General features: G+C 58.2%; 36 protein-coding genes. 21 read left to right on the top strand and 15 right to left on the bottom strand.

Features of this window, described 5'->3' with window-relative positions; translation table 11 throughout:
- The first annotated feature begins 117 nt into the window (after positions 1 to 117).
- Positions 118 to 873, top strand: coding sequence for an SDR family NAD(P)-dependent oxidoreductase (locus RALTA_RS26865; protein WP_012354440.1), 756 nt, complete (start codon positions 118 to 120; stop codon positions 871 to 873).
- Between the two features lie 619 nt (positions 874 to 1492).
- Here the strand turns inward: RALTA_RS26865 and RALTA_RS26860 are convergent.
- From RALTA_RS26860 to RALTA_RS26840, 5 genes are all read right to left on the bottom strand, one after another.
- A complete protein-coding gene (locus RALTA_RS26860) occupies positions 1493 to 2656 on the bottom strand; it encodes a Wadjet anti-phage system protein JetD domain-containing protein (RefSeq protein WP_012354438.1) in 1164 nt (387 codons plus the stop codon).
- Entirely contained in the window at positions 2653 to 6324 is a 3672-nt protein-coding gene (locus tag RALTA_RS26855; RefSeq protein ID WP_012354437.1) for an SbcC/MukB-like Walker B domain-containing protein, read from the bottom strand. Before RALTA_RS26855 ends, RALTA_RS26860 begins: the two co-directional genes overlap by 4 nt.
- Positions 6314 to 7000 (bottom strand): DUF4194 domain-containing protein, encoded by a 687-nt coding sequence (locus tag RALTA_RS26850; RefSeq protein ID WP_012354436.1) that lies wholly within the window; start codon positions 6998 to 7000, stop codon positions 6314 to 6316. The genes RALTA_RS26855 and RALTA_RS26850 overlap by 11 nt, the downstream gene beginning before the upstream one ends.
- On the bottom strand, positions 6993 to 8423 hold the full coding sequence (locus RALTA_RS26845; protein ID WP_012354435.1) for a Wadjet anti-phage system protein JetA family protein: 1431 nt from the start codon (positions 8421 to 8423) through the stop codon (positions 6993 to 6995). Before RALTA_RS26845 ends, RALTA_RS26850 begins: the two co-directional genes overlap by 8 nt.
- Before the next feature lie 374 nt (positions 8424 to 8797).
- Positions 8798 to 10825 (bottom strand): hypothetical protein, encoded by a 2028-nt coding sequence (locus tag RALTA_RS26840; RefSeq protein WP_240987623.1) that lies wholly within the window; start codon positions 10823 to 10825, stop codon positions 8798 to 8800.
- 328 nt (positions 10826 to 11153) lie between these two features.
- Between RALTA_RS26840 and RALTA_RS26835 the strand changes: the two genes are divergently transcribed.
- The 5 genes from RALTA_RS26835 (at position 11154) to RALTA_RS26815 (ending at position 14962) form a co-directional block, all read left to right on the top strand.
- Positions 11154 to 11417: a type II toxin-antitoxin system Phd/YefM family antitoxin gene (locus RALTA_RS26835; RefSeq protein ID WP_012354432.1), complete on the top strand. Its 264-nt coding sequence runs from the start codon at positions 11154 to 11156 to the stop codon at positions 11415 to 11417.
- Complete coding sequence (locus RALTA_RS26830; RefSeq protein ID WP_012354431.1) at positions 11414 to 11683, top strand: Txe/YoeB family addiction module toxin; 270 nt, start codon at positions 11414 to 11416, stop codon at positions 11681 to 11683. The genes RALTA_RS26835 and RALTA_RS26830 overlap by 4 nt, the downstream gene beginning before the upstream one ends.
- 375 nt (positions 11684 to 12058) lie before the next feature.
- Positions 12059 to 12628: a TetR/AcrR family transcriptional regulator gene (locus tag RALTA_RS26825; protein WP_012354430.1), complete on the top strand. Its 570-nt coding sequence runs from the start codon at positions 12059 to 12061 to the stop codon at positions 12626 to 12628.
- A 51-nt stretch (positions 12629 to 12679) separates the two neighbouring features.
- Complete coding sequence (locus RALTA_RS26820) at positions 12680 to 13687, top strand: alpha/beta fold hydrolase (RefSeq protein ID WP_115671161.1); 1008 nt, start codon at positions 12680 to 12682, stop codon at positions 13685 to 13687.
- 474 nt (positions 13688 to 14161) lie between these two features.
- The gene (locus tag RALTA_RS26815; RefSeq protein ID WP_012354428.1) at positions 14162 to 14962 is read left to right on the top strand and encodes a YecA/YgfB family protein; all 801 of its coding nucleotides are present in this window, start codon (positions 14162 to 14164) and stop codon (positions 14960 to 14962) included.
- Positions 14963 to 15832: 870 nt separating this feature from the next.
- On the opposite strand, the gene RALTA_RS26810 is transcribed toward RALTA_RS26815, so the two are convergent.
- Positions 15833 to 16078: a hypothetical protein gene (locus RALTA_RS26810; protein ID WP_018003930.1), complete on the bottom strand. Its 246-nt coding sequence runs from the start codon at positions 16076 to 16078 to the stop codon at positions 15833 to 15835.
- Between the two features lie 1368 nt (positions 16079 to 17446).
- Here RALTA_RS26810 and RALTA_RS26805 point away from each other — a divergent pair.
- The 5 genes from RALTA_RS26805 (at position 17447) to RALTA_RS26790 (ending at position 23006) form a co-directional block, all read left to right on the top strand.
- Entirely contained in the window at positions 17447 to 18073 is a 627-nt protein-coding gene (locus RALTA_RS26805; RefSeq protein ID WP_240619778.1) for a hypothetical protein, read from the top strand.
- 627 nt (positions 18074 to 18700) lie between these two features.
- A complete protein-coding gene (locus RALTA_RS26800; protein ID WP_012354424.1) occupies positions 18701 to 19666 on the top strand; it encodes an ABC-three component system protein in 966 nt (321 codons plus the stop codon).
- Positions 19653 to 19913: an ABC-three component system middle component 6 gene (locus RALTA_RS26795; protein ID WP_018003931.1), complete on the top strand. Its 261-nt coding sequence runs from the start codon at positions 19653 to 19655 to the stop codon at positions 19911 to 19913. The genes RALTA_RS26800 and RALTA_RS26795 overlap by 14 nt, the downstream gene beginning before the upstream one ends.
- A gap of 56 nt (positions 19914 to 19969) precedes the next feature.
- A complete protein-coding gene (locus RALTA_RS29310) occupies positions 19970 to 21898 on the top strand; it encodes a hypothetical protein (protein WP_145987453.1) in 1929 nt (642 codons plus the stop codon).
- Between the two features lie 535 nt (positions 21899 to 22433).
- The gene (locus RALTA_RS26790) at positions 22434 to 23006 is read left to right on the top strand and encodes a DUF2272 domain-containing protein (RefSeq protein WP_012354420.1); all 573 of its coding nucleotides are present in this window, start codon (positions 22434 to 22436) and stop codon (positions 23004 to 23006) included.
- Positions 23007 to 23726: 720 nt separating this feature from the next.
- Here RALTA_RS26790 and RALTA_RS26785 read toward each other — a convergent pair.
- The 3 genes from RALTA_RS26785 to RALTA_RS29285 form a co-directional block, all read right to left on the bottom strand.
- Complete coding sequence (locus tag RALTA_RS26785) at positions 23727 to 24797, bottom strand: hypothetical protein (protein ID WP_145987452.1); 1071 nt, start codon at positions 24795 to 24797, stop codon at positions 23727 to 23729.
- A gap of 984 nt (positions 24798 to 25781) precedes the next feature.
- Positions 25782 to 26468 (bottom strand): hypothetical protein, encoded by a 687-nt coding sequence (locus tag RALTA_RS29290; protein ID WP_145987451.1) that lies wholly within the window; start codon positions 26466 to 26468, stop codon positions 25782 to 25784.
- Between the two features lie 249 nt (positions 26469 to 26717).
- Positions 26718 to 28475, bottom strand: a complete 1758-nt coding sequence (locus tag RALTA_RS29285; RefSeq protein WP_012354415.1) for a patatin-like phospholipase family protein — start codon at positions 28473 to 28475, stop codon at positions 26718 to 26720.
- 552 nt (positions 28476 to 29027) lie between these two features.
- Here RALTA_RS29285 and RALTA_RS26780 point away from each other — a divergent pair.
- A complete protein-coding gene (locus tag RALTA_RS26780) occupies positions 29028 to 29429 on the top strand; it encodes a cold-shock protein (protein WP_181924291.1) in 402 nt (133 codons plus the stop codon).
- A 216-nt stretch (positions 29430 to 29645) separates the two neighbouring features.
- Here the strand turns inward: RALTA_RS26780 and RALTA_RS26775 are convergent, their stop codons facing one another.
- Complete coding sequence (locus tag RALTA_RS26775) at positions 29646 to 30086, bottom strand: hypothetical protein (protein ID WP_012354412.1); 441 nt, start codon at positions 30084 to 30086, stop codon at positions 29646 to 29648.
- A gap of 869 nt (positions 30087 to 30955) precedes the next feature.
- Between RALTA_RS26775 and RALTA_RS26770 the strand changes: the two genes are divergently transcribed.
- From RALTA_RS26770 to RALTA_RS26745, 7 genes are all read left to right on the top strand, one after another.
- Complete coding sequence (locus RALTA_RS26770; protein ID WP_020384426.1) at positions 30956 to 32635, top strand: TIGR02677 family protein; 1680 nt, start codon at positions 30956 to 30958, stop codon at positions 32633 to 32635.
- Positions 32632 to 33897 carry a TIGR02678 family protein gene (locus RALTA_RS26765; RefSeq protein WP_012354409.1) on the top strand — a complete coding sequence of 422 codons (1266 nt, stop codon included), beginning with the start codon at positions 32632 to 32634 and terminating at the stop codon, positions 33895 to 33897. The genes RALTA_RS26770 and RALTA_RS26765 overlap by 4 nt, the downstream gene beginning before the upstream one ends.
- Entirely contained in the window at positions 33894 to 38039 is a 4146-nt protein-coding gene (locus RALTA_RS26760; RefSeq protein ID WP_012354408.1) for a TIGR02680 family protein, read from the top strand. Before RALTA_RS26765 ends, RALTA_RS26760 begins: the two co-directional genes overlap by 4 nt.
- A complete protein-coding gene (locus tag RALTA_RS26755; RefSeq protein ID WP_012354407.1) occupies positions 38036 to 39346 on the top strand; it encodes a TIGR02679 family protein in 1311 nt (436 codons plus the stop codon). Before RALTA_RS26760 ends, RALTA_RS26755 begins: the two co-directional genes overlap by 4 nt.
- 405 nt (positions 39347 to 39751) lie before the next feature.
- Positions 39752 to 40972 carry an ISL3-like element ISRta1 family transposase gene (locus tag RALTA_RS26750; RefSeq protein ID WP_012353615.1) on the top strand — a complete coding sequence of 407 codons (1221 nt, stop codon included), beginning with the start codon at positions 39752 to 39754 and terminating at the stop codon, positions 40970 to 40972.
- Positions 40973 to 41108: 136 nt separating this feature from the next.
- Positions 41109 to 41627 carry an SWIM zinc finger family protein gene (locus RALTA_RS31110; protein ID WP_081712770.1) on the top strand — a complete coding sequence of 173 codons (519 nt, stop codon included), beginning with the start codon at positions 41109 to 41111 and terminating at the stop codon, positions 41625 to 41627.
- On the top strand, positions 41624 to 43012 hold the full coding sequence (locus RALTA_RS26745) for an SNF2 helicase-associated domain-containing protein (RefSeq protein ID WP_018003936.1): 1389 nt from the start codon (positions 41624 to 41626) through the stop codon (positions 43010 to 43012). The genes RALTA_RS31110 and RALTA_RS26745 overlap by 4 nt, the downstream gene beginning before the upstream one ends.
- Positions 43013 to 43081: 69 nt before the next feature.
- On the opposite strand, the gene istB is transcribed toward RALTA_RS26745, so the two are convergent.
- Positions 43082 to 43918, bottom strand: coding sequence for an IS21-like element helper ATPase IstB (gene istB / locus RALTA_RS26740; protein WP_012354406.1), 837 nt, complete (start codon positions 43916 to 43918; stop codon positions 43082 to 43084).
- On the bottom strand, positions 43915 to 45414 hold the full coding sequence (gene istA, locus RALTA_RS26735) for an IS21 family transposase (protein WP_012354405.1): 1500 nt from the start codon (positions 45412 to 45414) through the stop codon (positions 43915 to 43917). The genes istB and istA overlap by 4 nt, the downstream gene beginning before the upstream one ends.
- 139 nt (positions 45415 to 45553) lie before the next feature.
- Between istA and RALTA_RS26730 the strand changes: the two genes are divergently transcribed.
- Together RALTA_RS26730 and RALTA_RS26725 are read left to right on the top strand one after the other, a co-directional pair.
- Complete coding sequence (locus RALTA_RS26730) at positions 45554 to 46813, top strand: DEAD/DEAH box helicase (protein ID WP_196813391.1); 1260 nt, start codon at positions 45554 to 45556, stop codon at positions 46811 to 46813.
- A gap of 359 nt (positions 46814 to 47172) precedes the next feature.
- Positions 47173 to 48072 carry an 8-oxoguanine DNA glycosylase OGG fold protein gene (locus RALTA_RS26725; RefSeq protein ID WP_018003842.1) on the top strand — a complete coding sequence of 300 codons (900 nt, stop codon included), beginning with the start codon at positions 47173 to 47175 and terminating at the stop codon, positions 48070 to 48072.
- A gap of 540 nt (positions 48073 to 48612) precedes the next feature.
- Here RALTA_RS26725 and RALTA_RS29265 read toward each other — a convergent pair.
- The 3 genes from RALTA_RS29265 to RALTA_RS26715 form a co-directional block, all read right to left on the bottom strand.
- A complete protein-coding gene (locus RALTA_RS29265) occupies positions 48613 to 51777 on the bottom strand; it encodes an N-6 DNA methylase (RefSeq protein ID WP_115671136.1) in 3165 nt (1054 codons plus the stop codon).
- An 813-nt stretch (positions 51778 to 52590) separates the two neighbouring features.
- Positions 52591 to 55581 (bottom strand): restriction endonuclease, encoded by a 2991-nt coding sequence (locus RALTA_RS26720; RefSeq protein WP_012354402.1) that lies wholly within the window; start codon positions 55579 to 55581, stop codon positions 52591 to 52593.
- 14 nt (positions 55582 to 55595) lie between these two features.
- On the bottom strand, positions 55596 to 57653 hold the full coding sequence (locus tag RALTA_RS26715) for a site-specific DNA-methyltransferase (protein ID WP_012354401.1): 2058 nt from the start codon (positions 57651 to 57653) through the stop codon (positions 55596 to 55598).
- Between the last annotated feature and the right edge of the window lie 18 nt (positions 57654 to 57671).

Genomic DNA, 57671 nt, shown 5'->3' with positions numbered 1-57671 from the left:
CCGAATTGACGTTGGCTAGCGGCTCGCGCCCCCGTATCCTCGTCTGCGCGCCACTGGCCAGCTATCACAGCCTTCTGGTGCGCCATGCAAATTGAAACCATGCGAGGATGCCACCAGATGCAGTCATTCGAAGGTAAGGTTGCGTTTGTCACCGGCGCGGCTACTGGCATCGGTCGCCAGACTGCGCTGAGCTTCGCCAGGTCCGGCGCTGACGTCGCACTGCTAGATACCGCCACGGTTGCCGCTGAGGAAACCGCGCATGACATCGAAAAAGCCGGGGCCAAGGCCATCTTTGTCCGCGCAGACGTTGCGCAAGGTGCGGACGTCGCCGGGGCGATAGATCAGACCATCCGATCCCTGGGCCGTCTTGACTTTGCTTTCAACAACGCCGGCATCGCTCCGCGCGGCGCGCCGATCTGCGATTTCTCCGAGGACGAGTGGGACAAGACCATTGCCGTCAACCTGAAGGGCGTCTGGCTGTGCATGAAATACCAGTGTGCACAGATGCTGGAGTACGGCGCAGGGGTCATCGTCAATACGTCCTCCATCATGGGGCTCGTCAGCGGACCCGGACTGTCGGCTTACTCCGCCTCAAAGGCCGGGGTGCTCGGACTGACCCGGTCAGTTGCGGTGGACTACGCCAGCCGCGGCATCCGCGTCAACGCCATTTGCCCCGGCGGCATTGCGCACACGGCTATCACCGACCGCCCAGAGAACCAGCAAGACATGGCCCAACTGACGCTCGCAACGCCCATGCAAAGGCTGGGCGAGCCGGCCGACATTGCCAGCGCCGTGATGTGGCTCTGCTCGCCCGGCGCAAGCTTTGTCACTGGCCAGGCCATCGCTGTCGATGGTGGCTTCACGGTCTGGTAAGGCGAAGCGGTCGTCAAGTACTCCCCAAGGAGGCCTAAGATGTTCTGCTACGGAATCTGTTCCGTCTGGATCGCGTCCGCCACGGCAACGATACCATCCCGCTTTAGGGGCCCACGATAAAGCCCCCGGCTCGGCTTGCCGAGCGGGCACCGACGGTCGAGCGGCGGTTGCACTCGGAATCGGTCGATACCGTCTCTCGGATCTGAAAGCCTGTTGAGGGTCTCGAAGAGATGATGAACAGTATGCGGAGATCCGTGACGTGCCGCACCGCCCTGCCCCGCCGATGACGAAGACTTCTCGCCGGCGAGCAGATCGGCGATACCACCGCCAGTGCCGCGAGACATACCCGGCATAATGTCTAAACTCTGGCGCTGCGCGCGTACGTTATCAGGTAACGCAAAAGAGAGAGTCGAGAACTAAATGCGAAAAAAGCATACGGCAGGCAACCTGCCTGCTCGGCCACGGGATTGCAACGTGTCACCACGCGAACCGGCACAAATTCATTGTGCTTCTACTAGCGTGCCGGAGCATGGAAAATGCGGCGGTCAATACCAAGCTTTGTCCCAAAGGCATGCATTCATCGGCAGGTTTTCGCGTAGTTGTCTGGCGCGTCGAGACGCTACAGACTTTCCTGGTCGACAAATCGGCCGTGCCTGCGTAGTGCTGGCAGCAGCACTTCATCCGCATAAGGGCAGCCGGTAAAGCCCGGATCGGTCTGGCCCGACTTCCTTGCTTCATCCGCCGCGTGGGACTCCTCCGCGAGCAGGCGTGCAAGCAGCGCCTCGTAGCCAGCTTTCCACGCTTGCGCGTCTGGAAATACCACGCGCAACTCCTTAAGAATATCCATCCCGGCAAAATCCAGGTCGCCCCAGAAATGAACTGGGCGCGTGTCGTCGGTGCCATGCAGCCATGCAAGAAAGCTACGCCCCAATGCCGCATTCCGCTCAAACACGCTCGGGGCAAAGTAGACTGAGCTGCCACCCGGCTGGCGCAGCCTCCTCGCGCTCGCCTTGTATCCGGATGCGAATATCAGGACAAAACCCTCGGCGGCGCTCAGCCTCCCCGCCGCCATCGACTCGAACGTTGCGGCATTCTCCACAAACAGGACCGGGGCGGCAGGATCGGCTGTACGCGCAGCTACCAGCAGTTGCACCGGCTTGTCTGGAAAGGGGCAAACTTCCGTGTCAAGCAACAGGGCAATGGCCTCCTGCTGGCCGTTGAGAACTTTAGACAGGCCCCAGAACTGCCGGCTTGCTACCTCATGGAGCATGAGGCTCTCGCTCGCAAGCGCCGGGATGCCCGCGAAACGCTCTAGCACCTGCTCCGGTGAACGCGGAAGGATGAGGATCGGGCGGGACAGCAGCCGCTCGCACAGCGCCGCGTTGTTGACGCGCGCTGGCACAGCCTTCCGCCACTGAGCCATCCAGGCGACCACGGCATTGGGCTGGCGCCCCGTCTCGTCGCGAAGAAACGCTTCCGCTTGAGCTGCGATGACGAGCTTCGGTGAGCGCTCCCAGATATCAAGATCCCGCTGGCCACGACGCTGGTCTAGCATCAGTGCAAATCCGGGTTGCGCCTGCAGCGCTTCCAGGGCGCGCCATACGAACATGCGTTCGCCGTGAAGGTCGATCGAGAAAAACTCCGGCCACGTCCCGGCACTCAACGGGAAGCCGATATCGCGGCGTCTCTCGGCAAACGGCTTTGCCTCGATACGGTCCACCAGTGCATTCAGCAACGCGGTGAGCGCGTCCGGCCGGCGCCCCGGAATGTCGTCGGCGCTCATGCCCCCATGTCCGAGATCAACTGCTTGCGCGCCTCTTGCAAGTCGAACTGCCATGCCGCTTCACGGCGCACCGCCTCCCGACGTTCAGTCCATAGGGCATGTAGTCGGTCGGCCTTCAAGAGGGAGCTGTCCACCTCGGTAATCTTATCGAGTTCGCCTGCCAGGCCCTCAACCTTCATCAGAGAAAAACGATGCTCGAAGCTGAACAACTCGAGCAGGGGACCGGACGCGCGGGACGGCATGGCAACCACCAGTTGCAAGCCAAGGTTCTCATTGAGATAGCGCATCACAGCAGCGGTGCGGCCTTCGTCCATCTTGTCGAAGGCCTCGTCGATCATCATGAGCTTCAGGCTCGGCGTCTTCTCGAACTGCCGAAATGCCTGGGCCAGCACCGCGGCCCGCACCAGATAGGCTGGCGTCATCAGCTCGCCTCCCGAGAACGTCGCCATTCTTGCCAAGGACGCCTCGCGCCCGTCCTCCGAATATTTGCGGATGTCATATTGGCGATAGTTGCGGTAGTCCGCTATGTCCTTCAGTCGCCGCAATGCGTGGTCGCGGTTGGTGTCGAGCAATAGCAGCTTGATGTCGTCCAGCGCCACGACGCTTTCGGCAGAAAGGACGCCTTCGGCGGCCGAGAACAAATCCACCGGCGTTTGTGTCTCGGCCAGCCGGTTCAGTTCTTGGAACAGGTCGAAGTACTTTTTGTACTCCTTGACCATCTGCCCGTATTCGATCTCAAAACGGTCTTCGCCGAATGCCAGTCGCTTGAGCTTCTCATTGAGCCGCTTGAGCGGATCGATGCCCTGCTCCACCGCGGTGCGTACGGCCAGCGCGAAATGCGTGCTGAAGGTGTTGTTGAAGCTCTTCTCGGCGTCCCGCAGCTCGCTGGTGTTGTTGAGAATGCGCACTTGGTCGAGCCGTTCTAACATGGCCGAGATCTGTCGCCGGGCGGCAGGTACGCCGCCATAGGCTTGCCACTCGTACTCCCCCTGGGTTGACTGGCAAGGCTGAAAGTCGACCCGCTCATCGAACGAGGATGACAAGAGATTATGGGCCTCCAGTTTCCGCTCGAATGCCTCGCGCTCCTGGCGGTAGATCCCGGCTTGCTGGCGCCGCCGCCCATCAAAGGACGCGGCGGTCTGCTCCTTGGCCGCTTCCCGAGCGCGCTGCTCCAGCCGGACTGGATCGAAATGCGGATTGAGCCGGATCAGTTCAGCCACGCGGGCGTTTATCTGGCGCACGGCATCTTTGCACTCAACAAGCTTAGCTTCAGCGTCACCGATGTTCGCTTCGAAGCCACGCGCCCTCCCCTCCGCTTCGCCTGCTAAGCGTGATGCGGTATTGGATAGGCGGTGGTGGCCCTCCAATAGCTGCTCCGCACGCGCCACGCGCCGCTCCAGCACGATGAGATCGGCGTCATCTAGGCTGGCGAGCTGCGCCGCGAGACTATTCAGTTCGCGCTGCGTCTCACCCAGCTTGTCCAGCATTGGCGCGACAGGCACAAGCTGCAGGGCGAGCAGACGCGCACCCCACGCGGCCAACTCCGCAGCGCCTGCGCGATGTGCGTCCCTTTCCTGCGACTTTTCGTCGATCTGCCGGACGAGCCTCACCACGCGCTTGCGCCGGGCCTCGGCACCGAAGGCCAGTTCGCCGTCGTCCACCCATGACGAAAACATCTTGAACCCCCCACTGGCCATGCCGTCCACGGTCAGTGCCTGTGGCGCGCCGCGCAGCGCCTGCGCATCCGCTACCTTGACATAACGGCCGTAACTTGCAACCAGATAGGCGCGCGCGGTCTCATCGGCGATCACCAATTCCTGCAGCACGGCGTCGGGCGACAGCGCCTGGTTTTCCGCCCGCCGCTTGGCCAGTTCGCCCTGCACCACGGAAGCCTCTCGTCCTTGTCTAGTCGCCACCAGCTCGTGTCGCAGCGCCCGGATGGCGCTCGCCTCGTATTGCGCGTCCACCAGGATCACGAAGCGGTTGCCGCCCAAAAGCCCTTCGATAGCGTTCTGCCAGCGTGAGCCCTCCCGCGGCTGGACAAGGTTGCAAAGTACCCTGGGACGGGCGCCCGGCATCTGGGCCTCGAGATATCGGACTGCGACCTCCACATGCGCCGGCAAGTCAAAGTGGCCATCTTCCAGCCCTTGCCGGCGCCGCTTCAGGTCGTCGATTTCTCCTTGCAGGGCGGCAGCGCGATCCGACTCCCGCGCCTGCTCCTGTACCACTGCCCCATACAGGCCGTCGGCGCCGTGCAGTCGCTGCGCAATGGGAGCCAGGGCGGCATCCAGCTTGGCGAACCGGTCGCGCCGCAGGCTCGCGGGTTCGATCTGCGCGCCTGTCAGCATCGCCGCCAACTCACGCGCGGCGGCTTGGCCGTCCGCGCCATCGATCGCCGTGGCATCGACAACCAGCCGCTCCACATGGGATGCGTAGGCGGAGGCCGGTCCTGCAGGCAGTTTGGCCAGGGCAGCCAGTTCGTCGAGCACGCCGCGCAAGCCCGCTAGGGCGGCCAGAACGTCCAGCGCGATACGGGATCGCCCATCGGTGGCCACGGCTATCTCGCGGCTGAGCCGCTCACGATCCTGCGCCACCGGATTGCCGTTGAGCCGACCCTTGGCAGTGCCATGCAATTCCGTGGCGCGCTTCAGCGCCTGTGCATGCCGGTCGGCAAGCGCCTGCTGCTTCTCGACATCGGCTAAGGCAAGACGCCGGCAGGCCTCCAGCCTTTGGATCTCCTCCTCGACATCCCGCTGTCGGCGCAGTACTTCGCCCAGTTCGGCCTCCATGGCCTCTTCGAACGCGGCAAGGAACGCATCCGCGTGTGCCTTCAGCACGCCCAGCCGCTCCCGGCACGCCAGTAATTCGGTGGCGATCTTGCGCAGACGTTGCACGTTTTGCATGAGCGAAGCGATATGCCCGATCTGATCGGAAAAATCAGGCTCGGCCAGCACCTGCTCCCGGATCAACTCGTCCACCGAGCCGACGGTCTTGCGAGCAATGGACTGGACGAAAGCCCGCGCCGCCGCTTCGGCCTCGCGCGGCCCGACCAGCGTCTTGCCACCACCGCGAAACTCAGCATAGAGCTTGCACAGATAATCTTCGATGCTGTTCTCGAACGGCAGGACGCGCGGATAGCGCTGGCGCAGCCGATGGTAGATATCCTCGACCTTCACCGCGGTAATGGAATTGCCCTTGCGCGACTCGATGAAATCCGCCTCCATTACGCGGCTGCCTGGTAGCACAAAGTAGAGCTTGCGCGCCACGTCGACGCTGCGACCTTGCTCGCGCGTACCAGACACGGCAGCTTCGACGGCCACCACGGCGGTGAATGGTTCGGCGGACTCCCACTCATCGGGCGCGAAGACGGCGACGACATAGGTGTGCGATCCATACGGCCGGACGCAGAGGTTGTCGCGCATGCCTACCGCGTAAGACGCCAGCGTCCGCCTCACCTTGCCGCCCGCGCGCGAGGCGCCGCTCTCGTCCTGCGCCGAGTTGAACACGTTGATGTGCTGCTTGCCGCCGGTCATGACCAGCTGGATCGCGTCCTGGAAAGAGGACTTCCCAACGCCGGTCGAACCCGACAGCAAGGTGGTGTGGCCAAAGGGGTATTCCCGGGACACCACGAAGCCCCAGTTGACCAGGATGAGCTTCTCAAGCCTCATCGTCGGGCTCCGGCGACGTGACGGCCGACACGGGCGTCCGTGTTTCGGTCAGCAGGGCATCAATGGCGGAATCCGCCACGAACTGCAGGATCGTCCCACGAATGGCGACCAGAGCGTCAGCATCTTCCACCTCGGAATCCGCCCGGTAATCGATCAGACGGGCACGCTTCAGGTCGGCGAAGAGCTTCTCCCGCGCAGTCTTGGCCGGCAGTGAGCGGCGCGCCTGCGCAGTCAGCGTGGCATTCAGGTATTCCACGGTGACAAGCGCTTCGTTGCGCTCGTTGATCGAGCCTTGGCGCAGGCTTTCGTTGTACAGCAAGCGCAGCACCAGGCAGCATGCCACGAAATCGGCGGAGAGCTTCGCCCGCACGGCGTCCACCGCGATAGCATCGTCCTCGGCGGGCAGTCCCGGCACGCGCGCCCCCGGCGGGTAAAGCCGAAAATAACTCTGATGTCGCTCGTGCAGCAGCCGGAACCCGCCCACATCGAAGTACGCATTGAGCAGGCCTTCGATACGCACGGCGTCGTCGTAGAGCTGACGCTCGATGGCGCTGTCCTCCCGGTGCAAGATGGACAGCCCGAACAGGCGGCCAAGGATCTGCCCGAACGCCTCCGGCCGGACGCCCCCCGCCTTCAGTTCCGCTTCCACCAGTTGCCCAATCGTAATTTCATCCATGGCCGATGTGGCGCCTCCTGATTGCATAGTCAGTGCCCGACATGATGGCATTGTCCAGCGGCTCGGCATCTAGCCGCTCCACGTCCAGTCCCTCATGGTCCCGTGCTGCCTCGACTGCCCGCAACAACGATAACGCCTGGATAGCATCGTCGACCGGCAACTCGGATAGGCGCAGCGCGCCCGTACCACGCATGGAACCGAGCAAGTAATCCACGACATCGTGATGCGACAAGGAGAAGGCCCGCTCCTGCGCTTGCCGCACGAACTGACGCAAACGCTCTTCTCGTGTGATTTCCGGAACGATGCTCACGGCCTGTGCCCGGTTACGCTCGGCGGTCTTTCTCGGCTGCACCGCGGCCGGATCATACAGCGCCACGCTTACCGGTGCGAGCGCCGCTCCCTGCCGCTCCAGCCACGCGCCCTGATCCCGCTCCGGCATCTCCCCCAGGCGGCGGATCAGGGTGGACAATGCCGCCCCGCTGCCTGATGCCCCCATGAACAGACTCTGCGACAACAAGACCACATGGCGGCGGACATAGCTTTCCATGGCCCGGAACAATTCCGGCTGTTTCGTCCGGCAGGCCGCGGTCACCATCTCGTCGATCCGATCAAGCATCCATCTCAAGATCGCCCCGTCCGGCGCGGCCTGCGCGGCCCATGCCGCGTGGTTGGCCAAGTCATCGTCAATGGCCTGCATCTCGGCCGCGCTCAAATCGTTAAGACGTTCGATTAGCGCCCCGATGTCCAGCCGGTGGCGCTCGGCATTGTCATAGACTAGGCGGGGCGAGAACTCATCACGAAAACGTCGCTCTACGAACTCGATAAACCCATCCCAATTGCCCTGCACATGCGCATCGAGCAATATCTTGCGAGCCAGGTCGTAAAAGAGCTCGATATCTTCGGAGAGGTCGGCAATGACCCGATCGGCATACTCGTAGGCGTCGAGCAGGTCCTCCACATCGCGGCGCTCGATGAAGGCACTCAGTGCATTCTTGCAGGAGCGCATGTTGCGCTGACGGGTCCGTTCGCGTGGGCGGTCGGCCAGCGTCAGCGCCTGAGCGAAGATCTTGCCGGCGCGGGTGAAGCGATAGGCGGTAACCAGTCGGACGCGATCCTCGGCGGTTTCCAGCCAGCCGTCCGCAACAAGGAGGCGCACGATGGCGCTTGCCAGCTTCTGGTCGTCGGCCAGGTCACCGGCGGCGAATCCGTCGTCGCCATCTTCACCGGCAGGATCGGCCGGCAGCGTGGCGGACTGCATCGTCTGGACAAAGAGGTCACGCAAGTCCTCGCGCCCAAGGATGGAGCGGTAGTCGGCATGGGAGCCATAAAGCCGCGCATAGAATGCGCGGATGCAGGCAGCGATCAGCTTTCGCCTCTTCAGCGTCAACGGACGAAAGAACTGCGGATACCCCGAATCCACCATCGCGGCTGATGTCCCCCTTAACACTCTCGCATTGCACCTGCGTACCATCGACACAGCGAACAAAATCGTACGATACCACCCCGCCCTGCACTGCGCCGCCGCGCGACCTGTTTCAGGGATTCCATTACGCCTGGCGCCGGCGCACCCAGTGCTGGGCTGCGCCCTGGCGACCCGGTAGGTGCCTTACGAGCCGGAATGGGTACCGCAGTTGGACTTGGCCCAAATACGATGGGGGACGGAACCTCACCGGGACCCGCTCGGCATCGAGCCACCCGCCAGCACCACGGCCTGCGTCTGCGGCCGGGCCGTCACCCATCTATCTTCGCGTCGCATAGCGCTCGCCCCTGGCATGGCACCACCGACCGGCGCAAACCTCAGGCCGTCATCCCATAGCCCAACGCGCGAATATGTGTCCGGAACTTATCTTCGTCCTCGAGCCGCACTACCACATGCTTATCACCGGCGCGCAGACACAGATGGGCGGTCTCCTTGCGAGTGGCCAGCATGGCTGCCATTTGCGCGTCATTGCAATCAATCAGCAGCGTGGTCCCCGCAACTTTCAGCGCCTTGCCCTGCTTGCCAGCCCGCTTGATGAAGGATTCCACCGTGTCTGGTACCGGCTGGTCGTCCCGGGCCTGCAGGAATTCGCGAAGTTCGGCGATGTCATGCCCCCTCTCGACCGCTACGATGGCCTTCTGAAGGTCGAGCCGCCAGAGTCTGTCCGCCTCTTCGGTTGCCCACATGTCCAGAACCAGAGACTCTTCTGCCGACAGACGGCCCGCGATGACCTTGACCTGCATGCCGGGCATGACGGATAGCCTTACGCTAGACTGGACCGGCGCCGGCGTGTAGTGGCCGCTGGCGCCAAGGCAATAGGCGCCCAACGAGGTCACGCGAAAATAGGCCAGGCCATCGTAGCGACTGAGGAATTGGAGTTCGTCCGTTCCCCACATATCGTGAAAATTAGGCCGAGCCCCCGCCGGTTCGGTGTATGCGATATCAATGATGCCAAGTGGCGCCACATACTCGAACAGGAAGCAGAGCATATACCGCAACTGAAGAATGTCCCAGTCATGGTAGCCGCTGTGCCCCAGGCTGCCGTAATCCGGCTCACAAATGTAAAGACTCCAAGGGTCGCGGGCCACGTCGAAAGTATGCCCAGTTGCCACCATGAAACGGGAAAACGCGTCGATGCTGATCCACTTCCCGGCCGGACAACGCTGCAGCATCTCTGCGATCGCCGCGCGGCGCGGCGCCACTGCAGCCATCGCACCGCCCTTGGCTTTTTGCCCCTTGATGACATCTATTCGGCTAAATTCATCCAGCGACGTCGCTTTCAGCCATTTCCGCCAGATTTTGACAAGCACGTCAGCCGTTGGCGTCGTCAGGGCTGTCAGTCCAGCCTTGCTTAGCACCAGCTTGCTCCCGTTACGCTGCACAAGCCCCGCTGCCTGAAGCAGCATCGGCCAAGAAAATGCCTTGATCGGCCCTATCTCCTGATCGGTGGGTCCCGGCACGGGCTCGGCGTAGTAGTCGCTACCGGACAGTTGCCCGCACAACAATTGCAACGTCGCCGTGCCCGGCAGCGCTGTCTTCTCGCTGACCTTAAGCTTTCCCTGATCCACCAGACGCAGTAGCAGCGGTAGATCCGCCAGGGCATCGCGCTCACACAGCCGCACCGACAATGGGCTTTCACCGTATATGCCGGGAAGCGAATCGACCGTGTCCAGCCGGACAGGCTCTGGCGCCGGCACGAATGCCATGAGCCGCTCGTTCAGATCGGCTGGCACGTAGCGCCATCCATTCTGATAGTACAAAAACAGGCACAACGCCGTGGGCGGCCCATGGTGCTCGTGTCGGCGCCGCTCGTCCCGGACCGAAAAATTCGGCAAACGCCCATACTTGGCTCGAAACCGCGTGGCATTAAAGCAGCCATCCTCCGCATAGGTGGCCTCTGCTACCGCCAGACGTTGAGTCTTGTCCAGCCCCTCCCACAGCGCTTGCAGCCTGTCGCCGGCAAGGTTGCGCAGGATCTCTTCAACCAGCCCACTCTTCTTTCCGATGCGTGAGGCTTCCGGAAGCCAGCGCATCAGCGATTTCAGATTGTCTACCGTGAGATTGTTCAGCGCTTCAGTGAGAGAAATTATGGGCATAGGCAACCTGGGCAATTCTTCAGAACACTTCCGGCCTAGTAGCAGGGGCCAGAAATCAGCAAACGTGATGATAGTCCGTACATTGACATCCTCCCAATCAGCGACGGCAAGTGGGTCACTTTCTACAAGAACGGCGAGGAAGTCTGGGCGTGCAATGCCCTGTATGCCGCTGCGCATTTCGATTTTTCTGCCGTATCCAACGCCTGCACGCCGACCACCGGCTGAGATGCGGGTGCCGCCGGCAGACACCCTGCTCTTCACCTCCAAACATAACGCCCCGGTAATCAGCAAAATTTCGCTCTTCGTGCCTTATGTTTAAAGATTGCACGCAGCAAGCGGTGAAGGCCTGCGCAGACCGTTCCATTCGCAGGACGCGCTTTTGGCGAAATGTGCACCATAATTATCAAAGCTCACCTACCATATTGCACCTTATGTGGCGAGTTCGATGCATTGCGCTCCTTCCGACGCTATGACGTTTCTGGCCAAGTGCCTCTTGCACGCCAGGCGTCAGCCCCTTCAGCACGTAGATTTGCTATACTTGTACAAGTTATAGTACTAGTAATCTAAGGAGGTCGGTATGCGTACCATCCATTTCTCCGACGCCCGCAGCAACCTAAAGGCAGTCATGGACCAGGCCATCGACGACCACGACGCTGTGCTCATCACACGCCGCGACGCGCCGAACGTGGTCATCATGTCGCAAGACCAGTACGACAGTTGGATGGAAACGATGCATTTGCTTAGCTCGCCGGCTAACGCCGCGCGCCTGCTGCGTTCTATTCAGCAGCATCGCGCTGGCATGGCCGAGAAGCACGACCTGATCGACCCGGACGCTGAATGACGCGCCGGTTGACCTTTATGCCAGATGCCTGGGAAGACTATGTCTATTGGCAGGGCCAAGACAGGAAAACGCTCAAGCGCATCAACGCCCTAATCCAGGACGCCCAACGCGAACCGTTCGACGGGCTCGGCAAGCCCGAGCCGCTGAAAGGCAACCTGTCGGGCTACTGGTCGCGGCGAATCGACGACAGCAACCGCTTGGTGTATTTCGCCAACGACGATGAACTGACCATTATCGCTTGTCGGCTTCATTATGGCGACAAGTAAGCCCTAAAATCCGGCTCCTAACACAGCTGTTCGATCACGCTCGGGTACCGTCAGCAAGGACCCGAGCGACAAAGGTGCCCGCGGGCCCCAAACAGTAAGTCCAGCAGTTTTCGGGATATTCGCCTGTATCACCCTTCGGCCCGATAAGCAGTTCGTTATCGGACCTTATTGCCCTGCCGCCGCAACGCCGGCCGAGCCTCCCTCCGCCCGCATCAAGCATGTGACGACGTCAAGTGCAATGGCAGTAGCCGGCCATTAGCTGCCCTTGGCGACTGTCGACTCCCCGGCACTGACCTACAACCCTGTCGGTCGGTCCGTCGGTTGACGAATGTCCTCCGTTCGATAGAATGAGCGTTCACTCACTCATTGCTCTTTATGGCCCGCCCTCTCAGTGCAGACAAGCGCCAAACGATCCTCGAGGCGGCCACTCGGCTGATCGCAGAGGAAGGACTATCCGCCTCCACAGCTCGCATCGCGAGGGCAGCCGGCGTGGCCGAGGGGACCATCTTCATCTACTTTGGGAGCAAGGACGAGCTGGCCAATCAGCTGTATCTGGACCTCAAAAGCCAGCTGCGACTGGCTTATTCGGAACCGCCGGGCTCTAAGGATTTGCGCGAAAGTCTTGGGCAGTTTTGGTCCGCCTACGTGAGCTGGGGGCTGGCGCATCCAGCGCAGCGCCAAGCGATGGCGAAGCTCAAAGTCTCCGACCGAATCACCCCCACAACGCGGGCGTCGGCCGCGGAAAGCTTCCAAGTCGTCAGCGGCCTATTGATAAAGGCCAGGTCGCTGGGGGCGCTGCGCAAGCAGCCCCCGGCATTCGTCGGCGCGCTGATGGTTGCGATGGCCGAGGCCACTATCGATTCGATCGCCGCGGAGCCCAAGCTCGCCAAAACCGCTTGCGCCGACGGCTTCTCAGCATTCTGGCGCGCCATCGCGACGGGCTGATTTCTAACGAGCGCCCCGCCGTTTTTCGACCCAATTGAAGAAGGAACGAAGATGAATGTACCAACCCGACGCGATTTTCTCGCGGTCGCGGCCCTAGGCGTCGCCGGACTCGTCGCGGGCTGCACGTCGCCGGCCCGACGGAATCCACACAACTTGGAAGGAAGCATGATGATGCGTAAAGTGAGTTTCAAGCGAGATGGCTTGACGCTGGCGGGAAACCTGTTCGAGCCCGAGAACTTGAACGAGAGCGGCCGCTACCCGGCGGTCGTCGTGGCGGGCTCTCTAAGTTCGGTTAAAGAGCAGATGGCGGGCGCTTACGGGCGCACGCTCGCGGAGAACGGGTTCGTGGCGCTTGTGATCGACTACAGTCACTATGGCGAAAGCGAAGGGCAGCCTCGGCAATTGGAGTCTCCCGCCGCAAAATTGAGCGATCTGAAAGCCGCCGTCTCGTATCTAACTGCCTTGCCTTATACGAAGGCTATCGGGATGGTCGGAGTGTGCACATCAGGCGGAAACGGCGCTTACCTCGTCGCTGCCGATGAGCGCGTCAAGGCGTTTGCGACGGTCGCTGCATTCCTTCCAGACCCCGAGTTAAACGAACGTCTTGTCGGCGCGGCGGAAATTGCGCGGCGTCGCGCGGCGGGAGCGGAGGCGAAGCTGAGATTCGAGCGGAGCGGCGAGCAGGTGACGGTGCCGACCTACAGCGTGGATGATCCGAGCGCCCTGAATTACAACCCGAAGGGAAATTACGACTACTACTTCAACAAGGCGCGCGGCGGCGTTCCAGAGTGGAAGAACGAGTTCGCCGTGATGTCGCACGGGCCGTGGTTGGATTTCGATCCGGTGAGCAAGGCGTCGGCCATCAAAGTTCCGACGATTATGGTTCACTCCGACGGATGCGCCTTCCCTGAGCAGGCCAAGAAGTTCTACTCGCTCCTGGGGGCAGTGAAGGAATTGGCGTGGGGGGACGGCACCCATTTCGACTATTACGATCAACCGGCGCAGATCGACTATGCGGTAAAGAATGTCGCCGCCTTCCTCCACAAACATCTGTCTTAGGGAATGTTCTATGACACGTGTGAGGCTACCGACGAGATCAAGCCTCCGAGCGACTGATCGCCAGCGTCAAAGTGCGACGGCTGGATGCTAACGCTCAATCAACCAAACGGTCGTCTGCCTATGTGTTCCTCCTGCGGAGCCCCCTTCGGGCGGGTCTGCACGGGTCCGACTGACTGCTTTGAGGCGACGAGTTCAGGATCGCGGATGTCGCTGAAGGGTCGTCCTCTGCCCTACGCGGGCCGGCCCAGGAAGCCGCTCAGTTTTGCTCGGCGTCGGACCGTACCCGGCCAAAAGGAGCCACTCGGGAGCGGCCGCCGCTCCGGCGAACGGTCGCGGGGGTGCACCCGGCTTGGCGCGCGGTACCGAACGTCACGGTCTTGCAAGTTGTACGCCGCACTTCTGCAATGGGGCGGCGCTATACTTCGCAGCGATGCGTCCAGCGCATCCCCGCCCCGCACCGCGAGAACCCACCCTATGACCGAAGCCACCGCCCTGACGCCCGACGAACTCCAGGAGCTTGACGATCTGCTGGACGACCTGCGCCAGCGCGCTGAGGAAATCCCGCAATGGGAGTTCTGCGACGGCTTTCTCACGGCCCTGGTCTGCACGCGCCGCTGCATCCCCGCTTCCGACTACCTGCCCATGCTGCTGGGCGACGGCGCGGCGCTCGACGTGGCCGAGGGCAGCCCGTTGCCGTTGCTACCCGCGTTCCATGATGCGGCCCAGCAGGCCCGCTTCATGGAGCTGTGGCAGCGCCGATGGAACGAGGTGGAGCACCAGCTCGACCAGCCCGTGGAGACGCTGGAGGACGAACGCACCTTCCAGCCCGAGGCCATGGACATGCGCGGCGCCATCTTGAGCCTGCCCCAGGAAGAGCGTGCCGAGATGGACGGGCGGGAAATCCCGTCGTTTGGCCAGGTGTGGGCGCTGGGGTTCATGTTCGTGGTGGAGAACTGGCCCGAGGAATGGGCCACCCCGCGCGACAAGGAGGCTGCTCAGTGGCTGGACGACGCGCTCGACGGCATCGTCGCTCTGACCGAGGACGACACCGGCCAACCCGAGGTCTGCATGTACAGTGAGGATGGCCCGCCCAGCACCAGCCTGGCGCGCGTGGAAACCTTCGGCGAGGCGATCTGGGCTGTCTACGACCTGCGCCAGATCTGGAAGAGCCTGGGCCCGCGCGTGGAGGCCGTGGTGAAGGGCGACCAGCCCGGTCGCAACGACCCGTGCCCTTGCGGCAGCGGCAAGAAGTTCAAGAAGTGCCACGGGAGATAAGGGCAAAGCGCTTTCTCGCAGTTTATAGCTGCATGTACCTTGTCTTTCGAGTGGCGGGCCGCCCGAATTGCTCGGGCGAGTCGGGTGAGGCTGGCTGGTCGTCGCCGCCCAAAGTCGAGCGACCGGTGGCCAGCCGGCGATTTGCTCGCGGGGGCCGTGTCCGTTTAGGCTTGTTCGACGCCTGCCAGCAACGCGCGGTGGCACACTCACATTCCTGCGGATGACGGCAGGCATCGAACAACCCTAAACGGCAAGAGACGATTGATCTGGCGGCCGAGGCGCTGCCCTGCGCTCAGCCCAGAAAACCGAAGCGGCAGAACTACAGAGTCATGGCCTGGCGACGAGCCGTTGGCGAATCTGCCAGGCCAGCACGTCTACCGACCGAGTCGCTGGGGCAAAACGAAAGCGACCTGGTGCGACCCACTCCCCAAGACGCATCCATCCGTCAGGGAATATGCAGACGTGCAGGTCTTGATTATTGACGACCACACCAGCGAGCTCTGGATGGGTAGTGACCCCGCGGCAAGCGATGCCGAGGCGCTCCAGATGACGTCGCACGGCACTTGCTCGCATGGCGGCCTACCCCGGTTATCTGGCCATTTTGGGGTCGACTCTAGGAGCTCGTCAGTTCGCGTGCGCACCGAATGGACGATGTGCCGGGCGCGAGGCGTCATTAGTCCCTATTGGCTCATTATTCTGCAGATGGCCGGTAGCATCAAAAGTCCCCATGGCTTGCGTTTCAAAATACGCCAATCTCTTCGCATCCAATTCAATTGCACCACTCGGTACCCCTTCCCCTCTTTCATAGTTTCACGATCACGAAACTATCCGAGCCCACCAGCGTCCCAGTATTGGAGAGCGTTCGCCAGCTCAGGACTCTCGACAACGAGCACGCGGCCGCGAGTCAGCCTCTACAGCCAAACTGTGCTCATTCTGCAGACGATCGTGCATCGTCTCGCAGCGAATCAACATCATTGTTGCGGGTTCCTCATCCGCATCGGCTACGTCAGCCTCTGCGGCGCTGCGCAGATAGACTTGCCGGGAGACAATGGCGACGATCACAATGATGACACCGACGCAGAAGGCCCGGGCCAAGAATTGAAGATGTCGCGTCATGGAAATTGCCGGATAGCAGGAGTAGTTGGGTGGCGAGACTACACCAGGATGTCGCGGCGTGATGCTACGCCCGTTGCAGGATTGACAAGCGGCCCCATTTCGCCATACGAAGGCGGGACCGCGCCGCCCGTGACACCACATCGGGCCTGCATGCCAAAGACGATCGCGCCCCTACCGCGTGGCAATTACTGGGCCACGCCGCACGCGCCCTTTCCGCTGGACAGTCCGAACGGCCATGCCGAAGTCTTCCCCGGCGCGCATTGCGTCAGCGACGGCAAATGGGTCGTCTTCTATAAGCACGGGGAAGAGGTTTGGGCGTGCAATGCCATGTATGCCGCGGCCATTTCGACTTGGCGCCTGCCTCCAGGGACAGAGCGCCGACGGCGGACTGAGCGACTGGCTGCGACCGCAGCCGGCTGGCCTCTCAACCAAACATAACACTCCAGCCCACAGCAAAAAAACGCCGATCTGGCGTTATGTCAAATTGGCTCTGCTTGTGAAGCAAGCGGAACCGCCAGCGTCGGTTTGCAGAATATTGTTCCCGGATTTTGCAGAATTTTGTGCCTGGCCCCATGGGCCCGGCTAATGGGCGCGACTGCGAGGCGGCCAGAGCATGGCGGTAGCCCCCTCCCACCCCGTCCGCGTGGCCCCGACTTGGCACCGTGATCGCGCGGCACCCCCTGACGGCAACCGTTCCCGGCTCCGCAAGCCGTAGTGCGCCGCCAGCAACGGATCGAGCCGTTGGCAAAGGAACAAAATTACTCAAAACGTCGGCCGGAGGAACAATCTTCAGCAAAATTCCTTGGCATAAAATTGTTCCCGGCGCCTCGGAAACGGCCACCTGGCGGGCGACCAGCAGGAACAATATTGTGCAAACCGACGCCGGTCGGATCCAGGCCATCCCGAGCCCTGCGCCCCAACTGGGATCACCCGATGTCGCTGTATAGGGGATAAGCCAAAACGACTTGGCGACATGAGGAAGCGTCTTGTTCAGCATGACACGTGACATAGGTTTCGCGAGACGCCGGACATCCAAGGTTTTTCCGCCATTCCATCTGGCAGCCGCGTTTTTATGATGGCGCTACACCGGTTTATTCAGTTTCCCTGCAGTCTGCCGTTAGTTTGTCTGTGAATAACTTCCCAATGCATTACCGTGAAACACAATCCTGCTAATAGGAAGCCCCAAGTACTTCGTGGGCGAAGCAACCGAGGCCGACCGGTGCGTCCCCGACGACCGCGTCGAAAACCGCTATTTGGCGTACCCCCGCTGGGCTGTCCATCCTTATCTTGATTCTGTCTACCGTGACGTATTACATCGGGGTCGTGTATCACGATACTCGGTTGGGCGTATACGGAATCGACTGGAAGATGTTTCGCGTTGATAGACTCGACTACATCTATTTCGGCATTGCCGCTACGCTTAGTGTGCTAACCAACGGTCTGGTAGCCTTCGGCAAGGAATGGACGTACATGGTTATCCTAATGTCATTTGGGACTGGCATAGCGCTGCTTGTTCTCGCACTTGACTATTTGAGCAGCAAGAGCAAAGCGCTTCGGAATGGCGCAACCCGGGTATTTGGGAGCAACGCCAAGATTATTGCTTTCATCGTGGTCTGTGCCACGATGTTCCCAATGCTGATGTTTGGCCCCATCTTTCTGTTGGCATTAGGACTGGTTGTTCCAGCCGCCCTTGGAGATTTCGCTGCCATGCGTCAAGTCGCCGAAGAGCGGGCCGCGATGGCTGAAGGATGTCCCGTACAGAGTGGCCGTGTGCGATGCATTGAACTGGTAGCAGATGGAAAAACGCTAACAACGGGATTTGCTCTAGAGGTTAGCAAGGAGAGGGTCGCTATACATGACGGGTTGGCGACGTCTATATGGAGCATGAATGGACGGGAATTAATTGGAGCGAGTCCTCGGGCAATCGAGGCAATGAAGGTGAAAATTGCTGGGCAGAGGGAAGAGTCGTGCCTCTCAAAGCCGGAACGAGACTGAAAGATACATACCCGCTCATTTAGCGAGCGGAGCGCAGCGCCTCGCGTGATGCCGTGATTTAATTCGCGATAGTTGGAGAGATCCAATTTCAAGCAAAAAATGACGGCAATCACCCGGAGAGACAAAGGGCGAACTCATTCCAATGGCCGGCAGAGCCCCCGATTTTCAGCTCCGCGCGACCCTTGGCCAGGACTTGAACGACCTGCCCCTCCATGTGCACTAGGCGCTGCTAGCGGACTTGGCGGCGGGCTTGCCTCGCGCGTTATACGAGCGCGCCGGCGTGACGGTCGGGCCGCCTGGCCGGTACAGGCGCTATAGCTGGATAGGATAGTGGCCAGTGTGCGGGTAGCCTCGAGCCCTCGATAGCGAAAGCTCCATCAAGCTCCGCTGCTGTATATTTATACAGGTATCATATCCGCAGCCCGCGGCGACGAAGAAAGGCAAAGCAAGTGGCGGAAACCGGCTTAAGTGACTCGTGTACCACGTTTAGCTCACGACTTTGAGCGCTCTCGGGCTTGACTGCTTAGCGTCGCCTCGGCCGCCAGGTTGGCGGCCGAGGCGACTGAAGATGTTCGAGCCTGCGATGTTAGAATTCTCCAAACAACAAGGAATTCAAGACGGACGTTGATGATGACAAACGAGCGTAAGCATCTCGCCCGCACGCTTTTCCAGCTCCAAGTGCACCGATCTGATGGCTTCGCATTCGAACATTTGTTCGGACGGGTCATGGAGTATTCGCGACCTGGATTTTTGAAAATCAAGCCGTACGGCAACCAGCGAGACCGCGGAAACGACGGCTACGAAAAGGCTGTTGGCAGGTACTTTCAAGTCTTCGCGCCCGAAAACCCTACCGCCAGCAAGAGCGCTGCGATCGCGAAGGCAGCGGAAGACTTCAAAGACAAGCTGCTGCCGTACTGGGGCACATTCTGCGTCCCACGCGAGTACGTATTTGTGTTCAACGATAAATATCGCGGCACCGTCTTCGACATCGAGAAAACTCTGGCCACGATCAAAACGGACCATAGCCTTAACGCCTGCGAAGCCTTTCTCAGCAAGCATTTGGAGCAAGAGTTTATTTGCTTGCCTGAAGATCAAATCTGCATGATTGTAGGCGGTTTACCGACGTGGGATTCGTTGGAGGGCCTTGACTACACCGTCCTGGGAGAAGTCATCCAGCATATTCAAAACTCTCCGCCCCAGAGCGCTCCGACAGGCAAAAAAATTGCACCGGATTTCGAAGAAAAAATCGAATTCAACGGACTCGCCGAGAACGGCGATTGGCTGCGAGCAAAGCAACGCGAGACATGGCAGATCGATGACTATTTGAGTCGAAACAGCGATTTCACCAAGCAAGCACTGCGTGACTTTCTGGCTGGGTTCTATGCGGAGAGCATTGTTGCAGTCAAGGATGACCAAGGTGAATCAGGCGTTACGCTCGGTGACCTGCGATTCGCGTTTATCTTGAATCGAGTTGCGCCTCAAACCAACAATCCCGCTGCAGATCGACTGCGGCGCGACGCTGCTTTGGTTCTCATGGCGAAGTACTTTGAAGCCTGTGACATTTTCGAGGAACCGAACAATGTTGCTTCCTGACAAGCACATTTCTTTTGCGGAGTCCCTGCTCGGTCTCGGGGCTTTCGTCATGGAAAACGTCTCTCAACCGATCACAGTCGACAATCTGTGGCGCGCTTTTCAGCGACAAGCCTCATGCTATCCAGCCTTCCAGACGTTCGACAACATGGTGCTGGCTCTCGATGCTTTGTTTGCGCTCGGACTTATTCAGATGAATGACGCTGGTGAACTGCATCGCCACCGCCCGGAAGCGGCCTTATGCGCCTAATCGAGCTTACATCGAATAGAACCACCTTTAAGACCGTCAAGTTCAATCGGACGGGCGTGTCGCTCGTCATTGGCTCGCGGAAAGATCAATTGCATGGCGAGGACGACAGTCGATCCTATAACGGCGTTGGAAAGTCCCTACTGATCGAAATCATTCATTTTTGTTTGGGCTCCAGTACAAATACGAGCTTTCGCCAACATCTTCCCAGTTGGGAATTTACGCTGCGCTTTGAGATTGGACAAACCGCTTATTCTTCATCGCGTAGCACCGACAAGCAAGGCACCATTTCCCTGAACGGGCAAATATTGAAAGTCAAGGCCTTCAACGAACTACTAGGGAAGCTTTGCTTTCATTTTCCTGATTGGGGTGGGTCGCAACTTAGTTTCCGTTCACTACTGCCGCGCTTCATTCGGCGATCCAAAGCTGACTATAACGATCCAAAAATTACCTCATCAGATCGAGAGCCATATACGGTCTTGCTACGGAATTTGTTCCTGCTTGGGATAGATATCTCTTTGGTTGAAAACAAGTACTCACTTCGCACTCGACAGTCTGAGCTGGAACTTTTTGAGAGAAACTTCAAGAACGATCCTTTCATTCGAGAATACTACACCGGTAGCAAGGATGCGTCGCTGCAAGCAAAACATCTTGAAGAGCAAATTGCAAGGTTTGAGAGCGATCTAGCGCAGTTCGCCGTCGCGGAGGATTACTATCAAATCGAGAAAGAAGCAAACGATTTGACGGGCCGTCTCCGTGCGCTAAAAAACAAGAGAGCTGTCGTGGAAAACGCTCTTTCTAACGTTCAGAAGAGCCTCGAAGCACGCGCAGATATTCCGCGCGAGAAGGTGCTCGCTATGTATGGCGAACTCCAAAGAGCATTTCGCGACGAAACTTTGAAGCATCTGCAGGAAGTGGAAGCGTTTCACTCGCAATTGCTGACAAATCGCATAGCCCGACTCGGCCAGGAACGAATGAGGTTGGAGACGGAGAAAAGGAATCTTGAGTTGGAGATTCACCAACTTAACCAGTCGGTGGACGCCAAACTTAGGTATCTATCGGATAAAAGGGCGTTGGATCAATACGCTGCAGTAAGCGCGCAGCTGTCTGACTTGCGAGCTAAGTTTCATAAGCTACAAGATTACCAGCACTTACTACATAAGAGTCGGGAAGACGCCGCGTCCATTCGAATAAAATTGGCCGAAGAAAATATCAAGACCAATGCGTATCTGGATGAGACATTTTATGAAACGGAGTCACGGCTCAATGTTTTCTCGTCTCTTGCGAAGCGCTTCTATCCTGACGCGCCGGCGGGTATAACACTTCAAAACAATATAGGCGACAATAAAACTCGCTATGATTTTGATGTCCGGATAGGAGGTCTGCTAGACAAGCCCCTATCCCGGTCTAACGCAAACGGCCGACCTTCTGCACGATATTTCGTTCTTCACGACACAAGCGACAACGTCTGTGCAAACATCAAACGTCTAGCGAGCGCTGATTTGCCGACGGCGCCATGGAATCGTGTAGAACGCTGGAAAGATTACAAACAAGCGCACATGTTCATCACGCGGGACGGAAAGACGGTGCGCCCCCAAGAACGAGATTTCTCGGTTCCTTGGCGTGCGACGAGACTTGAGAACAAGGTTGTGGGCGAAAGATCTAAGGGGATTTTTCTGCACGTTGAGAGTGTTCAGGTCCGTTCGGTAGAGTTAAAGCCAGGTCAATCACCTCTAAATGACAAAGGGAAATGTATAAACGACAGAATTTCCCAATCTCCCGGGTTTACCGACGCACAGTATGACCGATTGGCACTTGCTTATATCAATGCCAGCGTCCGCGCAGGGGAGTGGTTAGTGCCCGCGTTTCACGTCGCAATAGATCGTAACATTGGCGGCGGACACGACGACCCTCGCAATTTCGATCTTTCCCGTTGGGGAACCTTCATCTGCCACCGATTAGTGGCAATAGGCGACAGTTGCTCGTAAGCGCTCATGACGTCAACCCAAAATATGTCTCCGTTTAATCTTCGAAGCTGATCGGAGCTACGTGCAAGCGCATTCATCGACGCTGTTTGGATTGCACGTCCGCCGCCGACGTATCGATTTTCCGCCGATCGCGCGTTGCGTTCGTGCCCGGCATGCGCATAAAACTTGGCTATACCGACGATAAAAAGAGCTTCCTTAGCTTTAAACCGAGCAAGTCAGTGTGTCAGGTTGGTTGGAGGTTGCTGTATGCGGTTCATCGAACCACCCCCATCGGCCGCGCTGGGAACCCGGCAATCCGGGGTTGCCTCCAAGGCGACTGGGCTCGCGAGCCGGCGTCGCAAATAGCACCAACGCATCCTGACTGGCGATGACGAGGTCATTTGTTGAGGCGCGGAACGGTCATGAAGCGGTTTGCCGGCTTTTAGCGCGCGTCTCTGGTTCACGCCCTGTTTTCCCCGTTTTTTTCACCAATGAGGTTGCCCTCCGCGATTAAAATCGTCTATACCAAATACTACCTTTCCGTGCAGGAGCCTTCATGCCGACCCTCTTTCAAGAATGCCTCATTGCGATAGCGAAGGGACAACACCAGAAGTATCACGAGATGAACGAGGATAATCCAATCCTTGCCGAGCAAATCCGTCAGTACTGGGAGGATCTCGGCAAAACGTTTCTAGGAACGGATGTGTATTGGTCGGCGGTATTCGTGAGTTGGTGCGTAAAGCGAGCCTCGGAGGACGCGGCGGTGGCACCCGTGGGGTTTGTGTTCGCGCGTCGACATTCTCAGTTTTGTTTCCGGGCAATCAAGAATGCCCAGGATGGGACGGGATTTTTTTGGGGGCGAAGAATTGAACAGTACGCTCCGAAAGTTGGCGACATTATCCAAAATAATCAACCTGGCGAGCACTTCGACTTCGATTACGCCGCCGCACACGAAAAGTATGCTTCGCACTCGGCCATCGTCGTAGAAGCTTCGGATAGCGAAATAGCAACGATTGGGGGTAATGAACACAACTCAATTGGAAAGGTCACAATTCAATTGGATTCGCATGGACGCATCAAACAAAGGAATAGCCAGTCCTTCATCTCCATTGTGGAATGTGCCTTATGATGTGGCCGCCCATTCTTCCTCGGGCCAACCCCTCCGATACAAGCATCAATGCCCAATCGGAGCGAAGAAAGAAAGCGCTGCGCCCAGAAACTAGCTGCGCACTGCGTGCCGCCAGGCAGAGAGGTAGTTGACGGCAAGCGAGATAAGAAGGGCCCAACAAAAATGTGCTAATGAAAGCCATTCGATGTTTAATAGGACTGGTTTCAGACTGCGTCCGATATGTTTATCCGACTAGTAATGCTCACTGCTGGTCGGAGACTGCGGTACAGAGCCAGAAGCCGGCAACCCAGAGCACGAGCACAAGCACCAAAGTGTCCACGGGCGAGGCGGTTGTAGGCAGCGCCAGTTGCATCCAAGCTCAGCGGGGAATGGCGCAGGGCTGCCAGGCGAATCACGAGCCAGTGGCGACTTGAGTTTAGGCTGCACAACAACGGCGAACGTGGTCAAACCGTTGGGAGCCAGACAGTGTGATCACCACTGGAGATTGCAACAGCGGTGTCTTGTCCGTTGAAGGCGGACGGCTTGGCATAATAGTGGCAGGGGTTGGAAAAATCCTCCCGCGGATGTCAATTACGTACGACTGAACGCAGATATAAGTGTCTGGGTGTCAGCCCCCATCGCTGGAACAACGGGGGTTCGCTCTGGTATTCGACAGCTCATTGACGCCCAATATCTCAGACGTTATGGTCGAAATCAAATGCGCCACGCGAAACATGGTGGTTATTTTTGCCGTGTCTGCTCAGCTAACTGATGATTAGCATAAAATCTGTAGACTACGACCGCGCGCATCATATACGGCCAACGTCGCTTGTGATCCGGCTTCCCATGACAGTCCTTCGATGCATACGCATTTAGTTGGGCTGAGATGGCATCGCCGCTACTCCTTGCCTTTCCCAGCGTGCAGTTTGCCGTGACAGGAGATGAGTTGCGAATCCGTGAATTGATAATAACGTCCTCGATTTTTCCATTAGGTTGCCCGGCGACCTTCCGGTAAGAGGGCCACCAATATTCCTTCAACCATGCATTGATGAGATAAGCCTGCCCCTCCCTGGTTCTAAGGACGAGGCGCATATTGTGCCGAAAAATTCTCCAGTCTTCTTCGTTGGTTTTGTACTTTCTGTATATTCCACAATAGCGATCCCCAGCATATCCATGCTCGACGTATCCAAATGGCTTTCCGTTCAGATCAATAACAATTACGGTCGAAGGCCTGTTGCAATGGCCGCCGTCCGCGTAAAGCCGGTCGAAATTGATGCCTTGAAGCTGATAGAACCGCGTCGCCTGTGGCAGGGAATCTCCTCTATCTTTCTTGATGAAGGAGAAGAAATCAGCGAGAGAATCGCTGTCAGCATGGGAAACACCAATCGCGCCCTTCGAATAGCTCATTAAACGTTTTCCGTCTGCGCCAATGACGCCCCCCCAGTTCTTTCCGGCAGGGTCGTCCGGTAGTCCATCAGCAGGCTCTACTCCCCATTCCGCCACCGCCAGCGCCAGACCGACTAACCCCAAGTCATTGATCGCTTTAGGATCGGATGGCTTCGCCACGTATGCGTCAACAATGCCCTTAATGTAACTTGCCTCAAGTTGCCTGGCACTAGGATCATCATCCGCAGTTTGGCTCCACCCACCTTGACGCAAAAACCCATCCAAGAGGTCGTCATTGATGGGCTGACCGGGCGGCTCGACCATCGGCATTCGAGCATAAGCGACATTGGCAGATGAGAGGATTGCGATGCAAACAATTAAGCGGAGCGGCCGTGCGAAGCCCCAGCTGCCTGAACCTTCATGCATAGGTTCCTCCTCCGTCGCTGTCCTTTGGTTCATGGCCACTGGCGTAGCGCCCTACGTAAGCGTGGGTGTGGGTGTCGATAGTAGTAGTCCATCGCTGGCGCATTTTCAACCTCGCGGTCTTTCGCCACCCTGGCAATCCAAGCCTGAAACGGCGGATTCTGAGTTGGCGATGTTCGTTCGTGTCGATTTGCCGGTGGCGCACGTGCGTAACGGCATCAACGATGGAATATCTCTTGGAAAGAGCTTGCTCGGCCTGTTCTCTACGCTTAACCAAAGTCGTAAGCGTTGCACCAGCACCGTATGTTCATGAGAGTCCGAAGACGCGGTCTAATTCCCATCAGAATCTGGTAGGACAAGATGAAATAGAAATCAAGGCGCGGGGTCGCCGGTATGGCTCCACGAACTGCACAAAAGAGTTCCACACGCAGGTCGTGGCAGAAGCACGAGACCCGACACGCTCGCTGTCAGAAGTTGCCCGCGCGCATGGCCTGAACGCAAATCTCGTGTCGAAGTTGTGGCGGGATCAGGAGCCAGCCGCGACATCCGCGTTGGCTCCGGCCGATTTAATCCTGCCCGTGCACATGACGTCGCCGCCGGCGGCGGAGCCGATCGACCGGGCTTGTCATCGCATGTCGTGGCGCGCGCGTGTGTTTCGATGGCAAGCCTGAGTGTGTTGTTCTACGGCTTCTGCTAGCGAGCTTGGTGGGAGGGGATCTGTGATGCTGGGCCTTCCCGCCGGGACGCGGGTGTGGGTGGCTGCTGGCGTGATGTCAGCGCCAAGGGAGGCTTGAGAAGCGATCCTCGTTGCCCTGCTTGCGCAAAACAGATGGCGCAAGCAGGGCAACGGCCATTCACACCTCGTCACCTGCCAAGCGTTTTTGGCGCAAATTGCAATCGTTCTTGGCCCATCTTGAGTGGGTTGGGCCGAAGGACCGGCGCAGGCATTCACCTGATGCAGGAACAGAATTCACGCCACTCACACAATCAAAGCATGGTATTTTGACATTTAGCGAGATTCGCATTCAACTGTAGTACCCGTGTAATGGATACCGAATATCTATCGAAAATCAGTTGCTGGGCTTCACTAGCGCTCCTACCTTTAGCTTGTTCATCTTGGATCAAACTTTGAACGGCGGCTCCATTCATGTTCGGCTGCGGCTTTCCTTCACTAGCCTTTAATTTGTTCATATATGCAACCAGATCATTCTCTGATGGATTTGATCTAGGCGCTGCCTTGAGTGCAGTCCGAAGGCGGGCCGTTACCGCATTGGCCTGTATGAGTATGGAATTTTTGGCATTTACACCGGCAAGCCTATCGTCATCCTTTCCAGCATAGGCAATTGTGTTTTGTATATCATTATCCGAGACGCCGTTTGCAGCATTTATCACGCACATGAGATTGGTCACGGCATGATCATATGCGACAGACTGGGCCGTAAGATTGTACTGTTTGTCGACAGCGTAACCCGCGCCGCTGACCCCCACACCTGTGAGTATTAACGCCGTCTTTTCGTATATCGCTCCAAATGTTGCGGCCAAAGCGCCTAAAAACGTTGCTGTAGACACATAACTCTGCTGCTGGTCAACCAGGTTTCCTGCAGTCAGAATGTCACCGAGGTAATCGTTCAGCGCTGGAATAATTTCTGTCTCAAGGCTCTTGTTGGAGTTCATGTGGTACGCTACCGAAAATGGTTGCCGGGCTTTCACGTCGCGAGATGGATTTGGGTTAAAGACCGCCAACCCGCTCTCACCCGTGTTATGCGTCGCACAGCCTGGCAGAATAGCAATGCAAAGGCCCAGAAAAGCTGCATACGTGCCACGAAAGTTCATATTATTGTGTCGTTTCTTTTTGTTTAAAAAATACAAGTATATGTAAAATGCTTCAGTAACCCTACTCACTTGCGGAAATAATGATGCCATCTATGATTCGCTGAACATTTCCGGGCAAAGCATTCGTGTTCGTTCATACAAATTATCAAGAGCATATTCTGAAGCTTTTCCGTCGGCGAGTTGGTAAAAGCGCTGGATATTCGGGGCGTGCTTTAATACCGATGAGCAAGCAGAGATTCGGAGCCAAGATACATCACACTCATCGGAAAGATGATATCTTGTAGAAACTTCCGAGAGCCGCCTTTGCGCATCCTCGCGACTTAATGGAACGCGACACCCTTTCGGTTGAATTCGATCTTTAATCCGCCTCGGAGCTCCTTCTAGCGCTAGCGCGCCTACTTGGTCGGCATCGCTAAGGTCCGTGTGCCGGAACTCGATGATTTTCATTCTGCTGATGGGATTGTCAGGTGTTCCAGCTACCATGTTTGTATTACCCCCCGCAAAATGCCAAAGACTTTTTCGATAAAAGTTCGTTCTTTCCTCTTGAATATCACTGGGTTGACCGGGATCAGCTAGGATGGTCCAAAGCGGCGTTGTCCTGTTCTTGAAGGCAGGACTACTTTCCCTGAATGGGAGCGACGCATCGACTTTGATGATTAGCGCGTAGTCCATGTTTTCCGTGATCGGAGATTTTTCCGTGCCACTTACCTTGTTCGTATACGGGCTTATAAGATCACGAAGAAATATTTGCGCCAGAGATTCTACGCCGCTATTATCGGTCACTCCTCCGTCAATCAGGTGGACGTATGTGTAATCGAGAACGTTTCCATTCGGCGCTTTTACTGTTAATGGTAAAGGACCTAGCCCTGGGAAGGCACCGGATGACGCTACTGCCAATGACAGCGGCATATCCTCGTAATCTAGGGAAGCGGACCCCGGCCCCTGAATAGCGTCAAAGCCCTCGGGTACCAACGTATTGAGGAGTTCAGGAGTGGCCTCATGGAAGCTCTCTGCATAGGTCGAGCGCTCGATATTCGAAAACATACGGGCGGATAGCGAAGACTGGTCGAGAAGCGATAACTTTGCTTTTCTCTCTTTCAACTCAAGAATGTCTATTATAAGTTTATCAGTGCGTAGCTTGAAAGTCGCGGTCGGCAAGGTACTCATCACGAATTTTCGACCTGTATCGTAATGAGTAGCATTGAAAATCATTACGGGCGACCTTCCGGAGGCCTCCTTCTGCGCCAATGAGCCAAATGTTTCCCCCTTCAAGAAATCACTCTCGAGGCTCCGCTCGAGCAGTTCGATCGGTGTTCTTGTAAAGATGGTGGCGAATAATCTCCACCCGATGGCAGCCTCCCAATTCTCATTCATTTTCGAGTGAAATTGGCTATAGAACGATTGCTTAGTTGCGTTCCAATCAGGCCCGTTGAGTGAGGCATCCCTCTTTGTCGAATAGTAGGAAGCAGCAAAGCCGCCTCCAGATACGCTGGATATATACTGCACGGTATCCATGAAGCTGTACTGGCGGGTGGGAGCCATGGCTCGGACCGGCAGCGCCGAAAGGAGGTCTATAACATATGAGGAATACAGTGCAGATCTATTGCCACCACCTGACAAGGCCAGACCAATATAGGGGGGCGGGGTCTTTTCTCGAAGCAATGGCGGAGGTGTGTTTGTGTCGACTGGCACCTCTTTCGTAGTGACCTCCACGGAGGCGCAACTTGACAGCATGAAAATTACCCAGATTGCTGCAGTATGCATTTGGATAGGCGACATTAGATGCCCTTTATTTTTATTGAGAAGCATAGATAACAACCGCGATGCGCACAAGCGAGGATAGGGCATTTCTTGCCTCCATAGAGATGGTGCGATCCGAATTGCAGGGGGGATGTTGGGTGTGACTGGTCAGAGAGCCTTGTCGCTGAAGGCTTTCGGGGAGGCGCCAGATTACCGAGATGGACCCGGGGGCCTCCATTCCCGGAAGCGCACTCGGCCTAATCTGACACGGGGGATGCTCATGGCTGTCGTTAAAGCTGCAACACCTTCCATCATTGGACAGTGACCTTTCTCGTGAAAAAGCTTTGATTCCCTGCTCACCATGGCCACCATGGCGCATCCATCAACACCTCGCTATGCGACGGCTCCCTTCTCCTACGACCCATGTCTCTACCTGTTGCTGTTCTTAACGTCATTACCGCGGCATTCCGCTCACGGGCAAATCTACCCGATTTGACATACAAGGTGGGTTGCATCAGACCAACACCCCACCGACTACGGGTGGCAGAGCAGTCGGCGTTCGGCTGCTGCTGAGTCCACGTAACCCGCTCCTCTCATCCCTTAAACTTGGACCTCAACAATACAGACGAGAATCATGAAAAAAGCGGGTCGGGTCAAGACATGGCATACAGACAAGGGTTTCGGGTTTATCGACGTCCGCGCGGACACGAAGACGTCTTCTTCCACGTCACGGCGCTACAGACACGCACCGTGACGCCTAAGCTTGGCGACCGCGGGAGCCTCGAGTTCGGCAAAGGGAAGGACGGCCGGGTTCAGGCGTTGAACATCGCCATAGTTGGCGCACCGAAGCCGCAGTCGGACGCAAACCTCTTGCCGATTTTTGCCCGTCTGGTGGCCCTGGAGTTTATAGCCGGCGGCGCCTTTGCTGGTTACTTCCCTCGACAGGCGGGCATGGTCAGCCTCCTGGCCAGCATGGCCCCTGACCAAGAAACGCCCTTATGCGCTGCAGCGCATAAGGGCGTTTCTTGGTCGCAGGCCCTCTTCACGCCGACGAAGCAGTGAGTGGCTCAAGAAATCGGCGAGGCGGGCCATCAATACGCGTGCCCCCCAGTTGCTACATGATGAGGAGGCAGCATCCATACCTCCGAATTTCTTTATGTAGGTCCAAAGGCGCACGCCATTACGGCATCCGGATGCTTTCGGCCCACGCGGTCACGTTTGGAGCAGGCCGCTTACGCAGCAAGACGCCAGATTCCCTTCAACCACACTAAAGAACGCTTAGCCAATTGCACGGTCTTGGACCCACAAGACCTCGTTACAGAGTACGGCGCGAATTTTTCCTCGACCAATGGCTTCGGCGAGTTTGTCCTTGGTGATGCGGAATTTTTCAACGTGGCGGACTGCCTTTATTGGCTTCCCGAGATATTCAACTTCCTCTTCAGTGAGGCCAAACTCTCTTGCTTCTCTCACCGGATCGCTTAAGGCGGCCATTCGCTGCCGGGATTCGGCTAGGATTTCGCCCCTTAGCTGAGCGACGCGCATCTTTACATATAGCGCCTTTGCCGAGGGCTGGTTCCAATTGCTGTCAGACAGCGCCTTGGCCCACAAGCCTTGCTTGATCATTGAGTTTGCCAGTTCAGCAGCGACAAATTCATACAGCAACTCATCCCTCGGGCGGGGCGCGGGGTCGTGGCCATGCAAGAAGTTGAAGTTGTTCATGGGCTTCTGAATCAATGTGAATGCCTACTGACACCGCTCCGGCATGTAGGAGCCGCTTCACCGCATCGCACTTAATTTCATTCGGGTAGCAACGGACCGCGACGGTGTCACCTTTATGTCATCAAAAACGTGACAGCGATGCTCGCGCATGCCGCCGCTGTATTGATCGTAAAAAGGCTGGCGTCGCCTTGACATCCTCCATATGGATGGCGGGGGTCAGGAAGTTGGCAGGCAACTATGTCGGAGACTACTGTCGCTGCCGTCATCCGGTTTGGAGGCGGCCGTAGGCGTGCCTGCTCTTCGTCCAGTTTTTCGCCTGCCTGGCGCCTCCTGCTCAGTCGACGCCGGGCCTGGGGGCGCCACCCGCGATTCTGCCAGCAGCTGGCGCGCCAGGGCGCTTCGGCCTCGGCCCGTTCGGCCGGCGCTGCGCCGCGCCCAACTCTGCCTGCACCCGCGTCCAGGTCGTGCGCCGCTGCGCGCTGAGTCTGCTCGGCGCTTGCAAGCCCATCGGCGGGCACCACATGCAACGAAAACAAAGGCATACCTACGTAAGCGCTTTTTTTTTCGCTTGCCGGCGACCTTCCAACTCAAGGCGCCCACTTTTTGCCATTTACGCCGCTGCCTCGGCACCTCGCTTGGCGCCCCGATCCAGCGAGATTGAATGCCGCCCCGTGCTGCGCTGTCAAACCTAACGAACCATCATTTCACGCACCGCTCCCCCCGAAACGTCACCCATCGGTGCGGACACGAACATTTCCAGCCTGCACAAAGGTTGAGCCAGCCGCGGCGGGCGACTAAGCTCGAAAGGCGCGTCGACAGCAAACGTGCCGCGCTCTTCTCTGTTACTCCAATGCGGCGCACGTAACCCCATGGCTGATATGGCAAGCGTGGCCGGCGCGTCTGGGGCGCAATCGGACGTCGAGCCTCCGGCCACCGCGGGCCCATCTGAAAACGGTGCATCTCCATTTCGCTTCGATGCGCACGGGACCAGGTCCGCGTTCGCGGATGCCAGAAGAGGCCAACTCTTTAGCCATGTCAGCGCGGACCATGCGACGATCTACCGCGCGATTATGGATGTGTTCGCGAAGGCGAAGGCACAGTATCGCCTCCAACTTCGTCCCGACGAGGTTCTCACCGAGATCGCCCTGCCGGCCGGTATTGCCCGTCCGGACATCGATCAGCTCACCCAGCACCTAGACGCGCTGGTGCGCTGGGGAAACCTCGAGGCCCAGCAGGACATGGCGCGCTGGTCCTCCATCGCAGATTTCAAGCGCAACTACAAGATCTACCGCCTCTCAAAGCCCGGCGAGGCCGTCGAGGCGGCCTTGCAGCGCTACGACGAAGTCCTTCGACAACGCGCGGAGCTTCAGACGGTGGCTCTCGCGGATATCGAACAACTTTTGCGCGCCCTTGTCGCCCTCACTAGTAGCAAGGAGCTGGATGCAGACAAAGTACGATCGACATTGCGAGAGTTGACGGGTGTGTTTGCCACGATGACGGAGAACGCCGCCGCCTTCATGGCTGGCGTGGATCGGCACCTTAACCCGAGCGACGTCGAGGTCAACAACGTCGAGCGTTACAAGAAGCAACTGATCGACTACCTCGAGCGGTTCGTGAGCGACCTCGCGCGCCGCGGTGACACCATTTCCGATCTCATCCAGGCACTTGATAGCCATATAGAGAGCATGCTCTTCGCGGTTGCAGAGCGCCTGGCGCCAGACGCCGCACCCGACGCCGAGCAAGACGCTGAGCAAGACGCCGCCCGTCGCACGTGGGAATCTACTGACGCAGTCCTCGCCATCCGGCGGCAATGGAAGGACCGATGGACTGGCCTGCGTGGATGGTTTGTCAATTCCAACAATGACCCATCGACTGCCGACCTGCTCCGCCAGAAGGCTCGGTCAGCGATCCGTCAGCTTGCCATCGCGATCAAGGAGATTAATGATCGCCGCACCGGGCGCAGCGACCGCTCCACCGACCTGCGCACACTAGCAGCATGGTTTCTCTCATGCGATAGCGAGACAGACGCACATCGACTTGCGCGGGTGGCTTTCGGTTTGAACCCGGCCCGACACCTACCGCTGGACACGGCACAAGAGGAATATGTCCCGCCCAGCACCCCGTGGGCTGAGGGACCGGCGCTCCGGATCTGCCCCCGTCTGTATCAGTTGGGCGACGGCCCACAGCGCGGTCAGTTGCCAGGTGTCAAGGATCGTTCCGCCGATCGGCGGCGCATCCAGCAGTTGATGGAAGACGAGTCGAATCAGGTTGCGGAAGCGAGGCGCCGTTTTGCCACGGCGCTACCAATGCGGCTGTCTGAGCTTGGCGCCCTGAATACCAACGAATTCGCCCTCTTCCTCGCACTGCTAGGCGAGGCGCTCGACCACCAAATCGGCCCCGACGCTCCCACCGACATCCTGACCGGCGATGGATCACTGCTCGTGCGGCTTGAACCGCTAGGTGCGGACACTCACGCTGAGATTTCAACACCAAGCGGTACGCTCGCCGGCCGAGACCACCTAATCACCATAACACCTGCCTGGTCATGACCGAGGAAGACAACGTGTCTGGCGCCGACGCGCCCGCCCCCTCTGAAATCGCCGCGAAGCCACATGCCTATGAGCGCGAGGAAATGCGACTCGCCATGCGCGCTATCCTGATGACGCCGTTGATGTCCCCGGATCATGACGAATTCGGGCTGGTGCGACGGCACGCCAAGAGTTTGCAGGAGTTCTTGCGCCGCGAAACAGGCTGGGATCTGAGGGTGTCACCGAATGGCGCGAGACTGCGCAAGATACCCGCAGATTTCCAAGACGGGACTCGAGGGATTCCCGACTTTGACCGCCGGCGCTATGCGATTTTTTGCTTGGTCTGCGCGATTTTGAATGGGTCGCAAGCGCAGATCATGCTTCAACATCTAGGCGAGAAGCTGACCCTGGCAGCATCCGACGAAGCGCTTACCGCCCGCGGATTCGTCCTGAAACTAACCTCCCGTTCCGAGCGGCAGGACCTGGTCACGGTTCTCAGGACCCTGCTGACCCTAGGCGTACTCCAGCGTGTAGACGGCGACGAAGACAAATACGTCGCCGAGCAGTCCACCGAGGTGCTGTACGACATTAACCGTTGGCTGCTGAACGAAGTCATTACCGCGGTGCGCGGTCCGTCGACGGGCATTCGGGACGCCATTTCGACCGATGAGCGTGTGGAGTGGCTCGCGAAGGAAACAGTCTTCGACAACGAGGACGCGCGTCGCACGGCGATGCGCCATCACCTTTCACGGCGGTTGCTCGACGACCCGGTGATCTACTTTGCTGACCTTGACAAGGAAACCCACAGTTACCTCGCCACCCAACGCGGCCTGATGGCGGCCCGATTGTGCGATGCCATCGAGATGTCCGCCGAGCAACGCATGGAGGGCGTCGCACTCGTCGATGAACGCTGTCAGATGACAGATCTGAAAATGGGCGGTGACGGCACGATTGGCCATATCACCCTGCTTGTTGCCGAGTACCTTTCCCAGAAACACATTCGGGCAAGGCGCGACACGTACGAACTGGCTGCTTATTCGGCAATAACGGACATCGAAGACTTCGTACGGAGTTGCATCCCCACACACGGCTCACATTGGCGCAAGGAGGCGCGTGAGCCCGGCGCTGAACGATGGCTCGCCGAGGAAGCCCTCGAACGGCTTGAGAAACTGAAGTTGGTGGGGAAAGACGGGGAGCGAGTCTTCCCGCTTCCGGCCATTGCCAGATTCGCCCTTGGGACACCTAAAGTCAGCAAACCCGCCAGAACGCGAGCCTATCGATGAAAGATACCGACCACACTGATCCCCGGCACGACGATGAGATCCCTACGCCGACGATGTCCCGCTGGCAACCGATGCGAATCGGTCTCATTGACATTTACCTATACGACAATGAAGAGTTCGCTTTCTATGATGGCAAGCTGAACCTTCGCGGACGCAATGGTGCCGGCAAGTCGAAGGTCTTATCGCTGACCATGCCGTTCCTGTTCGATGGCTTTCTGATGCCCAGCCGGATGGAGCCTGACGCGGACCCCGGGAAAAAGATGCTGTGGAACCTGCTCCAAGGGAGCATCGACCGCCGCATTGGGTATGTCTGGATGGAATTCGGGAGGTTACGTGACGGCGATGAACCCGAGTACGTCACGTTGGGAGCCGGATTGTCTGCGGACAGTCGCCGGCCCAATGTGGACCATTGGTTCTTCATGATCGATGCCGGCGTCGCTGGGAGGGTCAACGATGACCTCTCCCTCATTGGCAACGGCAATCGTGCACTCACCAAAGACGGGCTGCGAGAGGTGCTGGCTTACCGGGGGCGCGTATTTGATACGACGCAAAGCTACCGCGACGCGGTCGATGAGCGTCTGTTCGGGGTGGGCACGACGCGGTACGACGCCTTGATGAATACGCTGATTCAGTTGCGCCAACCGCAACTGAGCAAACGCCCCGATGAGCAGTTGCTCTCCAATGCCCTCACCCAATCCCTTACGCCTCTACCAGCCAACCTCGTCAACGACGTATCTGAGGCACTGGTATTGCTTGATGAGCACCACGACGAACTTGAGAAATTCAATGAGCTGCGGAGGTCCGTGGCAAAGTTCGAGCGCCATTATCGTACCTACGCCGGCATGCAGACCCGGCGCAAAGGAAGACTCCTTCGTCAGGCCCATGTGGACTTCCAGACGGCAAGTTCTACCCGCCACGCCGCCACTGACCGGGTGAGCGCCGCGATCGCAGCCCAGGCCCGCGTGGAGATTGAACTCACCACCACCAATTCAGAGAAGGAACGACAGCAAACTCGCGTGAACGTCCTACGAGATGATCCAGCCAACAAGGATTCCTATCGGATGGCGATGGCTGCGGAGGATGCGGCAGAGCGCCGGAAGGCAAAGGACGAAGCCGCAACCGAACTCGACGAACGACGCCGCAAGCTAGACGCCTCCCACACGGTTGCAGGCGAGCGAAAAGACCATTTTGACAAGATGGGGCACCAGATTGCCGACATCCGGCACGACGTCACACGCATTGCGGGTCTTGCCGGCGTGAGCCGAGCGATTGCGAACAACCGACTCATCAGCAGTGAAGCGACGGATCTGGTGGGGGCCGATGACGCCGCGATCCTTGCTGCGAAGACCGCGCTCTTTGCCGAAACCGGCGTGCGGCGCAGCCAGATTTCGGAGATGCGCCGAATGCATGGCGTCGTGAACACCGCGCAGAACAAATTCGAGATGTTTCGAGATCTCCGCCACGACAAGGAGAGCGCGAAGAAAGCCGCGGAAGAGCGCCTCTCACAGGCCGACAATGAACTGGACGCTGCCTCGGACGACCTCCTCGATGCGTGGCAACGCCATTTTGTAGGGCTGCGTCGGATTAAGGTGGACGTTGATGGCAACATGGAAAGACTGGCGGAGTGGATTCAGCGGCTAGAGGAAAAGAATCCCTGCCTGACTGCGCTCTTGTCGGGACAGCAAGAAGCTGTCGAACAGATTGCCAAGGAAGAGGCGGAAATCAAGCTCAAGTGGCTGGCGAACGAACGCTTGGCTGCCGACTTGCAGGGCGAGCGAGAAAAGTTGGTCGCCGGCGTTGATATCCCTCCTCCCCCACAATACACCCGTGACTATGAGGCTCGCTCAGGCCGACCTGGCGCACCTTTCTGGAAGCTTGTTGATTTCAAGCCGAAGGTACGGCCGGAACAACGCGCCGGAATCGAGGCAGCGCTGGAGGGCTCAGGACTACTTGACGCGTGGGTCAGCCCTAACGGCGCGATCACGGACGCCGAAGGCAAGGTTTTGCCTCTGGACGCCAACTGGAGTCAACGGTCGTCGGTCGCACAATCGCCATTGAAGACCCTTCTCGCACCGAGCATCCCGCCGGAATGCGACGTGCCGACGGCCGTCGTCGAGCGGTTACTCGCCGGAATCGCCTGTTCAGACAACGATCCCGGTGGTGAGGCGTGGCTCTCGCCCAGCGGGCGGTACCGCCTTGCGTCGCTGGCGGGCGCATGGACGAAACCCGCGCCTGCCTATATCGGCACGGCGGCAAGAGCCCAGGCACGGGCAGCGCGTCTTTCCCTCATCGATGAGGCTGAAAAGGAGCTTGGTGCCGAACGAACTTCGCTGCGCGAACAGATCAATACGGCTGTCCAGGAACAGGAGCAAGTCAGGAAAGAGCTCGAGGACATCCCCAGCGATGTCGGGCTACGCCGCGCACATCTGGCGGTGAAGAGCGCCACGGAGAGCCTGAACAGCGCAAAGGCGGAGTTTTCACGTGCAGATACCGACTGCCAAGAAGCCGAACGTAGGTTGCAGCAAGCCGTTAATAGGCGGCTGGAAGCCGCGACGGACATGGGCCTCCCCGTCGAGCCGTCGGGTCTCACGGCCGTCGAGGATTCCTTGACCGAGTTGGATCCGAAATTCCATGGGCTTGACCACCTAGTGTACGGGATCCGACAGGCGTGGCGGGATTATGAAACTGCCTCACGCCATGAAGACGATTGTCGCCAGGAATTCGCCAAACAGGAGGCGATCCTCGCGCAATGCCAGATTGACGACACACGCGCGGAAGCCCAACTTGCGGTTCTGCGGGAAACGATAGGCATGCGTGTTGATCAATACGAAGAGTTGATTACCGCGGCGAGGCATGCTCTCAGCATTGCTACTGACGCCTATAACGCGGCAAATGCCAAACAAGTTGCGGCGGCAAAAGAGGAAGGTGCTGCGAACGAGGCGCTCACATCCGCTGAGACCCAGGTGAAGGAGGCGGCAGACAATCGGTTTCGGGCCATCGATGCATTCAAGCAAGTTGCGGAGGCCGGTCTGATTCCTGCAGCGCTCCCTGCCATCGACATTCCCGATCTCACGCGGCCATGGGCGGTCGATGCAGCCTTGGGCCTCGCGCGCAAGGCCGAGCAGGAATTGAGCAACCTCGAAGACACCGACGAGGCGTGGAGGCGTTCACAAAGCGTCATCAATACCGAGTTTCGCGAATTGGATCATGCGCTCAATGCACTCGGTCATGAGGCCCACGGCACCCAGTCTGATTCAGGCATTTCGGTAAGGATTGTCTTCCAAGGGAAGGAGGAACAGCCGCACGCTCTGCTTATCCTTCTGGATGAGGAGATTGTGAGGCGCGAAAACCTGCTGAGTGTGCGCGAGCAAGAGATCCTTGAGCAGCATCTCAAGCAGGACATCGCCATCGAGATTCATCGGCTGCTTAGGACCGCCGAAAAGCAGGTGCATGAGATCAACAGGGAACTGGACAAGTATCCGACCGCGACGGGAGTCAAGTTCAAGCTTCAGTGGGAGCCGACCAAGGACAACGCCGGCTCAACGGCGAACTTCGAGCGCCTGCGTACAATCCTCCTCCAAAAAAGCGCAGAACTCCTAACAGAAGACGAGCGCAAGGAGATCGGGGATTGGTTCCTCCAGCGCATCAAAGCGGAGAACGAGAACCCGGACTCCTATGGCCAAAAATCGGCAGACCGGCTCGCAAGAGCACTGGACTATCGTCTCTGGCACCGCTTCCGCGTTCAGCGCTCTCAAAACGGCGGATGGAAGTCGATTTCCGACCCGGCATCCAGTGGAGAACGGGCACTGGGCCTGACTGTGCCGATGATTGCGGCCGTGGCCAATTTCTACAACCAGAGCGCGGGCCAACTCGCCCCGCGATTGATCTTGCTGGATGAGGCGTTCGCCGGCATTGACGACCACGCGCGTGGGGACTGCGCCAAGCTGATCCAGATGTTCGATCTGGATTTCATGATCACCAGCGAACGTGAATGGGCATGCTATCCAGCGTTCCCAGGCGTATCGATCTGCGAACTGCAACGGGCGCCCGGCGTGGATGCGGTCTTTGTCTCGCGTTGGAAGTGGGATGGAAAACAACGGCGACAGGTTACCGGGCGTAGCAATCCCACGACGTTGCAATGACTGATGCGCCCTCTCCTCGCCTTCACAACCTTCTCGGTGGCGATGACCGGGCGTCGCTACGGGCGCGCCTGCGCAGGGTCTTCGAGCGCGAGCGCCCCGAAGCACCCATTGCAGGCGTAGTCAATCTGAGGGGACTCCCCCCTGCCCATATGGAGACGCTCCGCCTGATTCTCGGGCGCCCGTACCGGCATGCCGACTCCATTTCCTTTTGCCTCGAGGACGTCGACTGGGCATTACACCGAGCCGGGCTCGCGCCAAGCCTGCGGATTGCGCTCGAAATGTTGGATGGGCCAATCGTCAACAAGGAAAAGGCCCGCACCGACGAAAGGCTCGCGTGGGAGGGTGTGGCCGACAGTTGCCAGGACCCGCCCCTGCAAAGATTTTTGGAATCCAGCCTGGGGCGCGGACTGATCAAGCGCTTGTCAACGCGAAGCCCGGAACGTGCGCGAATCCTCTGTCGCCATGCGGCCGAGGTCCTCCAGAGGCTACCCCTGAAGGGCGTGCCACTTGCCCAGTTGGCGGCCGAGACCCACGGTGATGCCCACGCACTGGATCGCAACAGGCCAATCGCGTCCCTGGTCCTCGCCGTGTTACGCCAGTCGTCCACAACACCCGACGACGAAAATGACGACACGACCCGCACCGCCGACGAGGTGGCGGAGGAGCGCGCGCGCGATACCTGGGCCCGCGCCGGCGTACTGGTCAACGAGCTGGCCCGGCCCGCGCTATGCCTGAACCTCCCGATGCGTCCCTCCGACAGGAGCAGATTCATGCGTGGCGAGCCCGGCTATCTGACCCTACGCCAGCTAGTGCGTAATCCCGAAACATGGGAAGTCGCGGGGATCGCCGTTTTCGTTTGCGAGAACCCAGAGGTCGTTACCATCGCGGCCAACGCCCTTGGTGCATCGTGTGCCCCGCTCGTCTGCACCGATGGCATGCCGGCTGCGGCGCAGCGGCATCTTCTCACCAGCCTCAAGCGTAGCGGCGCCGACTTGCACTACCACGGCGACTACGATTGGGAAGGCATTCGTATAGGTAACCACGTCATGCGGGCGTATGGCACGAACGCCTGGAGATTTGGTGCCGCAGAATACGAGCGCGTGGTTGCTGCGACCCGCGACAAGGACTTCCCCGCCACCGGCGAACCTGTCCTAGCAACCTGGGAGCCGGAATTGACCACGATGATGAAGCTCCGTAGTCAGTCTGCGCCGAAGAGCGTGTCGTGGAGGATCTATTGGGCGACCTGGCGGCGGGATTCCGCACCTAGGCGGAAAAAGGAGTTGGTATATCTTAACGTGCCGCCTTAGACACTTCTAAATGGAGGAGGCTTGCTTGTAGCGGCGCCGTCGGCATACTTGTCGTGCTCGATTGTGCATCCGGTAGATCTAGTGGCAACAAGAACGAAATTCGGGAACACGTGGTGGGGCGAACGCTGGCTAAACGCCCTGCAGCATATTGACCACGAGAACCGGTTGCCGCGCGGCCGCGCCTACGTGCGAAACGGCGCCGTGACCTCCATGGAGGTGTCCGGTAGTTCGGTCACCGCACGCGTCCAAGGCTCGCGCGTCGAACCATACAAAGTCAAAATCGACATCCCGCCCTTTCAGCGCGCGGATCGGGACAGCCTTTTTAAGGTTCTTCGCAGAAAACCGTGGCCCGAAAGAGCACATTTTGTATGCTGATGTCTGTTTCTTCAGGTATCAGGGGGATGTGTGCTGGATCGCAAGACGCTGCAAGCACTGGGTTGCTGGAAGGGCTACCGGCTGGAGCGCGTGGAATGGCCGGAGGGAGAGAGCCGTACGCTGTCGTTGTACTTGAAGCCGGTCAGCAAGGTCATGCATTGCGAGGAGTGTGGCGCGCGCTGCCATCAGGTGCATGAGACAGTGGTCAGGCGAGTCCGGGACCTTCCGCTGTTCGAGTATCGGGTCGTACTGCACGTGCCGCGCCGGCGCGTTTGGTGCGACCGTTGCGGCGGTCCGAGGCTGGAGCGGCTGGAATGGCTTGGGCGCTACCAACGCGTGACGGCCCGCTTGGCCCAGGCTTGCGGCCACTTGTTGCGCCACTGTACGGTGCAGGCGGTGGCGGCCTTCTACGATCTGGGCTGGCACACAGTTAAATCGATCGATAAGGCTCGCTTGCGTGAGGCAGTGGCCGAGCCGGACTGGTCCAATATCCGCTACCTGGCCATGGATGAGTTCGCGCTACACAAGGGGCATCGATATGCCACGGTGGTAGTCGACCCCATTGGGCGGCAGGTGCTCTGGATCGGACAGGGGCGCTCACGCGAGACCGCCCGAGCCTTCTTTGAGCAGCTCCCCGCCGGCGTTGCGCAGCGCATCGAGGCCGTCGCCATCGACATGACGACCGCGTATGAGTTGGAGATCCGGGCGCATTGCCCGCAAGCAGAGGTGGTCTTCGACCTGTTCCACGTGGTAGCTAAGTACGGGCGTGAGGTCATCGACCGAGTACGGGTGGATCAGGCCAATCAGCTGCGGCACGATCGGCCGGCCAGACGGGTGCTCAAGTCCACACGCTGGCTACTGCTGCGGAATCGGGAGAACTTGAGCGTCCCCCAGGCGGTTCATCTGGATGAGGTCCTGGAGGCGAACCGGCCATTGCTGACAGTCTATCTGTTGCGCGACGAGCTAAAGCGGCTATGGTTCTACCGCCGCCCGGCGTGGGCGCAAAAAGCTTGGGAGCAATGGTGCGAGCAGGCTCGGCAGAGCCGAATACCTGCCCTGGAGTTGTTTGCGAAGCGCCTGCAAGGCTACTGGCATGGCATCTTGGCCCGCTGCCGCCACCCATTGAACACCAGCGTGGTCGAAGGCATCAACAACACCATCAAGGTCATCAAGCGCCGCGCGTACGGCTATCGCGACGAGGAATACTTCTTCCTCAAAATCCGCGCAGCCTTCCCCGGAATTCCTCGATGAACCCTTTTTAAGGCCATTGCCGGCAACCCGGCGCTCATCGGGCGGTTGCTTAATCGTGAAACTGGACCCGGCGGTACTCGGGCTCAGCCAAAAGGAAGGCATCAATGTCTTCCCAACCGGGTGGCGCGATCTTCGGATGACCTGCTCGTGCCCGGATTGGGCGGTCCCCTGCAAACACCTGGCGGCCGTTATCTACGTCCTGAGCGCCGAGATTGACCGAGACCCTTTCTTGGTGTTCAGCCTTCGCGGGCTGGATCTGGTCAGTGCGCTCGATGATTGCCGGCTCAGCATCCAGAACGAGGTGAACCGGCCAGTGCCCACGCTGTCCGATCTGCTACCTATGGCGGCGCCAGTACGTCGAGGGGAAAAGCGGGAGGAGCAGGCGCAAGTCACCGAATTCAAACCGATCGATTGTTCTTCGATCCCTGACCTGCTCGAACCGCTGAGTCGGTTGCTGCCCGAGCATCCAAGTTTCTCTTTTCCAAGGGGGATTTCCGGGAAGCGGTCCGCAGCCGTCTCGCTAGGGTCGCCAAGACTGCCGCTAAGAACCTGGCCGGCGAGAGGGATGAGGACGATTACTCGCCGATTCTCCCCTACGACAAGCCACATATCCGCCAAGGCCTGGTGTGGCCATCGACACTTGGTGCAGCGATGAGCGGAGTGACTCGGGCCACCGCGCCGTCGGATTTCCTGGGTGCATTAGCACGTATTGAGGCAAGCGACCTACCCGACTACCAGCCGGAGGTGGCGGCCTTTTATCAACTCCGGCTGGTGACCTTGCACCTGCTTAGCAAGGGAGCGGTCACACCCCAGATCTATGCCCACACCAATAACGTCGCAGGGGTGCGATGGTTGCCCGCGATCGCGGACGAGCAGGTGAAAGGTGTAGTTCACGCCGTGGCACTGCCACCGCGCCTACTTACCGTCGATGGCCAGTCACGCCCACGGAAGACGGTGGAGCGGTATGCAGGAGCCCTGCACCTATGCTCCGTATGGCTCACGCACTATGTCCGCACATGGGCTGGCTCGCCTAACGGCGACATGATCCTTGGGCTGTTCTTCACTGACAACTACGCCCACTTCGACCGGCCCGGCGAGGGCGCTATCCCGGGCGCCATTCAAACCTCCCTCTCCGCCTTCCATCTCGCCGAGCGGCGATTCTCGCCCGTCCTGCGGGTGGACGATATCGGGGCGGGCTTCACGGTCGACATTGACGTCCAGGACAGAGAGCACCCGACCCGGGAACCAACAGCCTTGGCAACCGTCATCGCAGACAATCAATGGGGCAAGCACCGCTATGCGGTTCTGCAGACAATCTCTGTGCTCGACCAGCACTGCCCTCCCATCAACGACTACGTACAAAGGGAGGCCAGGACGCCGATCGCCGTGTCCTCGGCGCAGTTGCCGTCATGGCTGAATGACACGCTGCCCGTGCTGCGGCTGATGGGGATTCGCTCGCTTTTGCCGAAGGGAATGGAAGCGCTGTTGCGGCCGAAGCTCTCCATGCGAATTGCCGGGCAACCGCCGAGTACCGTCAGTTGGTTCCGGGCTGACGACCTGTTCTCGTTTGACTGGCAGATCGCAATCGGCGATCACATTCTCGGCAAGCGTGAGTTCGAGCAGCTCGTGCAAGGCGCGAGTGGTGTCTTGCGGATCAAGGACGAATACGTTTATCTGGATCCCAAGGAACTCGCCAGCCTAAGCGCTGCCCTCGCTGCGCCCCCGAAGGTGACAGCTCCGGAACTTTTACGCATCGCCATCGCCGGAGAGCTTGATGGCGCGGCAATCGCGCGAGACAAGAACGCCGAAGCGATCCTCCGAAAATTGCAGGATATCGAGCCATGCTCGTTGCCTGACGGGCTGGAAGCACAACTGCGCCCCTACCAGGAGCGCGGGTTCAATTGGCTCTTTCGCAATGCTTGCATCGGCTTCGGGAGCGTCATTGCGGATGACATGGGACTGGGCAAGACCCTCCAGGTCATTGCCGCGATTCTCGCGCTCAAGCAGGTTGGCGCGCTCGATGCGGCCAAGGCTAGATAGCGTCAAGCAGGACGGCCGGTCCAGCGACAATCATTTTGGCCGGTTGGCCGGGATGATTGTCGGTGAGTGTTAGGTCATGGTTGTCGCTCCGTTATCGATGTCGCGGTGATTGTCGTTGTCGCTGGATGATTGTCGTCGGCGAGCAGACTGCTTGTCGCTTGCGGTGCGCCGACGGTAGCTTTCGACGTTCATTTCAAAGATCGTCGAATGGTGGACGAGTCGGTCAATCGCGGCGATGGTCATGCCGGGGTCAGGGAACACGTTGTCCCAGCCTGAGAACGGCTGGTTGGCCGTGATCAGCAGACTGCGCCGCTCATAGCGCTCGGCGATCAGTTCGAATAGGACACTGGTTTCGGCCTGGTCCTTGCGGGCGTACGACAGGTCGTCCAGGATGATCAGGTCAAAGCGGTCGAGCTTGGCCAGGGCTGCAGGTAACTGCAGGCTCTGCCTGGCTGCCTGCAGCTTCTGGACGATCTCGCTGGTACGCGTGAACAGTACCCTGTACCCAGCGTCGATCAGGGCATGCCCGATGGCCGATCCGAGGTGGCTCTTCCCACCGCCCGGCGGGCCGAAGATCAACACATTGGCACCTTTCTCCAGCCAGGAATCACCGCTCGCCAGTGCCATCACGTGCGCCTTGGAGACCATGGGCACAGCACTGAAGTCGAAGGCAGCCAGCGTCTTGGTTGGATCCAGGCGGGATTCGGTTCGGTGTCGTTCGATACGCCGCTTGGCCCGTTCGGCCAGTTCGTGTTCGAGCAAGGCGCCAAGCAGCCGGGTTGCCTGCCAGCTTTCCTTGTCGGCGCGCTGTGCGAACTCTGGCCAGAGCCGGCCAATGGTGGGCAGGCGCAGTTCGTTGAGCATCAACGTCAGGCGGGCGGCATCAATTGGGAGCGGCGCGTTCATGCTGCGACCCCCTGGCCCAGCAGGGCGTCGTAGCAACTGGTCGCCGGCATCTGGACATGGATGACGGGGTGATCGGCTTGCCGCGGCGAGAACTCCTCGCGCAGCGCTTCCAGATCCGGCAGATCACCATCGCCCAACATGGCTTCCAGGCGCACGGCCAGCACGGCTTCGATACCGTCCATGGCCGCCAGCTCAAGCAGGCCAACCATCGTCTTGCACGCGTCGCGTTGCGACAGCCGGGCATCAAGCTGCTCCCAGGTTCGCCGATAGGCCTCCCGAGGGAACAGATCGTCCCGGAACGCCAGGCCCTTGAAGGCCTGCGGCTTACGTTTGAGCCCCTCAATGAAGTGCCGATAGTCGATAGCGCGGCGGGTGCTGTGCGCGGCGTGGGAGCCCCGAGGAGTGCTGAACACCATGGCTCCGGACAGGTAGCAGTCCAGTCGGTCGCCGTACACACGCACCTTCAGACGGTGACCAATCAGGCGGGACGGCGCGCTGTAGAGGATGCCGCGCACGGTGAATGTGCTGCAACGGGTGACACGCGCTTCCTCTTCGGCAAAGTCCGTCGTGCGCCGGGGAGGCAGGTCCGTCAACTGCTCGCGCTCGAGACGGAACGCCGCTGCATGACGCCGGTTACGACGCATCACGACCTCGCGCAGGAGCGCCTCATAGGCGGCTCGATCCTCGAAGTCCCGGTGGCCGCGCAGCATCAGTGCCTGGTCGACAGCCTCCTTCAGATAGCGGTGGGATGATTCCACACTGCCGTTCTCGTGGCCCAGGCCGCGGTTGTTACGGGTGCCGGTCATCCCATAGTGGTCCAGCAGGGCTTCGTAGCGCGTTGTGAAGTCCTCCTGCTCCTTCAGGTTCTTGAACGCCGCCGAGAGGCTGTCGGTGCGATGTTCTCGCGGGCAGCCGCCGGCCTGCCAGAGCGCGTTCTGCAAGCCCGAGGACAGCGCCTCGAAGCTCTCTCCGCCTTCAACCACTTGGGCGTACTCCCAGCGCGAGAACGCGAACACGAAGTGATACAGGCGGTGAGGGAATGGAACGCCGGAGATGGTGATGCCCAGCGCCTGCATATCGGTGAAGTCCGACAGTGCCCGGATCCCCGGCGCGTGTTCCTGTGGGAAGAAGACTTCTTTGGCCGGTCCAGACACAGCCCGCCACTTGCTGATGCGCCGTTCGAGCGTGCGGCGCATGCTGTCAGGGTATTGGTCGGGATGGTCGTCCTGGAGCTTGCGCAGAATGGTGATGGCTTGCAGGCGCGGCTCGCTAGCAAGCATCGGCACGACCTCGGTGTCCCAGACCTCGACGAATGGATCGGGCCGCGAGCGCCAGTAACGGCGGGGCTTCTGCGAAGGCAGTTGGCTATCACGTTCGATACGCCGGGCACTGCGCACACTGATGCCGGCCTTGGCAGCGGCAATCTCCTGGGTATGCTGTTTGCGTTTGGACATGTAGAGGCTAACCTGTTGGTCGGTAATACGGGTTCCAGACATGGACTGACCGCTTATTGATGCGATCAGCCATCGTAGAACCCGGCCAACTCGGCGCCGCCGGTGGCGGAAACTCTCCGGCGGCTACGCCGCCTCCGAGTTCCCGCCACCGGCCAAGATGTTTGTCGCTACGCCGGACAAAATGATTGTCGCCGCCCACAAGGCGCTCGTGGTCGTCCCGACGACGCTACTGACTAACTGGGCGAAAGAGATCCAGCGCTTTGCCCCCGGCCTCACGTACGGCATCTTTCACGGCGCAAAGCGTGAGCTCAAGGCCGACCGCCCGGACGTCACGATTACTACCTACGGGGTGATTCGGCGGTCCGCAGCCATGCTCGCCGGCATGCAGTGGCACCTGCTCGTCGCCGATGAAGCGCAGAACATCAAGAACCCAGCCGCGGCACAAACCAAGGCGCTCAAGTCCGTCCCGGCCACCAACCACATCGCCATGAGCGGGACGCCAGTGGAAAACCGCCTGGCGGACTACTGGAGCATCGTTGACTTTGTCAATCCGGGCTACCTGGGCACGCTGAAACAGTTTGAGAAGGAGTTCGCGACGCCGATCCAGGTGCACGGGGATCATAGCGTCGTGGATCAATTCAAACGCGTGACGGCACCGCTCCTGCTGCGTCGCCTCAAGACCGACAAGACCATCATCAACGATCTCCCAGACAAGATCGAGCAGGACCGCTACTGCGCCCTGACAGACGAACAAGCGGCCCTGTACAAGAGGGTGCTGGATAGCGAACTGGAAGCGCTCGAAAACGCGGAGGCTAGCATCTCGCGCCACGGCCTCGTCTTCCGGATGACGATGGCACTCAAGCAGATCTGCAACCACCCGACCCAGTATCTCAAGTCTGGGGTTTTGCACTCGGGGAAATCCGAGGCGCTCTTTGAGTTGCTCGACTCCATCTATGAGCGCCACGAGAAGGTGCTCCTGTTCACCCAATTCCGGGAGATGGGCGAGATTCTCGCCGATTGGCACCAGTCGCGATACGGCCTTGCTCCGCTCTTCCTGCATGGAGGCACCACAACCACCCAACGCAATGCCATGGTCGAGCGCTTTCAGACCGACCCGGTGCAGCGCATCATGCTGATTACGCTCAAGGCCGGCGGCACGGGCTTGAACCTGACCGCCGCCTCCCACGTAATCCATTACGACTTGTGGTGGAATCGCGCCGCCGAGAATCAAGCCAGTGATCGGGCTTGGCGCATTGGGCAACATGCGAATGTTCAGGTCTATCGCTTCATTACCCAAGGGACTTTCGAGGAACGGATCAACGAGATGATTCAAGGCAAAGGCGCGCTTGCGGATTTGACTGTGGGAGCCGGCGACGAGTCGCTGGGAAGCCTCAGCAACGCGGAACTGCGCGACCTGTTCTCCCTGCGTCGCGGCACTTGAGTCGCCGATGCGATGGCCCGCTTGCCACGCGCGGGCCACCAGATTCCCGGGCATCGCAGAGCGGCAGGCTTGACTTCGCCGCGAACTAGGCTATTCTTACGTTCCCTTCCTAGGGAAGCAGGCAAAGACACCGCATCGCGGTCCATAGGGTTCGACTACATCAAGTTGGTGTAGAGGGCATGCACAGCCCAGTCTGACACTTCGTCAGGCCTTCGAATCGATAGCCCATATAGGAAGGATTCTTGACGATGCCGGCACACTTACGCCCGCATCGTCAAGAGTCCTTCCGATGGCTGTCTTGGATCGCGGGCATGGTGCCTGCGACACAGCTATCGGCTTATTTCCGCAAGGAGACAACGATGCCTTTGTCGCACCCCACCCCCGCAAATTCGACGCCACAAGTCCAGCCTCCGATCTGGGTGGCACAGCACGTTCTCGAGCGTCTGTTGGACCCGGACCATGATCCGGTGGACTGGATCGCCTTGTCGGCGATCGAATGGCTCGAACGGCTGAAGCTGCCCGAAACGTCGATTCTGGAGGCCGCCAAACAATCTGGCTTTCCCGAGCTTTATCGCCCTCTGAACCGGTACGAACTCCTCGACTTCTGCGCACGCACTGATGTCCCCTTCAAGTGGCGCTTCGCAGCGATGATGGCGTTTGGCGGAAGGTCCCGCAGGAAGGCGACCGGCTGCGCCCTCTGGGCGTGCGTGCCTGCCATTGAAGCGCTCGCCAAAAAACTGCCGACGATGACTCGCCGGCAGGCCTACCGTGCATTTCGCTATTTGATCGCGTCCGCCCAACTCGAAGGCATGGGCCCGTCCTTCTTTACGAAGGTGATGTTCTTCTTCGGGTGCTCGGGCGCCTATATCCTGGACCAGTGGCTCGCCAAGTCCATCCTGGCGCTGAACCGGGCCAACTGGACTGTAGGTGCAGACGGCGAGCCTGTGTTCGCGATCGCTGCGGATAACTACATCCGTCTTGTCGCGGCCAGCAAACCTGCCGCTATCGACCGGACGATGACCGAAGACGATTACGAGAAATACTGCCTGGCCGTCGAGTCCCTTGTCGCGGTCCTCGGACGCAAAGACGGCGCCGACACCGAGCGCTGGCTGTTCTCTCAGCCGCAGTCGGCATGGCGCCGCTTCTTGGCGAAGCTGAGTTGGAAGCGCCCGGATCGCCGTCTCAGCAAGCCGGCACCGCAGCCGCCCTCCAGCGTTAGCCGGCCGATAGCCGCTCGTGGAGATCAAGCATCGCTGTGATCTCGCCTGGCTCGAGGCTGTCGAGTCGGGAAATGACCATCGCCCGCGCGAAGGCCAGGCGGGGTATGTTCTCCGCAGTCGATCGAGTTCTGGACTGACCCGCTCAGGCAAACAGTTAGCGACTGGACTGAAGGTGGGGGCATCGTACTTTCCGTGCATTTTCTGGCGGTATGACCCCGAAAGCTTTTGGCTATCAAGGACTTACGGATGCACCGTCGGCCCGTGATTGATTGCACCGAGAAACCTTGCTGCGGGCGGCTCTGCGGTCCGCTACCGCCATTTTTTGCATGGAAAGTACGATGACCCCTTGCTGGCGCAGACGCACGTCGGCCGCCTTGTCATGGAAGCCGAAGGATTAGATCGTCTGACTCAATGCTGGAGGCGCTGCTGTCGTCGAGAGCTCGCATATCTAATCCAATCAGGCGTACGACGCGGCTGCAGGCACGACTACCCTAGCCAGCCGCGGCGTGCCCCAACTGTTGGCGCTACTTGGGCGGGCGCGCAATTACGCCAGACATCCACTTGCGCCAATCAGCCCGCTTAGTCGAACAGTCCAGGCAATCGGGGCTGGCGGCTTCTTTTTTTTCCTCGGCGAGCCGCAGCGTCAATGGATCGTCCTGTAGACAGCACCGATACGATCTCGTCTATTTCTTGCATCTCTCCAGACAGCATTTCCCGAATCCGAGCTCGTAAACGTCCAAGTCCTCGGGCGGATGCATCATGGGCGATCTCCTTCTCAAGGTACGTGCTGATCGACTGACCACACTTCCGGCCAAGTGCAGAGAGTCGCTTATGCATCTCATTGCTGGCGTCATATCGAGGGAACGGTACCTTTACGATCAGCTTATGAATATCACGCGCTCCGAAAAGTCCTCTAGATTGAAAATCCTTAATCTGAAAGTTAGCAAAATCAGAATTAATGAATGCTGACACATAGTCGGCTTCTGTTCTGGTCCCGAACTCAGCCCAATATGTCTTGTGTTCGGCAATGAAGGGCGCATCAAAATCCTGTCGGTCTACCACCGCGGCGCAGGCATCTTGTCCCGAAGACGTATAGATAACAAGGTATCGCGCAGATGGATTCTGATCGGTCAATTTGTTTTGCCAATTTAGCCATCGAAGCAGTCCAATTCCGTTTTTCCTATTTTTCTCCGTGCGGTGCTTATCCCAGAGGTGTTCTGCCTCAGAGAACCAAGCCGCGGCGTATCTTGAACGCCTACCCAAAAGATCGGCATTATTTAAGAGACTGAATGAAGTGGCTTCCTGATCTGACCCATTCTCAGTAATTGGAAGTGCCACGATGGGGGGGGAGAAAAGCGCGAAGGGTACGAGATTGTTTGCGATGGCTGTCCTGAAGATATAGTCGCCCTCAATTCGACCCGTTAGGGAATGGTTTTTCCAAGGCGCCTTTGCCTCTCGGGCCGCTGCCGTGGCGGTTCTGACAGACCAAGTGCGCCCGACAAAGCCGCCACCATCATAATCCGTTTCCAGATCAATGAAAAAGAAATTGCGTGGAACAACCGTCGCCCCTTGCGAGAATTTCTTCTCATATGCATTAGTGCCTATTGACTGCGTGGACCCGCCCACAGTAAACGCCGAGCGTGCGCCCGACGCACCTAACGTAGACAAGTGCCATGAAACGTCTTCTAGGCGGATGAATCTTGTAGCGTTCCCCCAATGTAGATGCTCGCGAGGTAGCTTTCCTTCCAGTCGCTTCCCAGGAAAAGTCGGAAGAGAAACTCGCCGCCGGAGGTTATCCGATGCGCTGTGTTTGAAGAACATAACGCATGAGGGAACACGGAAAAGTGGACTTACGTCGTTCAAGTCCCACAATTCCTTTAACTCGAGGCTGCTTACGGTTCCTCTCCGAATATTTTCATGTTGGGAAGCAGAAACGAAGCTCCTTGGCAGTACGAATGCAAGTGTTCCACTAGGTTTCAGAAAGTAATTGACCGAGTGTGCAACAAAGATCGCGGCGATTTCGAGGTGTGGGATATCAGCCCTTTTTGGGGGGGTGACGTTATAGTGATCTGCCAATCCCATTAGCATCTGTTGATAATCGGAATTGGTGACGTCCGCATACGTTAACCATGGCGGATTTCCCAAAATTAGATCGAACTGACCGCGCAAGAAAACAGGCTTATAGCTATTTTGAAGAATAAACTTCCAAATCGAGTCGCGCCCGTTAATGCTTGCTTCCTTCATGCCCCTGTACACGAAATACAAATCGTGCTTGAGCTGGTCGGTAGCCCCATCCAATGCGGAAGTCGCCAGCTTGAAAAACCTCGATTGGGCAATCAAGCCTTCATGCTGTCTCACCAGATCGTCGCAAAATGTAATGAGGGAATCAAATTCATCTGGGCCGGCTATTCTAGCCACATTTAGAGAGTACTGACGGTTGTCAACGCTAACTTTGAATGTGGATTCAAATAAGTCGGCCGATGTTTCCGGGACCAGTAGGGAGTTTGCCAAATAAATATGCAACGTTACTGGGTCATTTGATTGGGCAATCAGCTTCCCCATCGCGATGATGATCGTCGTTTTTGCGATCTGTACCGAAAGCGGGTGAATGTCGATTCCCACAACTCTTCTCGATATTGTGGTAGCGTCAATCTGAGGCGATTCATTTCGCATCTTCGCGATTGCGGCGCGCAGGAATGACCCGCTGCCACATGCGGGGTCTAATACTCGATACGTCTCGGTAAATCGGGTTTCTTCGACGATCTTTTCACACAGCCAGTCCGGTGTGTAATATTCTCCGAGTGCGTGACGAGTATCTAAATCAACAAGTTCTTGATAAACACCCTTGAGAATGTCTTCCCGAACATCAGTCAAGTCGTACTCGCCGATCCGATTATTAATTTCGCGGAAGGCAGGTTTTAGGCGGGAAAAATAGGGCTCAGCGTTTACCCAATGAAAGAAGTCGTCCTCGATAAATCTTTCAACGTTAAATTTCGCGAATTCCTTTCCGCTGAGGATGGATTTAACTCTTTGATCCCCTCTGGCGGTTTCCTCCGCTATGACCGAAAACGCGATTAATTTTGCAAAAATAGATAGATACGTGTGAACGAGGAACATTCCCGGTGAAGCATCGAACCGTCCATAAGCAACGCTAAGAAATTTTCTCCACTGATCAAGTGCCACCTGAAGTTCTGAGTGGTGAGAAAAATCTTTAATGCAGTCAAATAAGAAACTGATTGAATTGATGAACGTAGATGACGTATCACCAAAATCGGAACGGATACTTTCTAGGGTCGCAATCTTTGGCTGAGATGCGAACAGAATTTCATCGAGAAAAAACGGGAATTCGCCCAGGGATTCCTCGGTTAGATCAAATTTTCTAATCTCTCGGAGTGAATAATTTGATGTTAGAGAGAATTGCCCCATTTCCAAGGTGGACCAATCAGGGGCATATATTCGCCACTTGATTCCGTCGGTTGCGATAAGAATGAAGCGGTATTCTTGACCGGAGCGCCAGTTACCCGCAAGATATTCCTCTAGCTGTTCCATAGCGTGCTCACCGGTACGCGACAGGTCCTTTTCCCATTCCACAATGACGGTATTCGTCTGGGTGTCTGCCCGGCCGCGGCTCGCTTTGCCGCCACGAACAACGTTGGCTACGGTCCTCTCAGCACCGAGTGAAAGTGCGGCGATTAGTTCCTGCGCACCGAGGTCGTGCGCGAAGACGGCGGAGAGATATTGCAAGAACCGCTCCTTCTTAGCTGCCTCGGTGTTCGCACGACGCAAATCAGCTAGCAGCCTCCCACTCAGCGAATTCCCAAATGTAGACTGATTGTTCGACGATTTTTGCAAATTACCCTCTCGCTCTCATGTTTTGTCGGACTGCCGTCCCTAAATGATAAAGCTGTAGGCCGCCAGGTTCTCTCGGAGGCAGAGGTTTTTCAACACTCTGCTCAAAAAAATGACGAGGCGACAGCTGCGGCCAACAGAGTCCGAATTGGTGCACTTCGGGCTCGAAGCGGGCGGCTACGCAAGTAGCGGTAGCATTCTTAGCGGGAACGAATTCCATGGCCGGTCCGTACGAACGTTTCAAGTAGGATGCTGCTGGCCCTTCTTAAGCAGGGCGGGTTGCTGATGAACTTGATCGAGGAACCATCGCGCCATGCCATCCCATTCGTGTCGCCTTCTGGATGAAGGGTCCACTGCAATTCTTCGAGGGTCCAGTTGGACTTGCTGCTGTTGGTCAGCATTGAGCCGCATGCGAAGTTCGTCCCTTCCCTACACGCTCGCTTGCTAATCCACCGCGGCCCACGTTGCTCGCCACCCTGACTCCGCCAGTTGCGCCGCCTTTTTGTGCGGTGGGTAGCCCCGCTGAACTCGGCCGCGCACCCCTGCTGCTCCATCGCCGCCGCGGACGTTTGATTATCGAACTGGAACACCGCCTTCCAACCCATGCTGCCTTCTCGTCGATCATTCTGGGTAAATCGCCCGCAATCACTTTCATGGTGCTGACGGGTTACTGTGAGCGACTAGCGCCGCAGAGCGCGGCGCGACGAATTAGGCAGCTCCAGTCAGTACCTCATGGATGTTCGTCGCCGCCTTGAAGTCAACGCCGAGCGCCTTGAAGTGTGCTTTACCACACTTTATTCTCCGGTTCTCACTGTCGCGGAGCTTGTCGGAATCGAGCGTGCTCTTCGTTTCGCGGACAAGGTAAAGTTTCCCATCGTCCTCGAGGACGATCGCCCAGTCGGGGTTGTAGTTGCCGATCGGCGTCGGAACCTTGAATCCCCGCGGGAGCTTGCAAAAGAACTTTACTTGGGGATCCCCGTCGAGCCGTTCGGCCACCGTCCGCTCCACTTCCGAATCGAAAGAAATCCAGTCATACGGCGTCCTTGGCACTTCGGTGCCGTCCGGGAGAATTCCGGCCTTTTCTTTCACCGCGTACAGCCTGTCGAGGTATTCCTCAACTTCTGCCTCTTCAAACAGGCGCATTTCGTATGCCTGACCGGCAATCGGCTCGTACTTGATCCCGTCAACAATAAGTTCGTGGAGGGCTCGGTTGATTAGCTTGGCGCATTCCGTCATGAAGGCCTGCGGATTTATCCCGAAGTAGTTGAGTTGTCCGCAATCCTTAAGGATACGTACGAGCGTTCCGCGCGTGAGCTCGGTTTCGCGTTGAAGGAATGCAAGTATGTCCGGAAGCGGCTGCTCGTTGGCCACGACATATGTGCGGTTGCTCGTCACGAGCCCGCCGTCCACCCCGGCTTCGGTGATGTCGACTGATCGTTTCGTGACTTCTATCCGGACGGCCTTGATCTCAGGCATGTCTCGCATCTTTAAGATAGCCTTCGCGATCAGCTCGTCGGTTTGGAATTCCACCGAGTAGCGAGTTTTCCGACTGATCTTTTCCCAGAGAATCTGGAACTCGGGATTGAGTTCGACCCGCTTGTTGTACTTGACTGACTCGCGCATTCGGGCGTCCTTAACGAAGTCGCGGGGGACGAATCGGTTGAGACGGCCTACCACGGCAGCCTCGAATCCCTCGGCGGAAAAATCCAGGGGTAGATTCAGGGTGAAGCCTTCAGAATTCGGCTTGAAGGCACTTTCGAAGTCGCCGTTTCGGTCGAGGAACCCTTTGGACACAAGGTGCTTCCAGATTGCCTCGGATTGCTCCTCGGTGAGTTGGGCAGTTCCTTCCGGGTTGAGCAGAGGAGTGAACGCCAGTTTCGGAACCCGACCAAAACGGAAACTTCCGTCCGGGTCGATGGCCTTTTCAATGTCGGCCTGAAGGCCCTTGGCGTAGTCTTGAAAAGACTCGTTCGCGATGACCGTCAAGCGGTTGATCTGTTCGTTGAAGATCCGGTCCCCGTCTTTGTTGACGGGAAGGCGAAGTCCGCGGCCGAGCGTCTGGCGGCGTTCATTTTCAGTTCCCATCTCCCGGAGTGTGCAGATCTGAAAGACGTTCGGGTTATCCCAGCCTTCTTTGAGTGCCGAATGACTGAAGATGAAGCGGAGTGGCTCCTCCGGGTCGAGCAGCCGTTCTTTGTCCTTCATGATCAGCTCGTACGTCTCGTCATCCTTGGCGGTGCTGCCGCTCGTGTCCAGAAGTGTGACGACCTTGCCCTTCCTGCGGTCTGCCGAGAAGTAGCCGTCGTGAACCTGCTCGGCTGAGTAGGTGAGCACGCCCTGGTAAATTGACTTGGCAGCGACCTCTGCATAGATCTCTTCGAACCACTGAGAGACCTTTCCATTGCACCGGTTCCCTTCGTCGTCATACTGGCGGTAGCTGCCGACCTGGTCGAGGAAGAACAGCGACAGGACCTTGATCCCGAGCGCCTTAAATTTCTTCTCTTTGGCGAAGTGCTCTTCGACGGTTTGTCGAATCTGATTCTTCATGCGCTCGTCGGCCATGCCCCCCGTTTCCCGCGATAGCTCGAGGATCTGCCCATTTCCAAATTCGATATACTCGCTTCCCGGTTCGGCGCTGATGTTGGTGACCTGATACCCCTCGTAGTCGGAGCGGTTTGTGAACAAGGATAAATCCGCGCCGTGCTTGAGCGTGACTGGTTTCTCCCGCGGTCCGTTCGAGGTATCTTCGAAAACCGTGACCTTGGCCTGAGGCGTTTTGGCCCTTCCCGGATAACCAATCCAGTCGAGGCGGACCATCGTCCGGTTGAAGTCCCGTACGGGATTCGCATCCACGACTTCGATTTGCTTGACTAGCCGGAGGTCATATGCCCGAATCGGGTCGAGCTGGTAGAGCAGGTTGTACGGGTGGACGTGCGTCGCCGAGTAGCGCAGGCAGAGGAGCGGATTTAGTCCAGCGATCGCTTTTTGGGATTTCGCGGTGGTATCGACGCTCTGCGGCTCGTCAATTATGACTATCGGGTTCGTTGCCCGCACGAAGTCGATCGGCTTGCGGCCCGACATTCGATCTTGCTCCTGATGGATCACATTTCCAGCTTTTTCCGCATCCTTCGCGAAGGCTTGGATATTGATCACCATGATCTGGATCTCGTTGTTTACGGCGAACTGCCGGACGCGGCTCAGATCCCTCGAGTTGTACACGAAGCTGTCGAACGCGACGTTGTCATACAAATCTCGGAAGTGGTCCCGCATCAGCACGAGAGAAGTCGTGACGCCTTCGCGAATCGCGACTGACGGGACGACGACGACGAATTTCCGGAAACCATAGAGGCGGTTCAATTCAAACACAGTGCGCAGGTAGACGTAGGTCTTCCCGGTACCGGTCTCCATTTCAATGGAGAAATTCGGGAAATCGTACGGGCCGCCTTCTTCGATCAAGGCTCGGGATTTCGGAACGTTGTTGCGTGCTTGGACAGACTGCAAGTTTGCAAGAAATTGCGTCGGAGCCAACGGCATTATGTTGCCGATCCCAAGCTCGGCATGTTCGCCGCCGAACATCGTTTCCGTTCCGAGCGTGACGGAATGGCTATCCTGGCTGAACGCCATTCCCTCGAACAGGTCCGTTACGGCGTTGAACGCGTCGTGCTGGTACTCCAGCGTTGAGTCAAATTTGAGCTTCATCGTAGAGCCCTGGGTTAAACAGTGCGAAATACGATCTGCGAGGCTTTCTCGCGGCCCTGGTTGCGCGCGGCGAAGGTCTGAACAGCGTTTGCCTTTAGCTGGTCGTTGCCGCCGAAGGCCGAATCGAGGCAGAAGAAGTGCATCGGTTCTGCTGCGGCGACAGCATCGATCAGTTCCTTCGTGATCCTGTGGGCTAGGCAGATCAGTAGCGCGCCGCTTGCTACTGAATACAAGGGAAGGTCGGCCATCTCCACGGTTTCTACCTTCGCCGTTGGGCGGAAGCCGGCTTTCAGCAGGATCTCGAAGAGAAGGGCTTCCTGGGAGGCCGAGGGATCGACGTGCTCGACATGGAGTTCAAGTTGTTCAGCGATCTGGTCGACCGTAGCGTTCGCTCCAATCTGTTGCCATCGGCGGAAGTTCGACTTGTCCAACTTGAAAACGCGGAAACCGAGGTCAGCATCGGAAGAAGTAAGCTCTGCCTGGCGTGCATCCTCTCCGGAATAGCGGTCGAGGGCGCGCCGCAGGCGCGATTTGCTGATTTCTGCGATGTTCTCAGGAAGGCCGTTGTCCCGACAGAAACTTAGCCCCTCCTTATGCTCCTTGACGCTCGCGTCCAAGCGCTCGGGAAGCTGGACCATGATGAATTTGCGTTTGGCCCCATCCCTGGCATTCAAATCCATGACGGCTTGGGCCGACGCGCACGAGCCGGCGAAGAAATCGAGAAGGATGTCCCCGTTGTCTAACTGAAAATCGAAGATGTACGCGAGCAGTTCGTAAGGCTTGGGGTTTGTGAACACCTTTCGATTTCCCAGCAGACGGCCGATCTCGTTAGCGCCGGCACGACTGTCCAAGTGGATGACGCTCGACAATTTCTCCTCGAAGTCTTTGAGGTATTCCTTGATCTGTACGATTTGGGTATGGTCGTCACCGAAAATGATCTTCTTCTGCTGAATAAGCTCCTTCATCCGCTCCTCGGGAAATCGGTACCCATTAGCTGGCAAGACGCAGTTTTCGCCTGTTTCAGGATGCTCGACCCGGTAGACATATCCGCCCGGCTTCGGGTTATGGACCTTCCGAGATCCTGTATATACGCCGTCATTGTCGACTAGGTTGTAGTGCGTGATGGACGCGAGCGATTCGGAGTTGTCCTTGATGAATCGGCGGAAGTGTTCCTGGATCACCCCTGGACTGGAGTACACGGGGCGCAGTTCTTCGTACTTGGCTAGCATCATGTCCTTTGCGTCGCTTACCCGGCTCTTCCAAACGGCGGGGCATCTGGAGATATCCTTCGCGAAACAAACGATGTACTCGTGCTCAACGGCAACCCTAGTCGGGTTGTTGTCTGTGGCGCCTTTCCAAACAATGGTGGCGATACGGTTCGATTCTCCGTAGATCTCGTCCATCAACCGGTTGAGGTTCTCGATCTCGTGCTCGTCGATCGACACGAAAATCGTCCCATCCTCGGTAAGAAGGTTACGCGCCAGGTAAAGACGCGGATACATCATGTTGAGCCATTTTGTATGGAAGCGCCCTTCGCTCGCTGTGTTCGTGGCGAAACGCTTGCCTTCTTCGTCCGTGAGTTTCGCGTAGGCGAGATACGTCTCGAGGCTCTCGGAGTAGTTATCAGGGTAGATAAACTCATTGCCGGTGTTGTACGGCGGGTCAATGTAGATCATTTTGACCTTGCCGTAGTACGACTTCTGCAGGAGCTTGAGGACCTCGAGGTTGTCACCCTCTATAAAGAGGTTGTCGCTGCTGTCCCACCGAACAGACTCCTCCGGAACGGGTTTGAGTGTGGCGTATGACCGGTGTTGAATAGTCTTCAAGCAGTCCTTCTTGCCCGGCCAGTCCATCCCGTAACGCTCCCTTCGTGATTCGAAGACCTCCGTGAAGGCCCCCAACTCCGCCTTCAGCCTTTCGAAATCGACACTAAAGACGAGCTCGTCGTGATCGTTCTTTGTCTCGGTAAAGACCGACGGGAAAAGGTCACGGAGCAGGGCGCGTTTATCTGCGGCAATGTCGAGAGCGCCGCCATCGAGCGGAACGGGGAGTTTTCTGGAAATGTCGTTCATGCCAATCTTATTTAAATG

It is taken from the genome of Cupriavidus taiwanensis LMG 19424 (assembly GCF_000069785.1).
GTDB classification, from domain to species: domain Bacteria; phylum Pseudomonadota; class Gammaproteobacteria; order Burkholderiales; family Burkholderiaceae; genus Cupriavidus; species Cupriavidus taiwanensis.
Note: the sequence above shows the minus strand (reverse complement) of the source record. Positions and strands in the feature narration are given on the sequence as shown.

Coding starts and splice junctions, on each gene's coding strand:
- RALTA_RS26745 (WP_018003936.1), top strand. CDS start 41,624: ATGAGCGGAGTGACTCGGGCCACCGCGCCGTCGGATTTCCTGGGTGCA.
- RALTA_RS26730 (WP_196813391.1), top strand. CDS start 45,554: ATGATTGTCGCCGCCCACAAGGCGCTCGTGGTCGTCCCGACGACGCTA.
- RALTA_RS26825 (WP_012354430.1), top strand. CDS start 12,059: ATGGCCCGCCCTCTCAGTGCAGACAAGCGCCAAACGATCCTCGAGGCG.
- RALTA_RS26855 (WP_012354437.1), bottom strand. CDS start 6,324: ATGAGGCTTGAGAAGCTCATCCTGGTCAACTGGGGCTTCGTGGTGTCC.
- istB (WP_012354406.1), bottom strand. CDS start 43,918: ATGAACGCGCCGCTCCCAATTGATGCCGCCCGCCTGACGTTGATGCTC.
- RALTA_RS26820 (WP_115671161.1), top strand. CDS start 12,680: ATGAATGTACCAACCCGACGCGATTTTCTCGCGGTCGCGGCCCTAGGC.
- RALTA_RS26715 (WP_012354401.1), bottom strand. CDS start 57,653: ATGAACGACATTTCCAGAAAACTCCCCGTTCCGCTCGATGGCGGCGCT.
- RALTA_RS26805 (WP_240619778.1), top strand. CDS start 17,447: ATGTTTCGCGTTGATAGACTCGACTACATCTATTTCGGCATTGCCGCT.
- RALTA_RS26815 (WP_012354428.1), top strand. CDS start 14,162: ATGACCGAAGCCACCGCCCTGACGCCCGACGAACTCCAGGAGCTTGAC.
- RALTA_RS26810 (WP_018003930.1), bottom strand. CDS start 16,078: ATGACGCGACATCTTCAATTCTTGGCCCGGGCCTTCTGCGTCGGTGTC.
- RALTA_RS26800 (WP_012354424.1), top strand. CDS start 18,701: ATGATGACAAACGAGCGTAAGCATCTCGCCCGCACGCTTTTCCAGCTC.
- RALTA_RS26865 (WP_012354440.1), top strand. CDS start 118: ATGCAGTCATTCGAAGGTAAGGTTGCGTTTGTCACCGGCGCGGCTACT.
- RALTA_RS26755 (WP_012354407.1), top strand. CDS start 38,036: ATGACTGATGCGCCCTCTCCTCGCCTTCACAACCTTCTCGGTGGCGAT.
- RALTA_RS26760 (WP_012354408.1), top strand. CDS start 33,894: ATGAAAGATACCGACCACACTGATCCCCGGCACGACGATGAGATCCCT.
- RALTA_RS26835 (WP_012354432.1), top strand. CDS start 11,154: ATGCGTACCATCCATTTCTCCGACGCCCGCAGCAACCTAAAGGCAGTC.
- RALTA_RS26830 (WP_012354431.1), top strand. CDS start 11,414: ATGACGCGCCGGTTGACCTTTATGCCAGATGCCTGGGAAGACTATGTC.
- RALTA_RS26765 (WP_012354409.1), top strand. CDS start 32,632: ATGACCGAGGAAGACAACGTGTCTGGCGCCGACGCGCCCGCCCCCTCT.
- RALTA_RS26785 (WP_145987452.1), bottom strand. CDS start 24,797: ATGCATGAAGGTTCAGGCAGCTGGGGCTTCGCACGGCCGCTCCGCTTA.
- RALTA_RS29285 (WP_012354415.1), bottom strand. CDS start 28,475: ATGCCCTATCCTCGCTTGTGCGCATCGCGGTTGTTATCTATGCTTCTC.
- RALTA_RS26860 (WP_012354438.1), bottom strand. CDS start 2,656: ATGAGCGCCGACGACATTCCGGGGCGCCGGCCGGACGCGCTCACCGCG.
- RALTA_RS31110 (WP_081712770.1), top strand. CDS start 41,109: ATGACCTGCTCGTGCCCGGATTGGGCGGTCCCCTGCAAACACCTGGCG.
- istA (WP_012354405.1), bottom strand. CDS start 45,414: ATGTCTGGAACCCGTATTACCGACCAACAGGTTAGCCTCTACATGTCC.
- RALTA_RS26850 (WP_012354436.1), bottom strand. CDS start 7,000: ATGGATGAAATTACGATTGGGCAACTGGTGGAAGCGGAACTGAAGGCG.
- RALTA_RS26795 (WP_018003931.1), top strand. CDS start 19,653: ATGTTGCTTCCTGACAAGCACATTTCTTTTGCGGAGTCCCTGCTCGGT.
- RALTA_RS26845 (WP_012354435.1), bottom strand. CDS start 8,423: ATGGTGGATTCGGGGTATCCGCAGTTCTTTCGTCCGTTGACGCTGAAG.
- RALTA_RS26770 (WP_020384426.1), top strand. CDS start 30,956: ATGGCTGATATGGCAAGCGTGGCCGGCGCGTCTGGGGCGCAATCGGAC.
- RALTA_RS26720 (WP_012354402.1), bottom strand. CDS start 55,581: ATGAAGCTCAAATTTGACTCAACGCTGGAGTACCAGCACGACGCGTTC.
- RALTA_RS26790 (WP_012354420.1), top strand. CDS start 22,434: ATGCCGACCCTCTTTCAAGAATGCCTCATTGCGATAGCGAAGGGACAA.
- RALTA_RS26775 (WP_012354412.1), bottom strand. CDS start 30,086: ATGAACAACTTCAACTTCTTGCATGGCCACGACCCCGCGCCCCGCCCG.
- RALTA_RS26780 (WP_181924291.1), top strand. CDS start 29,028: ATGGCATACAGACAAGGGTTTCGGGTTTATCGACGTCCGCGCGGACAC.
- RALTA_RS26725 (WP_018003842.1), top strand. CDS start 47,173: ATGCCTTTGTCGCACCCCACCCCCGCAAATTCGACGCCACAAGTCCAG.
- RALTA_RS29290 (WP_145987451.1), bottom strand. CDS start 26,468: ATGAACTCCAACAAGAGCCTTGAGACAGAAATTATTCCAGCGCTGAAC.